58 protein-coding genes and 1 pseudogene (1 of these 59 only partly in view) are annotated in these 55,317 nt (G+C 69.2%); 19 read left to right on the top strand and 40 right to left on the bottom strand.

Going from position 1 to position 55,317, the window contains the following annotated elements:
• On the top strand, nt 1-594 hold the 3' portion of the coding sequence (locus tag EUA06_RS15360) for a DNA polymerase IV (RefSeq protein WP_129477368.1). The gene continues 447 nt to the left of window position 1, outside the view; only the last 594 of its 1,041 coding nucleotides appear in the window; its start codon lies off the left edge, out of view; its stop codon occupies nt 592-594.
• A 4-nt stretch (nt 595-598) separates the two neighbouring features.
• Here the strand turns inward: EUA06_RS15360 and EUA06_RS15355 are convergent, their stop codons facing one another.
• Together EUA06_RS15355 and EUA06_RS15350 are read right to left on the bottom strand one after the other, a co-directional pair.
• On the bottom strand, nt 599-3,157 hold the full coding sequence (locus EUA06_RS15355; RefSeq protein ID WP_129477366.1) for an ABC transporter permease: 2,559 nt from the start codon (nt 3,155-3,157) through the stop codon (nt 599-601).
• On the bottom strand, nt 3,157-3,936 hold the full coding sequence (locus EUA06_RS15350; RefSeq protein WP_129477364.1) for an ABC transporter ATP-binding protein: 780 nt from the start codon (nt 3,934-3,936) through the stop codon (nt 3,157-3,159). The genes EUA06_RS15355 and EUA06_RS15350 overlap by 1 nt, the downstream gene beginning before the upstream one ends.
• Before the next feature lie 112 nt (nt 3,937-4,048).
• Here EUA06_RS15350 and EUA06_RS15345 point away from each other — a divergent pair, with 112 nt between their 5' ends.
• Complete coding sequence (locus EUA06_RS15345; RefSeq protein ID WP_242498178.1) at nt 4,049-4,651, top strand: LysE/ArgO family amino acid transporter; 603 nt, start codon at nt 4,049-4,051, stop codon at nt 4,649-4,651.
• 127 nt (nt 4,652-4,778) lie between these two features.
• Complete coding sequence (locus tag EUA06_RS15340) at nt 4,779-5,192, top strand: DUF1801 domain-containing protein (RefSeq protein ID WP_129477360.1); 414 nt, start codon at nt 4,779-4,781, stop codon at nt 5,190-5,192.
• Between the two features lie 2 nt (nt 5,193-5,194).
• Here EUA06_RS15340 and EUA06_RS22505 read toward each other — a convergent pair whose 3' ends face one another.
• A complete protein-coding gene (locus EUA06_RS22505) occupies nt 5,195-5,371 on the bottom strand; it encodes a hypothetical protein (protein WP_165354411.1) in 177 nt (58 codons plus the stop codon).
• Nucleotides 5,372-5,410: 39 nt separating this feature from the next.
• Here EUA06_RS22505 and EUA06_RS15335 point away from each other — a divergent pair, with 39 nt between their 5' ends.
• Nucleotides 5,411-6,043, top strand: a complete 633-nt coding sequence (locus EUA06_RS15335; RefSeq protein WP_129477358.1) for a hypothetical protein — start codon at nt 5,411-5,413, stop codon at nt 6,041-6,043.
• Here the strand turns inward: EUA06_RS15335 and EUA06_RS15330 are convergent.
• A complete protein-coding gene (locus EUA06_RS15330) occupies nt 6,033-6,998 on the bottom strand; it encodes a helix-turn-helix transcriptional regulator (RefSeq protein WP_129477356.1) in 966 nt (321 codons plus the stop codon). The genes EUA06_RS15335 and EUA06_RS15330 overlap by 11 nt on opposite strands.
• 161 nt (nt 6,999-7,159) lie before the next feature.
• On the opposite strand from EUA06_RS15330, the gene EUA06_RS15325 reads away from it, so the two are divergent.
• A complete protein-coding gene (locus tag EUA06_RS15325; RefSeq protein ID WP_129477354.1) occupies nt 7,160-7,852 on the top strand; it encodes an alpha/beta fold hydrolase in 693 nt (230 codons plus the stop codon).
• On the opposite strand, the gene EUA06_RS15320 is transcribed toward EUA06_RS15325, so the two are convergent.
• Nucleotides 7,849-8,814 (bottom strand): serine/threonine-protein kinase, encoded by a 966-nt coding sequence (locus EUA06_RS15320; protein ID WP_207208378.1) that lies wholly within the window; start codon nt 8,812-8,814, stop codon nt 7,849-7,851. The two genes, EUA06_RS15325 and EUA06_RS15320, sit on opposite strands and share 4 nt — an antisense overlap.
• A 188-nt stretch (nt 8,815-9,002) precedes the next feature.
• Here EUA06_RS15320 and EUA06_RS15315 point away from each other — a divergent pair, with 188 nt between their 5' ends.
• The 5 genes from EUA06_RS15315 to EUA06_RS15295 are packed head-to-tail and all read left to right on the top strand — an operon-like array spanning nt 9,003 to nt 13,959.
• On the top strand, nt 9,003-9,377 hold the full coding sequence (locus EUA06_RS15315; RefSeq protein WP_129477351.1) for an ArsR/SmtB family transcription factor: 375 nt from the start codon (nt 9,003-9,005) through the stop codon (nt 9,375-9,377).
• 5 nt (nt 9,378-9,382) lie between these two features.
• Nucleotides 9,383-9,871 carry an SRPBCC family protein gene (locus tag EUA06_RS15310; protein ID WP_129477349.1) on the top strand — a complete coding sequence of 163 codons (489 nt, stop codon included), beginning with the start codon at nt 9,383-9,385 and terminating at the stop codon, nt 9,869-9,871.
• Nucleotides 9,872-9,898: 27 nt separating this feature from the next.
• On the top strand, nt 9,899-10,393 hold the full coding sequence (locus EUA06_RS15305) for a dihydrofolate reductase family protein (protein WP_129477347.1): 495 nt from the start codon (nt 9,899-9,901) through the stop codon (nt 10,391-10,393).
• Nucleotides 10,394-10,440: 47 nt separating this feature from the next.
• Entirely contained in the window at nt 10,441-12,279 is a 1,839-nt protein-coding gene (locus tag EUA06_RS15300; protein ID WP_129477345.1) for a Na+/H+ antiporter, read from the top strand.
• A gap of 18 nt (nt 12,280-12,297) precedes the next feature.
• The gene (locus EUA06_RS15295) at nt 12,298-13,959 is read left to right on the top strand and encodes an NAD(P)/FAD-dependent oxidoreductase (RefSeq protein WP_129477343.1); all 1,662 of its coding nucleotides are present in this window, start codon (nt 12,298-12,300) and stop codon (nt 13,957-13,959) included.
• A gap of 166 nt (nt 13,960-14,125) precedes the next feature.
• On the opposite strand, the gene EUA06_RS15290 is transcribed toward EUA06_RS15295, so the two are convergent.
• Entirely contained in the window at nt 14,126-14,503 is a 378-nt protein-coding gene (locus EUA06_RS15290; RefSeq protein ID WP_129477341.1) for a DUF1304 domain-containing protein, read from the bottom strand.
• Between the two features lie 106 nt (nt 14,504-14,609).
• On the opposite strand from EUA06_RS15290, the gene EUA06_RS15285 reads away from it, so the two are divergent.
• Nucleotides 14,610-14,831, top strand: coding sequence for a hypothetical protein (locus EUA06_RS15285; RefSeq protein WP_129477340.1), 222 nt, complete (start codon nt 14,610-14,612; stop codon nt 14,829-14,831).
• Nucleotide 14,832: 1 nt separating this feature from the next.
• Here the strand turns inward: EUA06_RS15285 and EUA06_RS15280 are convergent, their stop codons facing one another.
• The gene (locus tag EUA06_RS15280; protein WP_129477339.1) at nt 14,833-15,054 is read right to left on the bottom strand and encodes a hypothetical protein; all 222 of its coding nucleotides are present in this window, start codon (nt 15,052-15,054) and stop codon (nt 14,833-14,835) included.
• Nucleotides 15,055-15,080: 26 nt separating this feature from the next.
• Nucleotides 15,081-15,680: a mycothiol transferase gene (locus tag EUA06_RS15275; RefSeq protein ID WP_129477337.1), complete on the bottom strand. Its 600-nt coding sequence runs from the start codon at nt 15,678-15,680 to the stop codon at nt 15,081-15,083.
• 93 nt (nt 15,681-15,773) lie between these two features.
• On the opposite strand from EUA06_RS15275, the gene EUA06_RS15270 reads away from it, so the two are divergent.
• On the top strand, nt 15,774-16,865 hold the full coding sequence (locus EUA06_RS15270; protein WP_207208377.1) for a beta propeller repeat protein: 1,092 nt from the start codon (nt 15,774-15,776) through the stop codon (nt 16,863-16,865).
• A 248-nt stretch (nt 16,866-17,113) separates the two neighbouring features.
• Here the strand turns inward: EUA06_RS15270 and EUA06_RS15265 are convergent, their stop codons facing one another.
• Nucleotides 17,114-17,407 (bottom strand): putative quinol monooxygenase, encoded by a 294-nt coding sequence (locus tag EUA06_RS15265; RefSeq protein ID WP_129477335.1) that lies wholly within the window; start codon nt 17,405-17,407, stop codon nt 17,114-17,116.
• 100 nt (nt 17,408-17,507) lie between these two features.
• On the opposite strand from EUA06_RS15265, the gene EUA06_RS15260 reads away from it, so the two are divergent.
• Nucleotides 17,508-17,819 carry a hypothetical protein gene (locus tag EUA06_RS15260; protein WP_242498177.1) on the top strand — a complete coding sequence of 104 codons (312 nt, stop codon included), beginning with the start codon at nt 17,508-17,510 and terminating at the stop codon, nt 17,817-17,819.
• 3 nt (nt 17,820-17,822) lie between these two features.
• Here the strand turns inward: EUA06_RS15260 and EUA06_RS15255 are convergent, their stop codons facing one another.
• Together EUA06_RS15255 and EUA06_RS15250 are read right to left on the bottom strand one after the other, a co-directional pair.
• Complete coding sequence (locus EUA06_RS15255; RefSeq protein WP_129477332.1) at nt 17,823-18,059, bottom strand: DUF1059 domain-containing protein; 237 nt, start codon at nt 18,057-18,059, stop codon at nt 17,823-17,825.
• Nucleotides 18,060-18,079: 20 nt separating this feature from the next.
• Nucleotides 18,080-18,955, bottom strand: a complete 876-nt coding sequence (locus EUA06_RS15250; RefSeq protein WP_129477330.1) for a sigma-70 family RNA polymerase sigma factor — start codon at nt 18,953-18,955, stop codon at nt 18,080-18,082.
• Nucleotides 18,956-19,054: 99 nt separating this feature from the next.
• Here EUA06_RS15250 and EUA06_RS15245 point away from each other — a divergent pair, with 99 nt between their 5' ends.
• The gene (locus EUA06_RS15245) at nt 19,055-20,155 is read left to right on the top strand and encodes an alpha/beta hydrolase family protein (RefSeq protein ID WP_242498176.1); all 1,101 of its coding nucleotides are present in this window, start codon (nt 19,055-19,057) and stop codon (nt 20,153-20,155) included.
• A 9-nt stretch (nt 20,156-20,164) separates the two neighbouring features.
• Here the strand turns inward: EUA06_RS15245 and EUA06_RS15240 are convergent, their stop codons facing one another.
• The 3 genes from EUA06_RS15240 to EUA06_RS15230 form a co-directional block, all read right to left on the bottom strand.
• Nucleotides 20,165-21,583: an MFS transporter gene (locus EUA06_RS15240; RefSeq protein ID WP_129477328.1), complete on the bottom strand. Its 1,419-nt coding sequence runs from the start codon at nt 21,581-21,583 to the stop codon at nt 20,165-20,167.
• A gap of 37 nt (nt 21,584-21,620) precedes the next feature.
• Nucleotides 21,621-22,565 (bottom strand): homocysteine S-methyltransferase family protein, encoded by a 945-nt coding sequence (locus EUA06_RS15235; RefSeq protein WP_129477326.1) that lies wholly within the window; start codon nt 22,563-22,565, stop codon nt 21,621-21,623.
• Nucleotides 22,566-22,631: 66 nt separating this feature from the next.
• Nucleotides 22,632-23,234 carry a DinB family protein gene (locus EUA06_RS15230; protein WP_129477324.1) on the bottom strand — a complete coding sequence of 201 codons (603 nt, stop codon included), beginning with the start codon at nt 23,232-23,234 and terminating at the stop codon, nt 22,632-22,634.
• 46 nt (nt 23,235-23,280) lie between these two features.
• Between EUA06_RS15230 and EUA06_RS23405 the strand changes: the two are divergent.
• Nucleotides 23,281-23,691, top strand: a pseudogene (locus tag EUA06_RS23405) (MOSC domain-containing protein); the annotation flags it as partial.
• Nucleotides 23,692-23,788: 97 nt separating this feature from the next.
• Here EUA06_RS23405 and EUA06_RS15220 read toward each other — a convergent pair.
• The 12 genes from EUA06_RS15220 to EUA06_RS15165 form a co-directional block, all read right to left on the bottom strand.
• The gene (locus EUA06_RS15220) at nt 23,789-24,148 is read right to left on the bottom strand and encodes a bleomycin resistance protein (protein ID WP_129477322.1); all 360 of its coding nucleotides are present in this window, start codon (nt 24,146-24,148) and stop codon (nt 23,789-23,791) included.
• Between the two features lie 9 nt (nt 24,149-24,157).
• Nucleotides 24,158-24,628: a hemerythrin domain-containing protein gene (locus EUA06_RS15215; RefSeq protein WP_129477320.1), complete on the bottom strand. Its 471-nt coding sequence runs from the start codon at nt 24,626-24,628 to the stop codon at nt 24,158-24,160.
• A gap of 85 nt (nt 24,629-24,713) precedes the next feature.
• Nucleotides 24,714-26,993: a catalase/peroxidase HPI gene (katG, locus tag EUA06_RS15210; protein WP_129477318.1), complete on the bottom strand. Its 2,280-nt coding sequence runs from the start codon at nt 26,991-26,993 to the stop codon at nt 24,714-24,716.
• Nucleotides 26,994-27,004: 11 nt separating this feature from the next.
• Complete coding sequence (locus EUA06_RS15205) at nt 27,005-27,463, bottom strand: Fur family transcriptional regulator (RefSeq protein WP_129477316.1); 459 nt, start codon at nt 27,461-27,463, stop codon at nt 27,005-27,007.
• Nucleotides 27,464-27,608: 145 nt separating this feature from the next.
• Complete coding sequence (locus tag EUA06_RS15200) at nt 27,609-28,163, bottom strand: GNAT family N-acetyltransferase (RefSeq protein ID WP_129477315.1); 555 nt, start codon at nt 28,161-28,163, stop codon at nt 27,609-27,611.
• Nucleotides 28,164-28,189: 26 nt separating this feature from the next.
• Nucleotides 28,190-28,810, bottom strand: coding sequence for a maleylpyruvate isomerase family mycothiol-dependent enzyme (locus EUA06_RS15195; protein WP_129477313.1), 621 nt, complete (start codon nt 28,808-28,810; stop codon nt 28,190-28,192).
• On the bottom strand, nt 28,807-29,772 hold the full coding sequence (locus EUA06_RS15190) for an SDR family NAD(P)-dependent oxidoreductase (RefSeq protein ID WP_207208376.1): 966 nt from the start codon (nt 29,770-29,772) through the stop codon (nt 28,807-28,809). The genes EUA06_RS15195 and EUA06_RS15190 overlap by 4 nt, the downstream gene beginning before the upstream one ends.
• 7 nt (nt 29,773-29,779) lie before the next feature.
• Complete coding sequence (locus tag EUA06_RS15185) at nt 29,780-30,649, bottom strand: aldo/keto reductase (protein WP_129477311.1); 870 nt, start codon at nt 30,647-30,649, stop codon at nt 29,780-29,782.
• Between the two features lie 67 nt (nt 30,650-30,716).
• A complete protein-coding gene (locus tag EUA06_RS15180) occupies nt 30,717-31,976 on the bottom strand; it encodes an LLM class flavin-dependent oxidoreductase (RefSeq protein ID WP_129477309.1) in 1,260 nt (419 codons plus the stop codon).
• Nucleotides 31,977-32,075: 99 nt separating this feature from the next.
• Nucleotides 32,076-32,510, bottom strand: coding sequence for a BLUF domain-containing protein (locus EUA06_RS15175; RefSeq protein WP_165354410.1), 435 nt, complete (start codon nt 32,508-32,510; stop codon nt 32,076-32,078).
• Nucleotides 32,503-32,814, bottom strand: coding sequence for a hypothetical protein (locus tag EUA06_RS15170; RefSeq protein WP_129477305.1), 312 nt, complete (start codon nt 32,812-32,814; stop codon nt 32,503-32,505). The genes EUA06_RS15175 and EUA06_RS15170 overlap by 8 nt, the downstream gene beginning before the upstream one ends.
• An 87-nt stretch (nt 32,815-32,901) precedes the next feature.
• Complete coding sequence (locus EUA06_RS15165) at nt 32,902-35,334, bottom strand: 5'-nucleotidase C-terminal domain-containing protein (protein ID WP_129477304.1); 2,433 nt, start codon at nt 35,332-35,334, stop codon at nt 32,902-32,904.
• Nucleotides 35,335-35,549: 215 nt separating this feature from the next.
• Here EUA06_RS15165 and EUA06_RS15160 point away from each other — a divergent pair, with 215 nt between their 5' ends.
• On the top strand, nt 35,550-35,972 hold the full coding sequence (locus tag EUA06_RS15160) for an MmcQ/YjbR family DNA-binding protein (protein ID WP_242498175.1): 423 nt from the start codon (nt 35,550-35,552) through the stop codon (nt 35,970-35,972).
• A 54-nt stretch (nt 35,973-36,026) separates the two neighbouring features.
• Here the strand turns inward: EUA06_RS15160 and EUA06_RS23400 are convergent, their stop codons facing one another.
• From EUA06_RS23400 to EUA06_RS15130, 6 genes are all read right to left on the bottom strand, one after another.
• Nucleotides 36,027-38,207, bottom strand: a complete 2,181-nt coding sequence (locus EUA06_RS23400; RefSeq protein ID WP_165354409.1) for a thrombospondin type 3 repeat-containing protein — start codon at nt 38,205-38,207, stop codon at nt 36,027-36,029.
• Between the two features lie 379 nt (nt 38,208-38,586).
• Complete coding sequence (locus EUA06_RS15150; protein WP_129477302.1) at nt 38,587-39,252, bottom strand: hypothetical protein; 666 nt, start codon at nt 39,250-39,252, stop codon at nt 38,587-38,589.
• 72 nt (nt 39,253-39,324) lie between these two features.
• Nucleotides 39,325-39,945 carry a hypothetical protein gene (locus EUA06_RS15145; protein ID WP_129477300.1) on the bottom strand — a complete coding sequence of 207 codons (621 nt, stop codon included), beginning with the start codon at nt 39,943-39,945 and terminating at the stop codon, nt 39,325-39,327.
• Nucleotides 39,946-40,329: 384 nt separating this feature from the next.
• A complete protein-coding gene (locus EUA06_RS15140; RefSeq protein ID WP_129477298.1) occupies nt 40,330-40,863 on the bottom strand; it encodes a hypothetical protein in 534 nt (177 codons plus the stop codon).
• Nucleotides 40,860-41,105 carry a hypothetical protein gene (locus tag EUA06_RS15135; protein ID WP_129477296.1) on the bottom strand — a complete coding sequence of 82 codons (246 nt, stop codon included), beginning with the start codon at nt 41,103-41,105 and terminating at the stop codon, nt 40,860-40,862. The genes EUA06_RS15140 and EUA06_RS15135 overlap by 4 nt, the downstream gene beginning before the upstream one ends.
• Nucleotides 41,106-41,732: 627 nt before the next feature.
• On the bottom strand, nt 41,733-43,220 hold the full coding sequence (locus tag EUA06_RS15130; RefSeq protein ID WP_129477294.1) for a hypothetical protein: 1,488 nt from the start codon (nt 43,218-43,220) through the stop codon (nt 41,733-41,735).
• 358 nt (nt 43,221-43,578) lie between these two features.
• On the opposite strand from EUA06_RS15130, the gene EUA06_RS15125 reads away from it, so the two are divergent.
• Complete coding sequence (locus EUA06_RS15125; RefSeq protein WP_129477292.1) at nt 43,579-44,130, top strand: hypothetical protein; 552 nt, start codon at nt 43,579-43,581, stop codon at nt 44,128-44,130.
• A gap of 116 nt (nt 44,131-44,246) precedes the next feature.
• Here EUA06_RS15125 and EUA06_RS15120 read toward each other — a convergent pair whose 3' ends face one another.
• Both EUA06_RS15120 and EUA06_RS15115 read right to left on the bottom strand, forming a co-directional pair.
• Nucleotides 44,247-45,038 carry an LEM-3-like GIY-YIG domain-containing protein gene (locus tag EUA06_RS15120; RefSeq protein ID WP_129477290.1) on the bottom strand — a complete coding sequence of 264 codons (792 nt, stop codon included), beginning with the start codon at nt 45,036-45,038 and terminating at the stop codon, nt 44,247-44,249.
• A gap of 139 nt (nt 45,039-45,177) precedes the next feature.
• Nucleotides 45,178-45,732, bottom strand: coding sequence for a hypothetical protein (locus tag EUA06_RS15115; RefSeq protein ID WP_129477289.1), 555 nt, complete (start codon nt 45,730-45,732; stop codon nt 45,178-45,180).
• A 248-nt stretch (nt 45,733-45,980) separates the two neighbouring features.
• On the opposite strand from EUA06_RS15115, the gene EUA06_RS15110 reads away from it, so the two are divergent.
• The gene (locus EUA06_RS15110) at nt 45,981-46,520 is read left to right on the top strand and encodes a hypothetical protein (protein WP_129477287.1); all 540 of its coding nucleotides are present in this window, start codon (nt 45,981-45,983) and stop codon (nt 46,518-46,520) included.
• Nucleotides 46,521-46,522: 2 nt separating this feature from the next.
• The gene (locus EUA06_RS15105) at nt 46,523-48,088 is read left to right on the top strand and encodes an exonuclease domain-containing protein (RefSeq protein ID WP_129477285.1); all 1,566 of its coding nucleotides are present in this window, start codon (nt 46,523-46,525) and stop codon (nt 48,086-48,088) included.
• Between the two features lie 207 nt (nt 48,089-48,295).
• Here the strand turns inward: EUA06_RS15105 and EUA06_RS15100 are convergent, their stop codons facing one another.
• The 6 genes from EUA06_RS15100 to EUA06_RS15075 all read right to left on the bottom strand — a co-directional run bounded on the left by EUA06_RS15100 (nt 48,296) and on the right by EUA06_RS15075 (nt 55,053).
• The gene (locus tag EUA06_RS15100) at nt 48,296-48,943 is read right to left on the bottom strand and encodes an antitoxin Xre/MbcA/ParS toxin-binding domain-containing protein (protein ID WP_129477283.1); all 648 of its coding nucleotides are present in this window, start codon (nt 48,941-48,943) and stop codon (nt 48,296-48,298) included.
• A 170-nt stretch (nt 48,944-49,113) separates the two neighbouring features.
• Entirely contained in the window at nt 49,114-49,626 is a 513-nt protein-coding gene (locus EUA06_RS15095; protein WP_129477281.1) for an HAD domain-containing protein, read from the bottom strand.
• Complete coding sequence (locus tag EUA06_RS23395) at nt 49,623-49,871, bottom strand: helix-turn-helix domain-containing protein (protein WP_129477279.1); 249 nt, start codon at nt 49,869-49,871, stop codon at nt 49,623-49,625. Before EUA06_RS23395 ends, EUA06_RS15095 begins: the two co-directional genes overlap by 4 nt.
• Before the next feature lie 6 nt (nt 49,872-49,877).
• Nucleotides 49,878-52,022, bottom strand: coding sequence for a TniQ family protein (locus tag EUA06_RS15085; RefSeq protein ID WP_242498200.1), 2,145 nt, complete (start codon nt 52,020-52,022; stop codon nt 49,878-49,880).
• Nucleotides 52,023-52,024: 2 nt separating this feature from the next.
• Nucleotides 52,025-52,969 (bottom strand): AAA family ATPase, encoded by a 945-nt coding sequence (locus EUA06_RS15080; protein ID WP_129477275.1) that lies wholly within the window; start codon nt 52,967-52,969, stop codon nt 52,025-52,027.
• Nucleotides 52,969-55,053 (bottom strand): DDE-type integrase/transposase/recombinase, encoded by a 2,085-nt coding sequence (locus tag EUA06_RS15075; protein WP_165354408.1) that lies wholly within the window; start codon nt 55,051-55,053, stop codon nt 52,969-52,971. The genes EUA06_RS15080 and EUA06_RS15075 overlap by 1 nt, the downstream gene beginning before the upstream one ends.
• Between the last annotated feature and the right edge of the window lie 264 nt (nt 55,054-55,317).

Below are 55,317 nucleotides of genomic sequence, written 5' to 3'. Positions count from 1 at the left end.
ATCGCGACCGACTTCGGCAAGCCCCAGGGCACCTTCGTGCTCACCCGCGACAACTGGATGGAGGTCATGGGCCACCGCCCGACCACCGCGCTCTGGGGCGTCGGCAACAAGATCGGCGCGCGCCTCCAGGTGATCGGGATCCGCACGGTCGCCGACCTGGCTGCGGCCGACGAGGAGGCTCTGGTCGCCGCGTTCGGCCGGGCCAGCGGCACACACCTCGGCCGGCTCGGCCGCGGCGGCGGCCGGTCGCGGCCCGACGACACCCCGTGGGTGGCGCGCGCCCACGGCCGCGAGACGACCTACCAGGCCGACCTGGTCACCGCCGACGAGGTGCGCTCCGCGCTGGCCGAGCTCGCCGGCCGGGTCGTCGTGGACGTCCGCAAGGAGGACCGCGCCGTGCAACGCGTGCACCTCAAGGTGCGGTTCGCGCCGTTCTTCACGTTCACCAAGGTGCGCAAGCTCAAGGAGCCGACCTACGACGTCGAGGTGATCACGCAGACGGCGTACGACCTCTTCCTCGCGCTCGACGACCAGCGCCCCGTGCGCCTGCTCGGCGTGCGGGGCGAGATGGTCGAGCCGGAGGGTGGCTACTGACGCATCACTCGGTTGCGATCGCCTGCAGCACCTTCATCCGCGACGCGCGGATGGCGGGTACGACGGCCGCGAGCACGCCGAAGAGCACCGCGACCACCAGGAAGATGACGAGGTTGTCGAGGGGCAGCGAGAGCTCGGTGAGGTCGTCCTTGAGCGACTGGCGCAGCACCACGCCGATGACCAGCCCGACCACCATCCCCAGCACGGCGCCGAGCAGCGCGATCGCCACCGACTCGAGCGTGATCATCGTGCGCAGCTTGCGCCGCGACAACCCCACGGCGCGCAGCAGCCCGATCTCCCGGGTCCGCTCGATCACGCTGAGCCCGAGGGTGTTGACGATGCCGATCACCGCGATGACCACGGCCAGGGCGAGCAGTCCGTAGATGACGTAGAGCAGCTGGTTGACCTGGCTGCTGATCAGCTCCTTGAACTCCTCCTTGTCCTGCACCGACAGGATCGGAAGGGCCTCGACCACGTCCTCGAGGTCCTGCTTGGCGCTCGCGCGGTCAGCCCCCTCGGCGAGCATGATGCTGAGGCTGGAGTCGCTGCGCTTGATGCCGGCCTCGGCCAGCAGCGCCAGCGGGGTCGTGATGCCGCTGGTCGTCGGAGACTCCTCGGACACCCCGACCACCTCGACCGCGATGGTCTCGCCGCCCGGGAACTGGATGTCGATGGTGTCGCCGACGCCCGCACCGAAGTCGTCGGCCCGCCCCTCGTTGAGGATCGCCTGCCGACCGGACATCTGGTCGGTGCCGTCGATCATGGCCAGGTCGTAGATGTCCAGGAACGCCTGGTCCACGCCGGTGAGGAAGGTCTGGTCCGGCTCGCCGTCGACCTCGACGCTCACCGGCGTGGCCTGCTGGCGCGAGACCTGGTCGACGCCGTCGACGTCCTCCATCCGGTCACCGAAGGCGGCCGGAAAGCTCTGGAACGTCGGCATCTGCACGAGGAAGTCGCTCTTGAAGGCGTCGTCGACCGTGGCGTCGTTGGTCGCGCTGAGCGAGGAGGCGAGCACGCCGACCGCCGAGACGACCGCGAGCCCGATCATCAACGCCGACGCTGTGGCGCCCGTACGACGCGGGTTGCGCAGCGCGTTCTCGCCGGCGAGGAGACCGGCGGTGCCGAAGACGCGGCCGAAGACGCTGCGGCAGAGCAGCAGCACGGGCTGGCCCACCACGGGAGCCATGACAGCAGTGGTGATCACCCAGATCACCGCGCCGGCACCGATCCAGTAGGCGTCGGTCCCGGGCGCACCCGTCAGCCCGACGACGACGAACGCCGTGCCGACGACCATCGCGATGGTGCCGAGCAGGAGTCGGCGGCCCATCCCCTTCTCCTGGACCACGAGGTCGTCGCGCATCGCCGCGACCGGCGGCACCTTGGCCGCGCGCCGCGCCGGGACGAAGGCGGCCACCATGGTGACCGCCACGCCGACGACGTAGCCCCAGAAGATGGTGCCGGGGGTCAGGGTCAGCACGTCGCCGGCGATGTCGAGCCCGAAGCTGCGGAAGAGTCCGGCCAGCAGACGCGACAGCCCGAGCCCGAGCAGCAGCCCGAGCGTGGCGCCCACCACCGCCATCAGGAACGCCTCGACAAGCACCGAGCGGGTCACCTGCTTCCTGCTCGCCCCCAGGGCGCGCAGCAGCGCGGACTCCCGCACGCGCTGGGAGACCAGGATCGTGAAGGTGTTGAAGATGATGAAGCCGCCCACCAGGATCGCGATCCCGGCGAACACCTTCAGGAAGATGTCGATGACGTCGAGGAACTGGCCGATCTGGTCCTGGGTCTCCTCGACCACCTTGTCGCCGGTCACGGCGGTGAAGCCCGCCGGTGTCACCGCGGACGCTGCCTCGGCGAGCTCCGTCTGGGAGATGCCGTCGGCGGCCGTGAGCGCGACGCTGGTGAACGCGTCCTCGCCGCCGAGGAAGATCTCCTGAGCCTCCGCGGTGTCGAGCAGCACCAGCGTCGCGCCGGCCGTCCCGCCACCGTTGAAGTCAGCGGTGCCGACGAGGGTGAACGTGCGCCGGGGGTCCTGGCCCTCGGTCGGCACGATCATCGTGACCGTGTCGCCGATCTCGTAGCCACCCCGCTCCGCCGACGACGTGTCGAGGGTGACCTCGCCGGGCTGCTCGGGCCAGCCGCCCTCGTTGAGCACGAGGATGTCCTCGCCGGCCATGTTGTCGGCGGGCGCGTAGTTGAACGCCAGCGTCGGGGCGCCCTGGCCGCCGACGAGCTTGTCGTCCTCACCGAGGAGGAACGAACCGAAGCCGTCGACGGACCCGGTCGCGTCCTCCACCTCGGGCAGCGCGCTGATCTTGTCGATGTCGGCCGGGGTGATCAGTTGGGTGGTGGCGACCCCCGCGTTGGCGGCCGAGACGTCGCCGGCCGGCCGCACCAGCCCGTCGGAGGTCGAGCCGCTGACGATGTTCTGGAAGGTGGCGTTGAGCCCGCTGCTGAAGGTCATCACGCCGGCGAGGAAGCCGATGCCGAGCACGATCGCGAGCGTGCTCATCAGCAGGCGCACCTTGCGAGCGAGCAGGTTGCGCCAGGTCAGGAGGAGCATCAGCCGGCTGCCTTCTGGGCGGCGACGTCCTGGAGGCTCGCCATCTTCGCGAGGATCTGGTCGCGGTCGGGATTGCGCAGCTCGTCGACGATCTTGCCGTCAGCGAGGAAGACGATGCGGTCGGTGTACGACGCCGCGACCGGGTCGTGCGTCACCATCACGACGGTCTGTCCGAACTCGTCGACGCTGCGGCGCAGGAAGCCGAGGACCTCGGCCGAGCTGGTGGAGTCGAGGTTGCCGGTGGGCTCGTCCGCGAAGACGATCGACGGCTTGCTCACCAGCGCCCGCGCGCAGGCCACCCGCTGCTGCTGGCCGCCGGACATCTCGCTGGGGCGGTGCCCGAGGCGCGGGCGGAGCCCGACGGAGTCGACGACCTGGTCGAACCACTCGCGGTCGGGCTTGCGGCCGGCCAGGCTCAGCGGGAGCAGGATGTTCTCCTCCGCGCTCAGCGTCGGCACCAGGTTGAACGACTGGAACACGAAGCCCACGCGCTCGCGGCGCAGGGTCGTCAGGTCCTTGTCCTTGAGCCTGCCGAGCGAGGTGCCGTCGACGATCGCCTCGCCGGCGGTCGGGGTGTCGAGGGCGGCCAGGCAGTGCATGAGCGTCGACTTCCCGGACCCCGACGGCCCCATCACCGCGGTGAACTCGCCCTTCATCAGGTCGACGGTCACGCCGTCGAGGGCACGCACCTCGGCCTCGCCCTTGCCGTAGGTCTTCGTCAGGTCCTTCGCGCTCGCAGCGACCTCGGTCGCTGCGCCCTCCCCGGGCTGCTCAGTCATGCGGCAAGTCTGGCAGTCGCGCAGAATCCGCTGCCATGGGACAAGACCCCCAGCCGACCCTGACATCTGTCAGGGCCGCCTCGGGGTCCGGGCCACCTCTACATTGACCCTCGTGGGAGACATCGCCGCCGGGCTGCTGACGGGCCTCTCCCTCATCGTCGCGATCGGCGCGCAGAACGCGTTCGTCCTCCGCCAGGGCCTGCGCCGCAGCCACGTCGCCCTCGTGGTCGCGATCTGCGCGCTGTCCGACGTGGTGCTCATCATCGCCGGCGTCGCGGGCATCGGTGTGGTGGTCGACCGCGCACCCTGGGCGGTCGAGGTGATCCGGTGGCTCGGCGTCGCGTTCCTGACGGCGTACGGCCTCATGTCGCTGCTGCGGGCCCGGCGTCCGCAGGCCCTCGCGGCCGGCGAGGGCGCCGTCGAGTCGCGCGGCGGAGTGGTCGCCAAGGCGGTCGCGCTGACGTGGCTCAACCCGCACGTCTACCTCGACACCGTGCTCCTGCTCGGCTCCATCGCCGGCACCCACGGAACGCCCGGTCGCTGGTGGTTCGCCCTGGGTGCGTGCGTCGCCAGCATCGCGTGGTTCTCGGGCCTGGCCTACGGTGCCCGCCTGGCCGCCCCGCGGCTCGCCGACCCCCGCGCCTGGCAGGTGCTCGACGTCCTCATCGGACTGGTGATGCTCGCGATCGCCGTGCGGCTGGCCGTCGGCGGCTGAGGTAGTCCAGTGGGTTCTGGTCGCCGGCCCGGGGTAGTCCAGTGACTTCTGGCCGCCATGAGGCCGTATTCACGACGGAAGGCCACTGGACTACCCCGGCGGGCGTCGGGAGGTGAGGATGGGCACCATGAGCGACCGGAAGACGAGACCGACAGCCACCTCTGTCGACGACGTCCTCGAGTCCGCCGCCGACCCACACAGGCGCGAGGACGCGCGTGAGGCGGTCGACCTCATCCGCGAGGTGACCGGTGCCGAGCCGGTGGTGTGGGGGCCCTCGATGATCGGCTTCGGCCGGTCGCCGTACACGACGGCGGACGGCAAGGAGCACGAGACGTTCGCGGTCGGGCTGGCGCCGCGCAAGGCCGCGCTGGTGATCTACGGGTTGACCTTCTACGGCTCCAACGACGACCTGCTCGAGCGGCTCGGCCCGCACACCGTCGGCAAGGGCTGCGTGAACGTGAAGAAGCTCGGGGCGCTCGATCGCGCGGTGTTCACCGAGCTGGTCCAGCGGGCCTGGCAGGAGAACCACCGGCCGACGTGAGCTCAGGCTCCCGGGTCGGCCTCGTGCCGCGCGACGGCCTCGTCGTGCCTCTGGTGGAGGCGGGTGCGGATCTCGCCGGCGTCGTAGTGGCGGCGGACGCGTTCGTCCCGGGCGACGGCGGCGCCGGTGGCGACACCGGCCAGGATCCCGGCGAGACCGAGCAGCTTCCACACGCGCATGGCCCAAGCGTAGCCACGATCTAGGGCAGACTTCCGGCCATGGCTCCGGTCCTGTCCCTCGACCAGGCGGTCGACCTCACCCGCAGCGGCGACATCTGGCTCTTCCGCGGTCGCCGCGCCCCCGACCGCGCGATCCGGGCGGTCACCAACTCGCCGGTCAACCACGTCGGGATGGCGGTCGTCGTCGACGACCTGCCGCCGCTGATCTTCCACGCCGAGCTCGGCAAGAAGCAGGAGGACGTGTGGACCGGCGCCCACCACCGCGGCGTGCAGCTCCACGACCTGCGCGAGGCGGTGTCGCGGTGGCAGACGGAGTACGACCAGGACGCCTGGTTGCGCCAGCTCGAGCCGGAGATCGGCCAGGCCGAGGAGGACGGCATGCTGCGCACGATCGCCCGCCTCGACGGCGTCTCGTTCCCCAGCATCGCCAAGCTCGGCGCCCGCTGGCTCCGCGGCCGCGACGCCTACGTCCCGCACCGCAAGCGCAGCCAGCGCGTCACCCCGGAGGCAGCGTTCTGCGCGGAGATCGTCGCGTCCTGCTACATCGAGATGGGCATCCTGCGCGACGACCGACGCGCCACCTGGTACGACCCCGGCACCTTCTGGAGCGGCGACTACCTCCCGATCTCCGAGGGCTGGAGCCTCGGCAAGGAGGTCTCGATCAGCCGCTGACCGGGTCGACGGCGCGGGTCAGTCGCTCGGCGACCGCCGCCACGGCCGCCTTCAGCTCGTCGCCGCCCACCACCGTGAACTGCAGCGGTACGCCGGCCAGCCACTCGCCGGCGTACGCCTCCGCGTTGCTCGTGGTGCCCACCAGCTCGCACCCGCCCTCGGGCCGCGCGCGCAGCTCTCCGAGCGTCGGCCGGATCCAGGGCCGCACCTCCTCCAGCGGCTGCTCGAAGGCGACGTGCGTCTCGTGCTCCCAGCCCTTGCCGAGGTTGGCCTCCAGCTCGGCCGCCGGGTCGAGGTCGGCCGGCACGTCGAAGGTGCCGTCGAGGAGCTCGACCGAGGTGATGCGGTCGACCCGGAAGGTGCGCAGCTCGGCGGCGTGGTGGGAGTGGCAGAGCAGGTACCACCGGCCGTAGCGCACCACCACCGACCACGGGTCGACCTCGAAGGTGCGCGCGTTGCCGGCGGCGGTCCGGTAGCCGAGGCGCACCTGCCGCTGCGCGGCGACCGCCTCCACCAGCTCCGACGTCATGTCGGCGTCGGGCTTGACCGGGAACCGCTCCGGCACCGCCTGCGCGGTCTCGCGCAGCGCTACCGCCTGCCGGGCGACGTTGCTCGGCAACACCCGCAGGATCTTGCCGAGCGCCGACCCGACCGGGTCGTCCGGGTCGGCGACCCGGTGCTGCGAGTCGAGGGCGGCCATCACCAGGCCGAGCGCCTCGGTCGCGGAGAAGACCAGCGGCGGCAGCCGCAGGCCGCGGCCCAGCGTGTAGCCGCCGTAGGGACCGCGGGTCGACTCCACCGGGATGTCGGCCTCGCGCAGGATCGCCACGTAGCGCCGCGCGGCGCGCTCGGTCACGCCGAGGCGCGACGCCAGCTCCGTCGCAGTGATGCCGGGCCGTCCCTGCAGGATGTCCAGCGCCCGCAGCGCCCGCGCGGTCGGGCTGATCTCGCTCATCCGGGGTCCCCGCGGCGTTGTCCGGGGGAGCGCAGCGGAGGAGGGGAAGGTCGTGGGGTGGTGCTCATCGGCACATCGTGGCACCGATACCGGACGTGGAGCGTCCGGAACCACTTCTAGGGTGGATGACGAGGGTCGACACCACCGAAGAAGGAGAACCCATGGACATCGTGCTCATCGCCGGACTCTGGCTCGACGGCTCGGCCTGGGACGACGTGCTCCCCGAGCTCGAGGCACTCGGCCACCGCGGCATCGCGGTGACGCTGCCCGGGCAGGGCGACGGCACCGCCTCGGCGACGTACGACGACCAGGCGGCGGCCGTGGTCGCAGCGGTCGACGCGGCCGAGGGCCAGCCCTTCGTCGTCGGTCACTCGGCCGCGTGCACGCTCGCGTGGGTGGCGGCCGACCAGCGACCCGACGGCGTCACCGGGGTCGCGCTGATCGGCGGGTTCCCGTCGACCGAGGGCGAGAAGTACGCCGACTTCTTCGAGCCCGTCGACGGGGCGATGCCCTTCCCGGGATGGGAGAAGTTCGAGGGTCCGGACTCCGACGACATGTCCGAGGAGCTCAAGGCCGACCTGCTCACCCGGATGATCCCGGTGCCGGTCGGGGTGACGCGGGGAGAGGTCCACTGGACGAGCGAGGCGCGTCACGACGTACCGCTCACGCTGATCTGCCCGGAGTTCAGCCCGGCCGAGGCGCAGGAGTGGATCGACGCCGGCGACGTGCCCGAGCTGGGGTCGGCGAACGCGCTCGAGCTGGCCGACATCGAGTCGGGCCACTGGCCGATGTTCACGCAGCCGAAGCCGCTGGCCGTGCTGATCGACGAGGCGACGAAGCGCGGACGCAGCTAGTCGAGCAGGTCCTCCGGGCGCCCCGCGACGGTCGGCGTGTCCGCCGGGGTCGCGAGCGGCGCGGGCTTGCGCAGGTTCATCGGCGTGACGGGCGTGGTCGGCAGGACGTAGTCGCTGGCCACGCCCGAGGCAAGGCCGAGGTCGAGGCCGGACAGCTCGGTGCCGGCCATGCCGAGCATGACCGCCACGGTGCGGGCGTTGGCCGGCCGCTTCTCGGGATCCTTCTCGAGGAGGGTCGCCACGACCGCGCGGAGCTCGGCCGGGACCTCCTCGGCGAGCGGCGGCGGCGGCTCGTTGACGTGCGACATCGCCGTGGCGATGGGGGTTCCCCGGTCGAAGGGCCGGATCCCGGTGAGCATCTCGTGCGCGACCACGCCGAGCGCGTAGAGGTCGCTCGCGCCGGTGGCCGTCGCTCCCATGGCCTGCTCCGGGCTGATGTAGTTGGGGGTGCCGAGCATCTCGCCGACACGCGTGTGACCGATCGAGTCCATGGCCCGGGCGATGCCGAAGTCGGTCAGCTTCACCACCCCGTCCTCGCGCAGGAGGATGTTGGCGGGCTTGACGTCGCGGTGGACGACGCCGGCCTCGTGGGCGAGACCCAGGGCGAGCGCGGCCTGCGCGAGGATCGAGCGCACGTTCTCCGCGTCGAGGACACCTTGGTCGCGGATGACCGCCGACAGCGGGAGACCCTCGATCAGCTCCATCACGAGGTAGGAGAGGTGGTCGTCCTCGCCGTAGTCGAAGACGGTCGTGATGTTGGGGTGCAGCAGGGCCGCGGAGTGCTGGGCCTCGTCGCGGAACCGCTTGGCGAAGATCTCCTCGTTGTCCGGGTCGGCCCGCATGATCTTGACCGCGACCTGGCGCTGCAGGACCTCGTCGAGGCCGCGCCACACGTCGGCCATGCCTCCGGAGGCGATGCGTTCCTCCAGCACGTAGCGGTCGCCGAGACGGAGACCTCCCACGAGTCTTTGCACGGTCGTGCCCCACTTCTCTTCGAGATCGTGGCACGAGCTCGCACCACCGCTGATCGTACGCCTGACGCGCAGGCTCCCACCCCTAGGAAGGCCCCAGTGCCCCGCTGTCGCGACCTCCATACGCGCCGTCGGATCACTCTTGACAACATACAACTGATTGGTTGTATGTTTGCCCCGTGAACGAGACCACGAGTGAGCGGGAGGACCAGGCGGACGCCTGGTTCCACGCGCTCGCCGACCGCACCCGACGCGACATCCTGCGTCGCGTGCTGGCTGGCGAGCACTCTGTCTCGGCCTTGGCGCGGAGCTACGACATGAGCTTCGCGGCCGTCCAGAAGCACGTCGCCGTGCTCGAGCGGGCGGGCCTCCTGACCAAGCGCCGGCAGGGCCGTGAGGCCCTCGCCAGCGGGGACGTCGAGGCGGTCCGGTCGGTGGGCGTGATGCTCACCGAGCTCGAGGCGCTGTGGCGTGGCCGCATCTCCCGGATGGACGCGCTCTTCGCCAGCGAGACCACTGAGAACAGCACCGACACCACCAACCAGAAGGATTGATCGACATGCCTGTCACCGACGTCCAGCACGACACCGACGCCCGCACCCTGACCATCACCGCCGACTTCGCCGCGCCGCTCGACCGGGTGTGGCAGGTGTACGCCGACCCGCGCCAGCTCGAGCGCGTGTGGGGTCCCCCCGGCTACCCCGCCACCTTCGTCGACCACGAGCTCACCCCGGGTGGCCGGATGAACTACTACATGACCAGCCCGGAGGGGGAGAAGTACTACGCCTACTGGGTCGTCGACACGGTCGAGGAGCCGACCGGCTTCACCTTCCGCGACGGCTTCGCGGCCGACGAGTCCTTCGCACCCAACCCGGAGATGCCGGAGTCCGCGCAGGACTACGCGTTCGCCGAGACCGACGGCGGCACCCGCGCCACGTTCGTCGCGACCTACGCCTCCGCCGACGACCTGCAGAAGGTGCTCGACATGGGCGCGGTGGAGGGTTCCACCCTCGCCATCAACCAGATCGACGACCTGGTCGCTTCCTGACAACACCTGCTGCGAGAGGACCCCACCATGCGCACCATCGTCGTCACCGAGTTCGTCACCCTCGACGGCATCGTCGACTCCCCCGGCGGTGGCGACCACCCCCACGGCGGCTGGAGCCTCAAGGACGTCGAGTTCGACGAGGCTGCCTACGACATCAAGGGGCGCGAGACCGAGCAGGCCTCGGCGCTGCCGAAGTACGTCGTCTCGACCACGCTCGACGGCGACACCGTGCCGTGGGGTGACAGCGAGGTGCACGTGCTCCACTCGCTCGACGACGTCGCCGCGCTGAAGGAGACCGACGGCGGCGAGATCCACGTGCGCGGCAGCCCGACCCTCGCCCAGGGGTTGGCCGCCGCCGGCCTGGTCGACCGCTACCACCTGCTCGTCTTCCCGGTCCTGCTCGGCAGCGGCAAGCGCCTCTTCGTCGACGGCACCGCCCTCGACAAGACCACGCTCGCGCTCACCGAGCACGCCGCCTACTCCAACGGGATCACCCTCCAGGTCTACGACGTCGTGCGCTGAGCGCGAACGCGCTGGCCTGAGGGTCGCGCAGGCGCGAGACTCACCCGGTGGAACTCGCTCTCCTGCTGGTCTCGATGGCCGCCGTCGTCCTCGCCGCCACCGCCATCAGCCCACGCCTGCACGTCCCGGCGCCGCTCCTCCTGATCGTCGTCGGCGCCGCAGCGTCCTACGTCCCGATGCTGCCCACCATCCACCTCGAGTCCGAGGTCGTGCTGCTGGGGCTGCTGCCGCCGCTCCTCTACTCCGCGGCGATCCAGACCTCGCTGGTGGACTTCAACGCCAACCGGGGCGCCATCCTGCGGCTCTCGGTGGTGCTCATCCTGGTCACGGCGCTGGCGGTCGCGGCGGTCGTCGAGTGGCTGGTGCCGGGTCTCGGCTGGGCCGCGGCCATCGCGATCGGCGCCGTCGTCGCGCCCCCCGACGCAGTGGCCGCGACCGCGGTGGCGAAACGGATCGGCCTGCCGCGTCGGGTGGTGACGATCCTCGAGGGCGAGTCGCTGCTCAACGACGCCACCGCCCTCGTCGCGCTGCGCACCGCCATCGCCTTCCTCGCCGGGAGCCTGACGGTCGTCGAGGTCGGCCTCGACTTCGTCCGCGCGGCCGGCGGCGGTGCTCTTGTGGGCTTCGCGTTCTTCCTGCTGATCGCCTGGCTCCGCAAGCGGATCACCGACCCGCTGCTGGACACCGGCATCTCGTTCCTCGTGCCGTTCGCCGCCTTCGTCGCGGCCGAGGAGATCCACGCCTCCGGCGTCATCTCGGTCGTGGTCGCCGGACTGCTGCTCGGCCACAAGGCGCCGATCATCCAGACCGCCCAGTCGCGGATCACCGAGCGGATCACGTGGCGGACGGTCGCCTTCATCCTGGAGAACACGGTCTTCCTGCTGATCGGCCTCCAGCTCGACTGGATCCTCGAGGACGTCAGCGAGTCGACGCTTCCCGGCAGCCGGATCGCGCTGGTCTGCCTGCTGACGCTGGTGACCGTGATCGTCGTCCGGGTCGTCTACATGCAGGCGACCTGGCTGCTGCGCCGCTCCAACCCGATCCCGCCCGCGTGGACCTTCCTCATCGGCTGGGCCGGCATGCGCGGCGTGGTGACCCTGGCCGCCGCGTTCGTCATCCCGGAGGAGACACCCCACCGCGAGGTGCTGCTGCTCGTCGCCTTCACGGTCGTGGCCGGCACGCTGCTCCTCCAGGGCCTGACCCTCCCGCTGCTCGCCCGCCTGCTCGACGTACCCGCCCCCGACCCGGCCGAGGACGCGCTCGCCCGGGCCGCGCTGCTCCAGCAGGCCGCGGACGCGGGGCTCGCCAAGCTCGACGAGCTGGAGTACGACGACCACCACGGCGTCTCGGACCAGATCCGGGCCCGCCTCGACCAGCGCTCGTTCGCCGCCTGGGAGCAGCTCGCCACGGCCGAGGACGCCGAGACGCCGTCGCAGCTCTACGCGCGCATCCGCGGCGAGATGATCGAGGCCGAGCGCGCCAAGGTCCTGCTGGTGCGCAGCAAGGGCAACATCCCCTCCGACGTGGTCAGCGGCGTGCTCGCGATGCTCGACATCGAGGAGTCGATGCTCGACGCCGCCGCCGAGGCGCCGGTACGCACGCGGATCGGGTCGATCGCCTTCACCGGCGGTCGGCAGTGCGACGACCTCGACGCGTTCCCAGCCGTCGACACGGTTCCCGACCCCGTCTGCGCGACCTGTCTGGCCGACGGCACCCCGTGGGTCTCGCTGCGCCAGTGCCTGACGTGCGGCCACGTCGGCTGCTGCGACTCCTCCATCGGCAAGCACGCGACCGCGCACTTCCACGAGACCCTCCACCCGGTGATGGAGTCGGCCCAGCCCGACGAGTCCTGGCGCTGGTGCTTCGTCCACAACCTCACCGGCTGAGAAGGAATGGATTTCGACATGGGAGCACCTGCGATCGTCATCGCGTCGGCGAACCACGGCGACGTGCTGGCCGAGGCCTTCGGCCGCTACGAGCGGGAGTACGACGTACGCCTCGTGCACGACGAGGTCACCGCGAAGCACACCGCCAAGGACCTGATGACGTCCGGGCACCAGGTCGCCCTCTTCGTGATCGACAGCGACCACGACCAGGAGAAGCTCTACGGCCTGATCGGCGGCACCCGCAAGGCCGTCCCGACGGCGCGGCGGCTGATCGTGTCGCACATCAGCCGGTTCCGGAAGGACAACGCCGACTTCCGCCACGCGGTCGCCGCGGGCAAGGTCGACGCACTGCTGCTGATGCCGCAGGGGCCGCGCGACGAGGAGTTCCACGGCGCGGTCGGCGAGATGCTCAACGAGTGGAACGCGACCGTCGCGACCCCGGTGGTCGAGAACGTCCGCATCATCACGCCGGAGAAGGACGCGCTGACGCGCGAGCTGCTCGACTACCTCGCCCGCGTCGGGTTGCCCGCGGGCGTGCACCACCCCGACAGCGAGATCGGCCGCGAGGTGATGGCGCGGTGCCCGCAGGACGAGGGCCGCTGGCCGGTCGTCTCCTCGCTCGTCGGCTGGTGCGGCCACTGCCCCGACGTGCGCTCGCTGGCCAACCAGCTCTACGGCCGTCCCGACGAGATCGACGTCGACGAGGTCGTCGACCTCGTGGTGGTCGGCGCAGGTCCGGCCGGTCTCGCGGCCAGCGTGTACGCCTCGAGCGAGGGCCTCTCGACGGTCTGCCTCGAGGCCGAGGCGATCGGCGGGCAGGCCGGCACCAGCTCGATGATCCGCAACTACCTGGGCTTCCCGCGCGGCATCTCGGGCATGCGGCTGGCCCAGCGGGCGCGCGGCCAGGCACTGCGCTTCGGCACCCGCTTCTTCACCGGCTGGCCGGCGACAGGGATCTCGCCGTGCGAGGACGGCGGCCACCACATCGTGCACACCGAGGGCGGCGACGTGCACACCCGCACCGTCCTGGTCGCGACCGGGGTGAACTACCGCCGGCTCGGGGTCGACTCGATCGAGGAGCTCGTCGGGCGCGGCGTCTACTACGGCGCCGCGATGGCGGCCGCGCGCGAGCTGGCCGGCGACCACATCGTCATCGTCGGCGGCGGCAACTCGGCCGGGCAGGCGGCGATCCACGCGGCCCGCTTCGCCAAGGAGGTCACGATCGTCGTCCGCCGTCCGGACCTGACGGCCACCATGTCGTCGTACCTCATCGACGAGATCGAGTGGAACCCCCGGATCACCGTGCGTGGCTCGGCGTGCGTCGTCGACGGCGGCGCGGACGACGTGGGGCACCTCGGGTGGCTGACCGTCGAGGACGTCACGACCGGCGAGCACGAGCGGGTCGACGCCCGCGGGCTCTTCCTGCTGCTCGGGGCGGCGCCGGAGTGCGGCTGGTTGCCCGACACGGTGCTGCGCGACGAGCGCGGCTTCGTGCTGACCGGGCGCGACATCCCGCGCGAGCAGTGGGACGAGGACGTGCCGCCGGAGGACCTCGCCACGACGGTGCCGGGCATCTTCTGCGGCGGGGACATCCGGTCGGGCTCGATGAAGCGGGTGGCGTCGGCGACCGGCGAGGGCGCGTCGGTCGTCTCGTCCGTGCACGCCTGGCTGGGGCAGTAGGGCGCGCCTGGATGAGCCGGTCGACGCCGTCGCGAGCGTCATCAGGCGGGTGTGATGGCAAGGCGGAGGGCCGAAGGCGGGCCGCTAGGCCCGTCGAGTGCTCGACAACGCAGCCAGCGCGCCCGCATGGTGGCGCGCAGCAGGCGAGAGACCGGTGAATCCAGGGTTAGAGCTGCAGGAGCAGGGACACCACGGCGAGCAGCGGGAACGTGCCCTGGGTGATCGCGGCGCGAGCCATCGAGCGGTCACGCGTGATCAGGACGAGCGCGGCGGACAGCATCGAGCCCGTGCCGGCCAGCGCCAGCGCCGTACCCACCTCGTGGTCCGTGCCGAGCAGGGCGAGGCCGATCAGGGTGATGACAGCGAGGAAGAGGTTGTAGAACCCCTGGTTGTAGGCCATCTCGCGGGTGGCCGCGGCGTCGGCCTCGGACGTGCGGAAGGTCTTGCGGGTCGCGGGCTCGGTCCAGCGGAAGGACTCGAGCACCCAGATGTAGACGTGGAGCGCTGCTGCCAGCAGCGAGAAGCCGACGGCGAGGATCGTCATGGCTCGCACACTAGGGCGTCCTACCCCTGCGAGGGTGGTACGTCGGTCGCGCCGGGGCCATGATCGGCGCGACGGCTACCCCGCCGCCATCGCCAAGGAGGTCCCCGTGGGACGACTGATCGGCATCCTGCTCGTGCTCTGGTTGATCATCGGAGCGTTCGCCGCCTACGAGCGCGGCTACTTCGAGGACGCAGAGACCAACTGCTCGGAGGCCACCGACATCGCGCTCAACGTCGTGGCCGGTCCGCTCAACTACACCGGGCTCAACCCCAAGGTGGGCTGCCCGGACGTCGACGTCGACGTCGACACCCCGGAGCCCTCCGAGTAGCTCAGCGGCCCCTGTTGCGCGGATGGTCCTTGGCCGTCCGCTCGTTGCCGCGCCGGTAGTTGCCGGTGACCCGCGCCATCAGCTCCTGGTCGTCGTCGTCCTCGACGTCGGCCAGGAAGCGGGCGGCCGCCGCACCACGCAGCACGGTGGCACGCCGGCCGTGGTGCGTGATGACCACCTCGCCGCCGCGGGTCTCGTAGTCGAAGCCTTCGGGTCCGGTCACGCGTTCAGCGTGTCAGCCCCGGACGGTCAGGACGACGGGTTTTCCAGCCAGGTCGGGACCCAGTCCTCGTCGGGGTCCTCGCCGACCCGGCCGTCGACGGCCTCCCTCAGCAGGTCGGCGTGGCCGGTGTGCCGGCTGTACTCCTCGATCAGGTCGACGAGCAGGCGACGCAGGCGCGGGTGGTTGCCGTTGCCGTCGTCGACGTGCGCGACCAGGTCGAGCCCGCCCTCGGCGAGGGCGTCCTCGATCCGCCGGGTGTTGCGGACGACGGCCTCGTCGAAGACGGCGTACGTCTCGGCGGCGGTGAAGTGGTCGGCCTCGAACTCCCACTCGTCGGTGTCGTCGTGGACGAGCGACTTCCACGGCTCGACGAGCTCCTCGCCGCGGAGCTTGGTCGTCAGGTAGTAGTCCTCGGCCAGCGCCAGGTGGCGCAGCAGTCCGCCGAGGGACAGCGACGACGACGGGATCCGGTGCGCCAGCCCCGCCTCGTCGAGACCGTCGGCCTTCCACCGCAGCGTCGCGCGCATCCGGCCGAGCGCACCTAGCAGATGCTCGGCCTCGGTGCCGTCGATGGGCGGCTCCCACGGCGGGGGGACCCAGGCATCGGTGTTCTCCTCAGTGGTCATGTCCGTGACGCTAGTGGCGGTTCCGGATGGTCGGCTTCCGGATCCTCCGCAGGGGTGCTGGACACCTTCCACATCCGGGTGGAGGCTGGCCGGATGCGACGACTCGGAGTCACCCTCATCCCCGCCCTTGCCCTGGCCCTCGCCCTTCCCGCGGCCGCGACCTCGGCTCCCGTGCGACAGCCGGACACGACCCCTGCGAAGCCCCACCCGTTCGACGACGACTGGACCGAGAAGGTCCTCGACGCCGACCAGAACTTCCGCGGCCTGGAGGCCGTGAGCAAGAAGGAGGCGTGGGTCACCGGCGAGAGCCTCACCGACGGCGGGCCCGCCACGGTGTTCCGCACCACCGACCGCGGGCAGACGTGGACCGACGTCAGCCCCGACGACACCGCCGGGCTGTCCTTCCGTGACGTCGAGGTCAACGGCAAGGTCGCCCACGTGCTGGCGATCGGCCCCGGTGAGGCCTCGCGCATCTACCGCTCCACCGACGGCGGCGAGTCGTGGACGATCGCCTTCCAGAACGAGGACGAGGCCGCGTTCTACGACTGCATGGCGTTCTACCCCGGCGGCCAGAAGGGTCTCGCGGTGAGCGACCCCGTCGACGGCAAGCTGCGGATCCTCGCGACCGACGACCGCGGCCGGACCTGGACCGTGCTGTCCAACGCCGGCATGCCCGCCTCGGCCGACGAGTACGGATTCGCGGCGAGCGGCGACTGCCTGGTCACGGCCGGCAAGGCGGCGTTCCTGATCACCGGTGGCGCGAAGTCCCGGGTGCTCCGCTCGGACGACCGCGGCCTCACCTGGACCGACGTCGAGTCCGGCATCCCCGAGGGCCCGGCTGCGGGTGGCTTCGCCGGCGCGTTCGCGTCTCCGCGCCGGGGGATCGCCGTCGGCGGCGACTTCGGCGAGAAGCCGGTCCTGGAGGACAACGTCGCCTACACCCGCGACGGCCGCACCTGGACCGGAGGCATCACGCTGACCCACGTCGGCGAGGACGTCACCTTCATCCGCGGCTGGAAGCTCGCTGTCGCGACCGGCGACTACCGCGGCTCGGTCGGCACCAGCCTGACCCGCGACGGCGGTGCCACCTGGACCCGCGTCAGCGACCTCGGCTACCACGTCGTCGACTGCGTCGCGAAGGTGTGCTGGGCCGCCGGCAGCAAGGGCCGCGTCGGCCGGGGCTGACGGCCTGCGACATCCGTCCCGCTCGCGGCGCCGAACTCCTGGTGTGAGCCAGCCCGACACGATGTTCGCCAGCAGCAGCGTCCCGCGCCACCTCGTGCGAGGTGCGATCGGCCTGCCGCTGATGGTGGCGGCGTTCGTGCTCATCCCCTGGGCCGGGCCGCTGGCTCTGCTGCTGATCGTTCCTGCGGCCGTGCTCCTGCGTGGCTGCCCGACGTGCTGGGCGCTCGGTCTGGCGCAGACCTGCGCGATCAGTCCACGGGCTTCAGCGGGTGGATCGCGACCTCGCCGCTGAGCGCACCGTCGGCGGCCGCGAAGGCCTCCGCGACGTGCGGCATCCCCATGTGCGCCTCGAGGGCCGCGGCGTCGGTCCACCGCTCCACGGTGACGAAGGTGCCCGGGGCGCTGCCCGACTCGAACAGCTCGTAGGCCAGGCACCCCTCCTCGGCGAGCGTTGCCGCGACCAGGGTCTTCAGGGCCTCCCTGATCGCGTCAGCGTGCTCGGGCTTGGCGGGGATGGTGGCGACGACCTGGAGATCACTCACGGTGCAGTCCTCTGGGGTGCTCGGGTGGCGTGGACGGGGGTGGTCAGTGTGCGCCCTGGCGGTCGGTCCTGACCATGGCCACGCTGGCTAGGCTCGTGTGGTGCCCGATCTGACGCGTGTCCCCACCGCTCCCCTGCTCGCCGGCGGCCTCGTCGGCGGGTTCGCCCTGGCCCAGCAGACCGGCGTACGTCCCCTCGGCGGAGCCGCCATGCTCGCCGCCAACGCCGTTGCGGCACGGCAGTGGTACGCCGTCGGCGGGGCGCCGCTGGCGGCGGGACTCACCGCGGGCTACTGGACGGCGATGGGCGTGTCCCACCCGCTCGCCAAGAAGGTCGGCACCTGGCCCTCGGTGCTCGGCGTGACCGCGGTCAGCGCGGGCGCGGCCTGGCTGCTGGCCGACCGCCGCCGCTGACGGTCAGTCCTCCGGGAGGTCGGCGAAGGCCTGCTTCATGTCGCGGTACCACCCGAGCGACTTCTTCGGGTGCCGCCAGCGGCCCTTCATCTCGTCGCGCGCCGACTGGTGGGCGGCGTCGCCCTCCTTCTCGGCCTGCTTGAGGTGCGCGTCCTGGGCGTTGATGACGTCGTCGTGGCTCTCCCCGCGGTGCGCGAGGTCGCAGGGGCCGCCGAGCTGGCGGCAGGTCATGGTCTTCATGGGTCCTCCTGGGGTTGGTGTCAGTCATCTGACGATCGGCGGGGACGCGGTGTGACCGGCTCGGCACCGGAGCGGCGTACGACCCGGGCGAGGACGTCGGGCGCGGCGCGGAAGGTGATGCCGGTGACCTGGCCGCCGTCGACCTCGAAGTCGAAGACCACCTTGGCCTCTCCCTTCAGGTACCAGGCGTAGTCGGGCCGGTCGCCGAGGAACACGGCGAGCGCCGCGTGCGCGCTGCCGTTGAAGAAGGCGGCGACCTCGTCGCGTCCCTCGATCGAGGCAGGGGTCCCGGCGAGCACCGCGGCCTCGTCGGCGCCGACGACGGCGTCGGGCGCGAGCAGCTGCAGCAACCGCTGGAAGTCACCGCCGCGAGCGGCGGCCATGAACGCGTCGACCACTTCCCAGTCGGCGAGCACGTCCTCGGCTGCCGGCTGGGCCACCTTGGCCCGGGCGCGCGAGGCGAGCTTGCGGGCCGCCGCCGGAGTGGTGTCGAGCACCGCGGCGATCGTGCCGAACTCGAAGCCGAAGCTGTCGTGCAGCACGAACGCCACTCGCTCGCGCGGCGAGAGCCGGTCGATCACGGCCTGCAGCGCGATGCCGACGGTGTCGGCGAGCGCGACGTCGTCGGCCGGGTCGGGAGCGGTGTCCGCGACCTCGACCTCCTCGTAGGGCACCGGTGTGCGCGCCCGCAGCCGGTCGAGGCAGAGCCGCGTGGTCACGGTGGTCAGCCAGGCGGGGAGGTTCTCGATCTCGGTCTGCCCCTCGCGCAGCGCCCGGTCCAGCCGCAACCAGGCCTGCTGCACCACGTCCTCGGCCTCGGCGTGGTCGCCGAGCACGCGGCTCGCGATGCCCAGCAGACGTGGCCGCTCCGCCTCGAAGATCTCCGTCTCGTCCATGTGCTCCACCCTCCCGCTGGTCATCATCGCAATCCCTTGACGCGTGGGGCGGCCGAGATGTGACCGCGACGGTCACCGGGTGTTCGGCACACTGGCTCCATGGACCGCCCCCGGCGTCGCGTCACCGCACTCCTGGCCAGCCTTCCCCTGCTCGCCGCCTGCTCGGCGACGTCGGAGGACTCGGATGCACCGGCTCCCGCGGAGTCCTCGCAGTCGGAGTCGCCCTCGGCCGACCCTGCGAGCCCGACGGACGAGCCCACCGCGGAACCGACGGAGGAGCCCACCGAGGAGGCGGCGCCTCCGCCTGACCCCGTCTCGATGGCTGCCCTGGCCGCTGCCGACCTCACCGGCGGCGACCTGCGGCTCGGCGCGGTCCGCGAGCGCACGCCCGCCTACACGTCGTACGACGTCACCTTCCGCTCGACCACCGCCGGCAGGGGGACGACGCCGCTGCGGATCAGCGGCGTCCTCAACGTGCCGACCGGGCGAGGACCCTTCCCGGCGGTCGTGCTGGCGCACGGCTACATCGACCCGGCCTACTACGTCCGCGGGCAGGGGATGACGCGCGAGCGCGGCTTCCTCGCCCAGCGGGGCTACGTCGCGCTGCACGTCGACTACCGCAACCACGCCGAGTCGACCGACGACCCGCGCATCGAGCAGGCGGTCCGGCTCGGCTACGCCGCGGACACGATCGCCGCGGCGCGCGCGTTGAGCGGTTCCGACGACGTACGCGTCGACCCCGACCGCATCGCGCTCTTCGGCCGCTCGATGGGTGGTGGCGTGATGATGAAGGCACTCGTCGCGGAGCCCGGGCTGTTCGCCGCGGGCGTCGGCTGGGCGTCGGTGTCGAGCCTGGAGGCGGAGAACTTCGCGCAGTTCCAGCGGCCCGACGCGCCGCTGGCCGAGCTGAAGGCCGGCTTCCGTGGCCGGCACGGCCTGCCCGGTGAGGACCCCGCCTTCTGGAAGGGCGTCTCGCCGCGCCCCGACTTCGCCGACATCACCGAGCCGGTGCTGATGGTGCACGGCCGCTTCGACGACACCTGCCCGCCGCCGTGGGCGCGCGCGACCCAGCGCGCGCTGACCGAGGCGGGCGTCGACGCGACCCTGGAGTGGTACGACGACGGGCACGCGTTCGGCCCGGCCTTGGTCGCGGCGATGGACCGCACGGTCCGCTTCCTGCGGGCCCGGATGCCCGCCTGACTGCAGCCGTCAGTCGACGGCGGCACCCTCGAGCTGCTGCGGTGGCGCGACGGCGTACGCCTTCGACAGTCGGCGGTAGGGCGCGGAGACGAGCGCGATCAGGACGGTGACGAGCATGATCGCGCCGGCCGCCATGAAGACGAGCGCGATGCCGCGCGCCTCGCCGCCGCCGACGAGCCAGCCCCAGGTCGAGCGGCCGTCGGCGGACTCCATGTAGGGGATCAGCCAGAACTCGGCGATCGGGCCGATCATGAAGGCGGCGATCGGGCTGGCGGCGAGCTCGACGCTCTGCGCGAACCCGAACACGCGCCCCTGCGTGCGGAACGGCACCACCCGCTGGAGGATCGTCTGCTCGGCAGACTCTGCCGCCGGGATGATCGCCATGAAGAGGAAGATGCCGAGGACGTAGAGCCAGGCCCACTCGCGCGCGGTGAAGGTCATCCCGAGGACCGCGATGCCGAGGTTGACCAGCAGCAGGGTGCGCACCGGGTTGGCGCCCAGGCCGAACTTGGCCACGAGCCCGCCACCCACCACGAAGCCCAGCCCGGTGACGCCGAGCACGAGGCCCCACGCCTCGACGCTGAAGAGCTCGAGGCCGTAGGGATCCATCAGCGCGATGTAGACCCCGCTGACGAGGTTGTTGAAGGTCGAGAACAGGATCAGCGCGACCAGGCCCGGCACCGCGCGGATCGCGAGGACCGCCCCGCGCACGTCGAACTTCGAGCCGCCCTCCTCCACCTCGGGCGTGAGCTCGGGGATGGTGAGCGGCATCAGGTGGAACAGCGAGGCGCCGGTGAGCGCGATCGCGATGGCGAGCGTCCAGCCCATGCCGAGCAGGCCGACGCTCAGCCCGCTGAAGACGCTGGTGATCATGAAGGCGACGCCCTGCACCGTGCCGACGAGACCGTTGGCCTTGTCGCGGCCGTCCTCCGGGACGAGCAGCGTCACGGTGGTCGACAGCGCGATGTTGCGCATGCTCTCCACGACGCTGCCGGCGAGGATGACCGCGGTGAACAGCCAGAACCACGGGCTCTCCCAGTCGGACAGCCGGCCCTCGCCGAGGAGCAGCCACAGCACGCCGGAGGACGCGTAGGTCACCAGCGTGATCGTCGACGACGCGATCATCACCTGCTTCTTGCGGTGGCGGTCGACGAGCGTGCCGAAGTAGGTGCCGAAGAGGGCGGTGAAGAGCATGAAGCCACCGCCGATGATGGCCGTCGCCATCACCGAGCGGGTCTCGAGGTAGGCCCAGAACGTCAGCGCGAACCAGAGGAAGCTCGACGTCACGTTGGCCACGAGGGTGTTGGCGAGCACCGCCCGGAAGGCGCGCACCGTCTCCGGTCCGCGGCTCACCCCCGGCGGGAGGTGGGCCTCGACCTGAGGAGCGGCGGGGTCCGCCGGGACCGGATCGACGTCGTCCAGGGGCATCGAGAAACCCTAGGACGGCCCACCGACAGCGCGCCTCCTACTTTCCGACCGGGGACCCCTCCGCCCACATCGCCGCGATGTGTCGGGAGTCGGTGCCGCAGCAGCCGCCGATGATCCGCACCGCGGGCAGCGCGGAGGCCAGTGCCCACGTGCGCGACGCGAGGTCGGGCAGGTCGCCCTCGTCGAGCTCCTCGGCCTCGTCGAGCTCGGCGTGGCTGAGTCGCGAGGAGTTCACCCGCAGGCCCGCGATGCGGGCCGCCCACGCGGCGTCACCGTCGATCCCGGGCGAGACGTGGTCGGGGTGCGCGCAGTTCACCAGCACGTGGGCGGCGCCGGACCCGGTCGCCGCATCGAGCTGCTCGATCGCATCGCCGAGCGCGGTGCCGTCGGGCAGCCGGCCGTCGGTCTCGACGGTGTAGGAGATCGCCACCGGCAGCCCGACGTCCTGGCCCGCCCGCACGATCCCGACCGCCTCGGCGACCGTCGTCAGGGTGTACGCCGACGCGAGGTCCGCGCCCGCCTCTGCGAAGGCGGCGAGCTGCGGCCGGTGGTAGTCGGCGTAGCGGTCCGCGTCGAGGTCGCCGGCGAGGTAGCCGTCGCCGCGCGGACCGACGGCCCCGACGACCAGCACCCGCTCAACCCCGTCGGGCACCGCGTCGGCGAGGCCGCGCAGGTGCGCGACCGCGTCCCGGTTGACCCGCTGCAGTGCGTCGACGTCGTACCCGAGCCGTGCACCCCAGTCGGTGTTCGCCCGCCAGGTCGGGGTCTCGAGGAGCAGCCCGGCACCGGCCCGCGCCGCCACGTCGGCGTACCCGCGGTAGTAGTCGTCGAGCGCCGCGCGGCCTTCGGCGGCGTCGAGCAGCGGGAAGGACGCGAAGTCGGGCAGGTCCAGCCCGCGGTGGAAGATCAGGTCGGTCTCGAGGCCGCCGTCGGTGACCCAGCCTCGGTCGGTCTCGGGCAGCTGCCAGGTGGATGCGTTCACGGGGGCTCCCTTCCGCGTCCCAGTGTCGTACGACGACGGGCGACGTGGCGGGCTGACTAGTCCGGGTCAGCCCGGAGGGAACGCCTCCGCGACCGCCGTCAGCCGCGCGGTGTACGCCGACCAGTCGAGGTGGGGCAGGTTGGTGGACGAGACGCCCATCCCGGCGGCGCCATCGATGCCCTCGCGGAGGATGTCGGCGTGGCCGGCGTGCCGGGTGGTGTCGGAGATGACGTGCACGATGATCCGCACCAGTGAGACGTCACGGTGGTCCTCGGGCCACCACGGGACGGCGCCGCGCGCGTCGAGCGGGAGGTCGGCGATCGTCGCGTCGCTGAACGCCCACACCTGCCGGTAGAGCTCCACGACGGCGGCGGCAGAGACGTCGGCCGGCACCCACCAGTCGGCCTGCGGGTCCGCGTCGGCGGCCTCGTCCCCCACCCGCAGTGGATGGTCCGGGTCGGGCCACTCCCGCCCGAAGGTCGGGCCGAAGTAGTCGATCTCCACGTTGGCGACGTGGCGCACGATGCCGAGCAGGTTGGTGCCCGTCGGCGTCCGCGGCAGCCGAAGGTCCCGCTCGCCGAGCCCCTCGAGCTTCCAGAGCAGCGCGTCCCGCGCCTCCTGGAGGTAGAGCTGCAGGGCGGCCTTGGCGTCGAGCAGGTGAGCGTCCATCCGTCGATCATGCTCGCGGAGGTGCTCTGGAGTCACCGGATATCCGGTGACCGCAACGGTTGTCGGCCGAGATCCGGGTCGACAAGCGTCGGACTGGGGTGCGAAGTACGGTCGCAGCGTGACAGCGCGCGTCGTCTCCATCCACATCGCGCCGGGATGCCGGTTGCCGACGAAGACGGTCGACTCCGTCGAGGCCGAGGCGGGCGTCGGCCTGGTCGGCGACCGCTACCACGGCACGAAGCACCGGCACGTCACCGTGCAGGCGCTCGACGACCTCGCCGTCGCCGAGGAGGCGCTCGGCCGTCCGATCGATCCCGGGCTGACGCGGCGCAACCTCACGCTCGACCACGGACCGATCCCGACGCGGCCCGGCGAGCGGATGCGCATCGGCGGCGTCGAGCTCGAGGTGGTGCGGATCGCCGCGCCCTGCCGGCTCCTCGACGACTGGCTCGGGCCCGGTGCCATGCAGGCGCTGAAGTCTCCGCGCGCGGCGGCACGGTCTTCCGGCTCCTCGGCTCGGGGACCATCCGGGTCGGCGACGAGGTCGTCGGCCCCTAGTTCTGGACGAGCCGCAGCAGCACGCCGTCGGCGTCGACGAGGTACCCGATCCGCATCCCGGAGTCCTCGACCCGCGGCGGGTGCAGGCGCGGCCACCCGCAGTGCGTCTCCGGCAGCCCGGCCGCCACGCAGGCGGCGTACAGCCCATCGAGGTCGTCGACCCGCAGGCAGCACCCGGCCGCGGTGGTGGCCGGGTCGTGGCCCGGGTCGGGGAAGAACTCCAGCATCAGCGAGCCGCGCTCGAGGATGAGCCAACCCGGACTGCTGTACGTCGTCGCGAAGCCGAGCGCGGCGTAGAACGCGGCCGTCGCGTCGAGGTCGCGGGAGGGCAGGTTGGGCGTCGCGCGGTCGCTCATGCGACCACGCTAGAGCGGGCCGTAGACCACGTCGACCGGGGCGTCGAGCTCGAGCCGGTCGAGGACGTCGAGCAGGGTGCGCTCCTCGAAGCCGAAGTGCGACTCCATGATCGCGGCGAGACCCTCGAGGTGCTGACCGAGCGCCTCGGGCGACGCCTTTCGAGCCACCGCCGACTGCAGGCCGGCCAGGAGCGTGCCGATCATCGCGTGGTCCTGCTCGAGCTTGCGCAGCTGCAGCGACAGGTCGGGGTGCTCGGCCTCGACCGCCGGGAACAGGAGCGCGTCCTCGCCACGGTGGTGCCCGTCGAGCGCGGAGCAGAAGCCGTGGCAGAACAGCAGCAGCTCGTGTCCTGGATCCGGCAGGTCGCGGCCGGACGCGACCGCCTCCTGCGACAGCCGCAGCGCACCGCGCAGCCGGTCGTGGACCGCGCGCATCTCTGCGCCCCAGGCCACCAGCCGTTCGGACTCGCCGTTGCTCATCGAGGCAGGAGCGTAGTGGACCCCGACGCGGCAGTGCGGTGATCTCGGTGCGGCTGGCGCACCGGGATCACCGCACTGGTCACGATCAGCCGCGCAGGTCGAACCTGTCGTTGTCCATGACCTGCGTCCACGCGCCCACGAAGTCCGCGACGAACTTCTCCTGGGCGTCCTCGCTGGCGTAGACCTCCGCCAGCGCGCGCAGCTGCGAGTTCGAGCCGAAGACCAGGTCGACGGCCGTCGCGGTCCAGCGCAGGTCGCCGCTGGCGACGTCACGGATCTCGTAGACGCCCTCCTCCGACTGCGACGCCTTCCACCGCGTGCCCGGGGACAGCAGGTTCGCGAAGAAGTCGTTGGTCAGCGTCCCGGCCCGCTCGGTGAGGACGCCGTGCGCTGCACCGCCGGCGTTGGCGCCGAGGGAGCGCAGGCCACCGACGAGGACGGTCATCTGCGGGGCCGAGAGGCCGAGCAGGTACGCCTTGTCGACCAGGAGCTTCTCGGGCTGGAGCTTCTCGCCGGGGCGCAGCCAGTTCCGGAACCCGTCAGCGCGGGGCTCGAGCCACCGCATCGAGTCGACGTCGGTCTGCTCCTGCGTCGCGTCGGTGCGGCCCGGGGTGAACGGGACGGTCACGTCGTGACCGGCGTCGCGCGCGGCCTTCTCGATCGCCGCGGCGCCGCCGAGGACGATCAGGTCGGCCAGCGAGACCCGCTTGCCGGACTGTCCGTTGTTGAACTCCTGCTGGACGCGCTCGATCGCACCGAGGGCGGTGTCGAGGTCCAGGTCGGCGTTCGCGGCCCAGCCGCGCTGCGGCTCCAGGCGGATGCGCGCACCGTTGGCACCACCGCGGCGGTCCGTACGACGGAAGGACGCGGCCGAGGCCCAGGCGAGCGAGACCAGCTGCGACACCGACAGGCCGGAGCCGAGCAGCTTCTCCTTGAGCGACGCGACGTCGGCGTCGTCGACGAGGTCGTGGTCGACCGCGGGCACCGGGTCCTGCCACAGCTGGGCCTCGGGGACGTAGGGACCGAGCAGGTGCGGGCCGACCGGGCCCATGTCGCGGTGCAGCAGCTTGTACCAGGCGCGGGCGAAGGCGTCGGCGAACTGGTCGGGGTTCTCCAGGAAGCGCCGCGAGATCTTCTCGTAGGCCGGGTCGAAGCGCAGCGCGAGGTCGGAGGTCAGCATCGTCGGGCGGTGCTTCTTCGACGGGTCGTGCGCGTCGGGGATGATCGCGTCGTCGGTCTTCGCGACCCACTGCTTGGCGCCGGCCGGGCTCTCGGTGAGCTCCCACTCGTAGCCGAACAGGATCTCGAAGTAGCGGTTGCTCCACTGCGTCGGCACGTCGGTCCAGGTGACCTCGAGGCCGGAGGTGATGGTGTCGCCGCCCTTGCCGGAGCCGTAGGAGCTGATCCAGCCCAGGCCCTGGTTCTCCAGCTCCGCGCCCTCGGGCTCGGGGCCGATGAGGTCGGGGTCGCCGTTGCCGTGGGTCTTGCCGAAGGTGTGGCCACCGGCGATCAGCGCGACGGTCTCCTCGTCGTTCATCGCCATCCGGGCGAAGGTCTCACGGATGTCGCGAGCCGACGCGACCGGGTCCGGGTTGCCGTTGGGGCCCTCGGGGTTGACGTAGATCAGGCCCATCTGGACCGCGCCGAGGCCCTCCGAGAGCTCACGCTCGTCGGCGTAGCGCTCGTCGCCGAGCCAGGTGTCCTCGGGACCCCAGAAGATCTCCTCCGGCTCCCACACGTCCTCGCGGCCGAAGGCGAAGCCGAAGGTCTCGAAGCCCATGTCCTCGAGCGCGACGTTGCCCGCGAGCACGAGGAGGTCGGCCCACGAGATCTTCTGGCCGTACTTCTGCTTCACCGGCCACAGCAGGCGGCGGGCCTTGTCGAGGTTCGCGTTGTCCGGCCACGAGTTGAGCGGGGCGAACCGCTGGCCGCCGTCGCCGGCACCGCCGCGGCCGTCCTGCACGCGGTAGGTGCCCGCGGAGTGCCAGCTCATCCGGATCATCAGGCCGCCGTAGTGACCGAAGTCGGCGGGCCACCAGTCCTGCGAGCTGCGCAGGGTCTGGGCGATGTCGCTCTTGAGCGCCTCGACGTCGAGCTGCGCGAACGCGTCGGCGTACGAGAAGTCGGTGCCCAGCGGGTTGCCCTTGGGCGAGTGGGCGTGCAGCACCGAGAGGTCGAGCTGGTTGGGCCACCAGTCCTGGTTGGTGTGCGGTCGCCCCTCCTTTGGCTGGGGCGAGTCGATGACCGGGTTCTCGCTCTCGCTGCCCTCCGCGGTCGCGGAGTCGTGCATCACCGGGCAGCCGGACTCGGCCTTGCGGTCCACGCCCTGCGGGCTGGTGGGCGTCGTGTCTTCCTGGTCGGACATTGGTGTCCCTCTCAGTTCTCGGTGGCAGTGGCAGTTGCTGGTGCAGTGGCGCAGGCGGGGCACAGGCCCCAGTAGGTGACCTCGGCCTCGTCGACGACGAAGCCGTGGGTGTCGGAGGCGTCGAGGCAGGGGCGTACGCCGACCGCGCAGTCGACGTCCGCGACCGTGCCGCACGAGCGGCACACGACGTGGTGGTGGTTGTCGCCGACGCGCAGCTCGTAGCGGGCGACCGAGCCGGCCGGCTGGATCCGCCGGACCAGCCCCGAGTCGCTCAGAACCCCGAGCACGTCGTAGACGGCCTGGTGCGAGACGGTCGGCTCCTCGGTGCGGACGGCCGCGAGGACGCTGCCGGTGTCGGCGTGCGGATGACGGCGTACGGCACGCAGGACGGCCAGGCGCGGCCGGGTGACCCGGAGGTCCGCGGCCCGCAGCAGCTGCTCGAAGTCAGCCTCGGCGTCGTGGTGGTCCATCCCTCGCCACTGTGCCGTCTTTACTTGAATCAGTCAAGTCTTTCAGCGGCCCCGTCGGGGTAGTCCAGTGGAGGATGGTCGTCGGAGGGGCCTTTCGACAGCCAGAACTCACTGGACTACCCCGGGCGGGGGCGGCAGCGACGACCTACGGCCGTGGCGGGAGGCCCGACCACTCGCGGGAGAGGAGCGCCCAGACCTCGAGGTCCTGGCGCTCCTCGCGCACGGGGAAGACCTCGCGGAGGGTGCCCTCGTGGGTGAACCCGAGGCGCTCGGCGACCCGTCGGCTGGCGAGGTTGCCGGGGGCGCACTTCCACTCGACCCGGTGGAGCCCGCGCTCGACGAAGGCCCAGTCGAGCATGGCCGCGACAGCGCGGGTGACGATCCCACGTCCGCGAGCGGAGGCGGCGAGGAAGACGCCTGCCTCCGCGATCCGTGAGCGGGAGTTGATGCTCGGGAAGAGGGTGCCGCCGACCAGCTCGTCGCCGACCCAAATGCCGAAGAGGCGACGGTTGCCCTCGCCGCGGCCCCGGGTGAAGCTGTCGATGAAGCCGCGGGCACCCTCGACGTCCTCGAAGCCCTCCCACGGCAGCCAGTCGTAGAAGTCGGCGCCGTGCGCGCGGAACAGCGCGGCGAGCTGCTCGGCATGCCAGGGCTCGAGGTCGGTCAGGCGGACGTCGTCATCGATCGGCAGGCTCAGCACCGCGCCACCCTAGGTCGCGATGCCACCTACCCGAGGGCAGACAGGCCGGGGCCGGCCAGGTCGGCCCGCGCCTCCGAGCGGCCGGAGACCGCGAGGAGGAGCGACACGGCCGGACCCGAGACCTCGGGCCCGTCACCGATGACCACGTCGGCGTCGGTGGCCCGGAGCCGTACGCCGGCGGCGCGCTCGCGACCGCCGCCGATCGACACCTTGGTGCGCACCTGGTGCTCGAGGGCGGGCACCACGGCGGCGAGCGGGTAGTCGTGCGCGATTCCGAGCGGGCGGCGTACGTCCTCGCCGTGCACGACCTCCTCGACCAGCCGCACCACCAGCGGCACGAACGGCGGGGCGTCGGTGTTGCCGGCGACCTCGCGCAGCCGACGCAGGGTGTACGCCGGTCCGTCGCCGAGCTCGCGCGCGGCGTCGGCCTGGTTCATCCGGTCGAAGTCGAAGCGTGCGCGGGCCATCGCGAGCACCAGCCCGGGGACGCTGATCGGGCTCGCGTTGCCCACGAGGTGCGCGGCGACGTCGTGGACGGTCCAGCCCGCGCAGAGCGACGGCGTGCGCCACTGCTCGTCGGACAGGGCGGACAGGTCGTCGACCAGGGCGTGGCGTTCGGCGTGGACGAGCGGCCAGACGTCCGTCATCCGCCGAGCCCCGCCGCGTCCTGCAGCCACGCCCACGCCTTCGCCCGCACGTCGCCGGACGGGCGCGTCGACGGCAGGAGCGAGGTCGGCCGCTCGACCCGGTCGTGCCAGAACCTCCCGGTCGGAGGGGCCGGCTCGACCGCCGCCAGCCAGACGCTGGTGTCGGCGCCCTGGGCGTCGTCGCGCAGCACCGGCCGGGTGATCGAGCGGAACCGCGGCAGCGACTCCTGCACACCCGGGGTGTCGGCCCAGCCGGGGTGCATCACCGCGACGGTGATCCCGTCGGGCGCCCAGCGCTCGCCGAGCAGCGGCGCCATCTCGACCTGCCAGCGCTTCGAGCGCGCGTAGGACGTCGTCGGCGAGTAGTCACCCTTGCGGTACTCCGGGTCGTCGGCGCGCAGCGGCTGGCCGTACATCCCGCCGCTGCTCACCAGCACCACCCGGCCGCCGGCCAGCGGACCACGCAGCGCCTCGGTCATCACGACGGGACCGAGCACGTGCACGGCCATGCTGAGCTCGTGGCCCTGCGGCGACTCCGCCCGCTCCGGCGGCATCGCGCCGGCGTTGTGCACGACCGCGTGGAGGCTCGGGACCTCGGCGGCGAAGTCGGCGGCGAAACGTCGTACGTCGTCGAGGTCTCCCACGTCGCAGCGCCAGAGCCTCAGCCCTGCTGCGGAACGCGAGGCGCTGATCTCGTCAAGGACCCTCGCCCCCTTGGCCTCGTCGCGCACCAGCATGTGCACGGTCGCCCCGAGGTCGACGAGGCCTTCGACGGTCGCGATGCCGAGTCCGGAGCTGGCGCCCGTCACGAGGACGTGCCGGTCCGCGAGCGAGCGCGGCAGGGGGTCCGCCGGCCACCCCGGGAGCGCGCGCCGCACCGCGAGGCCGATCGTCGTGTAGCCGAGGACCAGCGAGCGGTCCATCGCGGTGTCGACCGCGCGGGCGAGGAGCGGACGCGTCACAGGAGGCTCAGCTCGCGTCGAGGCGCGACAGCTCGTCGGCGGTCAGCTCGAGGTCCGCGGCAGCCGCGGAGTCGGTGATCGACGAGGGCCGCTTCGCGCCGGGGATCGGGATGACGACGGGAGACTGCGCGAGCTCCCAGGCGAGGGCGACCTGCTGGGCGCTGACGCCGCGGTCGGCCGCGATCTCGGCGAAGGCGGGGTGCTTCTCGGCGAGCTCCTTGGCGTCGGACAGGCCGCCGAGCGGGCTCCACGGGAGGAACGCCAGGCCGAGCTCGTCGCACACGTCGATCTCCGGCTTGGAGCTGCGGAAGGCCGGCGAGAACTGGTTCTGCACGCTCACGAGGGCATCGCCCAGCACGGCGTGTGCGTCGCGGATCTGCTGCGGGTCGGCGTTGGAGAGGCCGATGTGGGCGACCTTGCCGCTGTCGGCGATCTCCTTGAGCGTCCCGATCACGTCGTCGTAGGACACCTTCGGGTCGGGGCGGTGGTGCTGCCACAGCGAGATCTGGTCGACGCCGATCCGCTGGAGGCTCTCGTCGACGGCCTTCTTGAGGTGGGCCGCCGAGCTGTCGACCTCCCAGTTCCCGCCATCGGTGCGGACGTGGCCGCCCTTGGTCGCGAGCAGCACCTGGTCGCGCACGCCGAGCTCGTCGAGGATGGAGGCGATGAGGCGCTCGTTCGCGCCCTGCGCGTCGGCGCCCAGCTCGTCGCCGGGGCCGTAGGCGTCGGCGGAGTCGAACAGCGTCACGCCGGCGTCGAGGGCGGCGGTGACGGTGTCGAGGAGCTGCTGGCGCGGCTGCGTGCCGGTCTGGTCGAAGGTCATGAGGCCGAGCCCGATGGCGCCGACCTGCTGGTTTCCGAGGGTGCGAGTCTGCATGCCCACGACCCTACGGGCCGCTCGGTCAGCGGTTCAGCCCCCGAAGGGCGAGGACGTCCTCGGGAGCTCACACGTCGTCGCGGTCGCTCCCGACGACCGGCAGGTCGAGGACGGTGACGGCCACGTCCTCGCGCGGTCGGCCGACGTCGTCGCAGTGCGCGCGCAGCACGCCGATGAGCCGCGCCAGCTCGGCCTCGTCGGTGGTGCGCAGGTTGCAGGCGTCGCCGTGCGCGGCCGCGATCCGCAGCGTGCGGCGCTCACCCGACCCGCCCACGACGACCGGGATCGGCCCGTCCGGGCGGGGATAGCTCGTCGTCTCCGGCAGCACGACGCCGTGGTCGTCGTACGCCTTGGTGCCGCTCGCCCACAGCGCCTTCATCGTCACGATCGCGCGCTCGAGGTCGTCGAGCCGCTCGCGCGCCGGCGGGAAGGGGATGTCGTACGCCGCGTGCTCGCGCTCCCACCAGCCGGCACCGATGCCGACGAACGCGCGGCCGCCGGTGAGTGCCGACAGCGTCGCGGCAGCCTTCGCGATGATGCCGGCCGGCCGGAAGGTGACCGGGGTGCAGAGGGTGCCGAGCTCGAGCCCGGTGCCGAGGCCGGCGATCGCACCGAGGGTCACCCACGGCTCCGGGATCGGGTCCCAGGCCCGGCCGACCTGCGGCACCTGGATGAGGTGGTCCATCAGCGCCAGCCCCGCGAAGCCGGCTTCGTCCGCTGCGTGCGCGATCCCGGTCAGCCAGGCCAGCGGGTCGTCGCCCCACGGGAACCGCGACACCTGCAGCACCGCGCGCAGGCCGAGGCTCGAGGTGCGGTCGTCGATCGTCGGGTGTGCCGTGGGCGCCGGCTCGTCCGCCACGTGCTCGGCCGTCACCGGCACGACGAGGTCCCAGCCCTCGTCGTCCAGGAGCGGTCGTACGTCGCGCGCCGACCGCAGCTGCCCGGCCAGCGCGGGTGCCGGCACCGGCCGGTCGCGGGACGCGTTGCGCCGCCGGCACTCGGCGTCCGGCGTCGCCATCAGGACAGCGACTGCCGGAAGGCCGGCTGCGCGAGCCGCGTCGCGCCACGCCTGCCGCTTCGACGGGTCGAGGCCGAGGGTGTCGACGACCGTGGTCAGGCCACGGCCGAGCCGTGCGGCGACGACCGTCTCGAGGACGGCGAACGCGTCGGTCGACGCGTCGAGGTCGTGCGGACCGCTGCCGACAATGCCGCGGAGCTCGTCGGAGGAGACGACCTCCTTCGCGCGGTAGTGCGCGCCCGCCCAGGTCGACTTGCCCGAGCCCGAGGCGCCGACCAGCACGACGAGGGCGGGGTCGGGGATCTGCACTCCGCCATTGTGCCGCCGCCACCGGGACACGTGTCCGCGATGTGGCCCTCGAGCACAGCCTCCGAGGGCCACTTGTCGGACACGTGTGCCGCGCGGGCCTCAGCGCACCCCGACGCGGAACTTCTCCAACAGCTCGAAGGCCGAGGCGGCGTGCGCGGAGAGGTCACGGCCGACCGACTCGCGCGCGAAGGCGCCGAAGTCCTGGAGCTGAGCGACCTCGCGGCCCGAGACGTTGCGGAAACCCATCGACCAGGTGGCGAAGGACCGCTCCTCGACCTCGCTTCGGTCGACCACGTGGATGTCGCCGTGGCGCGGGTCGGTCCGGATCGATTCGAAGACGGCGTCGACGGCGTCCGCCGTGCCCTCGAGGGTCTGGATCACGTTGCCTCCGCTGTAGAGCAGCAGCCCGGTGACGCCGAGGCGCTCGTTCCTGGACCGGATCTGCTCGATCAGCTCGACGAGCTCGCCGACCGACAGCAGCCGCGTGGCCGCACTGGTGTAGGTGAGGCTGATCAGGGACGTGGCGTCAGTCAAGATCGATCGTCCCGACCCAGCGCTCGCCCGCGTCGCCTCCCCAGGCGTCCCAGGCCACCCGGCCGGGCGACGGGAAGCCGTCACCGCCCTGCGTGAACCCCGCGGCGTCCTTGTCGACGGTGTGCCGTGCGAAGTAGGCCTGCATCTTCTTCACGACGTCGTCGCTCACCTCGTCGCCCTTGGCCAGCCGCGAGGCGCGGCGCCGGCCGGTGTCGGTGAAACCCTTGCCGGCCCTGCCCTCCTCGATCCAGCGCTGGGCTCGCTGGGCTGCCTCCTGGACGTCCTGGGGCGGTTGGTGGGGCACTGGTCATCCTCCTGGAGCTCGACCGGTTCCCCACGACGGTAGGTCGGTCCCTCGACCGATCGCCTCACCCCCCGGTGGGTCCGTCCGTCAGGGGGCGAGGACCGCGATCTTGAGGGTGCGGGCGGCCGACAGCGTCGCAGTGTCACCGGCGTACGACACCTTCACCTTGGCCTTTCCGGCCGCCGTGAACGCACGGAGGGTGACGGTCGCCTTGCCGCCGCGGAGCTTGGTGACGTACGTCTTGCCCGCGGCGCGGACGGTGACCTTGCCCGTCGGCGTCGAGCCCGTCGAGGCGACGGTGACGACCAGCCGGGCCCGGGTCTGCCTGGCCGTGACGCGACCGGGCTTGACCTTCACCTTCAGCGTCGGCTTCACCTTCGAGGTCGTCGGGGTGGGGGTCGGCAGCGGCGTCGGAGTCGGCGTCGGCGTCGGAACGAGGGTCGGTGTCGGTGTCGGGGTGGGTGCGGGCGGTGCGGCGGTCACCGCGATCGTCCGGGTCACCGTGGTGCCGGTCGTGGTGCCGACGATCCGCACTGTCGCGGTGCCGGCTGCGAGGTCGGCTGGGATCGTGGCGCGCACGGCGACCCTGCCGTCCTCGTCGAAGGCGTTGTCGGTGCGGGTCGCGTCGACCGGGAAGCTGCCCACTGGACGACCGGCGATGGTGACGTCGACGGTCGCGTCCTGCGGGTCGGTGGCGTTCGAGTACGACCAGGAGCTGAGGTCGAGGGCGTACGTCGTCCCGGCGACGTAGGACGACGGGGCACCACCCGGCACGCTGACGCCGACCGCGCGCTGGGACTGCGGCACGGCGAGCGGAGCGGTGGTCGAGCCGTCGCCGACGTAGGCCGCGAGCGCGGAGACGGTCGTGGCCTGGCGCACCTGGGGCACGAGGCCGTCGGTGAACTCGCGGAAGTTGTCGCCGCCGGCGGCCAGGGACTGGCTGACGGTGACCGAGTAGTTGCCGGCCGGGTTGAGGGCCGTGCCGTCGAGCCACGTGCCGGTGATCCGGTCGCCCTGCGGGCGGCTGACGTCGTGGGTCCACGTGAGCCCCGACGAGGCGCCGAGGCGGACGAAGGCCGGGGTGGGCACCTGCCCGCCGGACGTGGTCTGCCACTGCTGCTCGAGCACGGTCTTGATCTGCGCGCCCGTGAGCCGCATGTTCACGAGGGGCTCGGCGTCGACGACGGCTGCTGCCTGCGCGTAGGTGACGCTCGCGGCGGTGGGGACGAGGTCGGCCTCCAGCGCCGTCGGGCTGGCGAACGCGATGCGGGCGGTGCCGCCGCTCGCGCCGCGGGTCGCCCAGCGCTGGGCGTCGGCGACGAGGTGGGCGAGCGTCGACTCGCCACCGGGGTTCGGCGTGGTGCCGTCGGCCTTCGTCGCGCGCTTCGCCGGGCCTGCGATCGGCCCGAGGTCGACCCCGGGCTGCACCTGGATGTCGCGGAAGTCGACCTGGGCGGCCGCGCTCCGGTTCTCCAGGCCGATGTACCCGCCCAGCGGGACGGTCCGGTCGACGGCGTTGACAACGGTGCCGTTGAGCAGGACCCGGATGCGGGCCGGCGTCACCTGGACGGCGTACCGGTTCCACTGGTTGACCGGCTTCACGGCGGCGGCGAGCGCGGCCGCGTCGGCCGCCTGGGTGAAGGCACCGTCGGCCGAGGTGACGGTCGCGGTGTCAGTGGCGCCGATCATCACGCGGTAGCCGGTGGTCGGGTTCGTGACGTTGGAGGTGGCCGACCCGACGTAGACGCTCGACGCGTCGTCGGCGTCGCGCCGCAACCAGTCGAGGACGAGCGTGTAGGGGTTCGCCTGCTGGCTGGTGGTCGCCTGGGTCCAGGTGCTGCCGGGGCCGCGGAAGCCGCGGATCGTGCAGTCGGTCTGGCGACCGAACCCACCGCCACCTGCCTTGCGCCACAGGTCGAAGGTCGCGAACGTGCCGTCGAAGAGCCGCGCCGCTCCGGCCGGCACCGCGGTCGGGACGCACGTGTCGGCGGCGAGCCCGCCCACCTGGATGGCGTCGAGGTTGAGCCGGCACATCTCGGTCGGCAGGTTGCGCTGGCAGTTGAGCGCGATCGTGTTGGCGCCCTGGTCGAGGGTGACGGTCGCGCTGGCGAACGCCCACGACTCCCAGCTCCCGGTCAGGGGGTAGCTGACGACCTGGCGCGAGCCGTTGGTCGTCAGGCCCATGGAGCGCGTGACGTCCTCGGCGCCGCCGAGCGGGCCGGCGGCGTACCGGATCCACACGGGGTACGTCCCCGCCTCCGGCGCGGTCACCGTCATCGAGGAGGTCATCCCGGTCTCGCGGAACGTGTAGGAGCCGCTGCCCGAGAAGTTGCCGTGGTCGCCCGAGTTGAGCGCCGGACCGCCGCTGATCACCCCGTCCTCGACCTCGACCCACGCGATCTGGGTGTCGCCGACCGCTGCAGTGGCGGCCATTGGGGTGAGCGCGAGAGCTCCGAGTGCGAGGGACACGCAGGTCAGCGCGGCGGTCGCGATGCGACGCAGGCGGCGGGACTGGGGCACGACGGGCTCCTCCGACAAGGAAATCGGGTGGGCTCGGTGTGCGGACTCGAGCGAGACAAGGTTGTGACGCCTGCCACAACCGGTGCCGACCGTACGCCTCACAGTTCACATTGTCGAACGTGGTTCCACATATCGACACGGTCGGTCTGAATTCCCCTCGCTCTCCACGGCCGCGCCGACGCATACTCGAAGGTGCTGGGGAAAGGAGGGTCCCGATGGCGGTCGTCGACGACGTCCTGCCGCTCGGCGAGGGCCTGGAGCGGTCCTACGTCGCGCACGTCGCGGGCCGGCTGAAGTTCCGCGTCGGCTCGATCGTCTACGTCGCCTTCTCCCTCGACGAGTCCGTGATGGGCTTCGCGTTCCCCAAGGACGAGCGCCTCGCGCTCGTCGAGAGCGACCCGCGCTTCCAGCTGCCCAGCGAGTCGGACATGCGCTTCCACTGGGTGCACGCCACCCTCGCCGAGCTCGAGGCGAGCGAGGCGCGCGAGCTCGTCGTCGACGCCTGGCGGATGGTCGTGCCGCAGAAGGTGGCGAGGGCGTACGACCTCGCGCACCCGGTGGGTCCGGTGCCGACGATCACTGAATCTGCAGATCGTCCGCGCTCAACAATCGTCGAGTCTGCAGTAGAAGGATCCTGAATCTGCAGCAAGGCGACGTCGCAGTTGGCGGTCAGAGACTTGCCCTGTGTGGCGTCAGTTCTTTGTCGGTGACTTGTAAGCCGACGGGCCCGACGGTCCGGTTAAGTCGGCGAGGCTGCCGCGGTGTCCCCAAGCTCCCCCGAACCCACAGGCCTTACGGTTGCCGGGGCACGTAGCGTGGTCCTTCGCCCGTCCGAACCAGCCCTCGCCTTCGACGTCAACGACGAGGTCTCGCACCATCCAGGTGGTGCCGCCTTGGCTGCGATGGTCGGAGAGACATAGCTTTGCAACGCAGGTGAAGGTCACCCCCGCCGTCGGATAGGTGCCGTGACCCAGTTTGGCAACGTAGCCCATACCGGCCAGACCGCGGTTTTGCGCTGACGCGGGGTCCGCTGCGCGGTATGCCCCTAGGTACGGGGCGTAGGACACCGGCTCGTGATGAGCGACGTACCCAAGGCGGGACGGCACCATCTGGTCGTTCAGGTCGACGATGATTCGCTCCCAGTCGCCCTCGTGCCCGAGGGGTGAGGGCCTTCCGCTACCGAGGACGGGTTGGGAGAACCCGTAGAACAACCAGTAAACCAACTTGTCCTTCTTGACCTGTAGGTAGGCGGGCCACGGACCTGTCGGCGTTCCCGGCCGGTCTGCGTCCTTGAGGTCTAGGTAGAAGCCGGACTTCTTGCTGCGAGAGGTTGCGTTGTCGTATGGCCGAGTGGGGTCGTCGCTCGAGATGATGCTTTTGCCGAACAGCGATGTCTCCTTGTAGGTGTAACCGCCTCGCCCCAACCTCTTCGACGACACCTTGCCGACAGAAGCCAAGATCTCGCGCCGGTCGGGTAGACCTCTCGGCATCTCCTCGATGTACGCAAGCTTCGATCGCTTCACGAACCTGTTGGCCGACATGGGCCACCACTTCTCATCCGGGTGCAGTTGTACCTGGGGCGCGAAGTCGAGGGTGGGATCTCCTGACACCCACAGGGGCAGGCTCGCGGAACTCGATGCGCCACATGAGTCGCGCACGATGACGGTAGCCAACCGGTCGCGGTAACTGCCAGGTCCGGTAGGCCACCGGTAGGTCGTTGCACTGCCGGTCCCGGTGCCCACGGTTGCACCGTCGGTAAAATTCCACTCGAAGGTGAGCGGTTGAGCGTCGGGGTCGTTCGCCGTCACGGCGAGGCGTGTCTGAACTCCTGCGCCCGTCGCCGCACGGCCCTGCGTCCAATCGAGCGGCGTGGCGGAGATCGCGGTCACTCCTGGCGGCTGATTGGTGTCGCACCACTCATCAGGGTCTACCTCGGGCGGAGGTGGCGGCGGGTCGGTGGTGGCGTCGCAGGCATCACCGACTCCGTCTATATCGGTGTCATGCTGCTCCGGGTTAGGCACTGTGACGCAGTTGTCCAAGTAGTCCTGGATCCCGTCGCCGTCGGAGTCCGACCCCTCCTCCCCTCGGATTGGGAAGAAGCGCAGGTCGAAGTCGAAAACTACAGATCCCGTTTCATCGGGGTGGTCGCACGGAACGGACTGGGTTTTGCTGCCGCGCAGCACTGTGTGCCGATCGGCTACGCCGTTGTCATCCCAGTCCTCGTAGACCACCTCGCCGTAGGCAGGGAGCACGTAGCGGGCCAAAGCGCCTTCGCACAGAGTCAGTGGCCCGTAGAGCCAGTCCCGCTGCCCAGGGCGGCCATCAACGCACTCGTCTGGGGTGTAATCATCTTCGCTGTTGGCAGTGAGGAACCTGTCAGTGCCCCAGCCGCCAAAGCTGATGTGCATGCCTGCAGGCTCATTGTCCGGCGCAACCCAGGCGTTAATCCCCATGTAGCCCCCGTTGGAGGGGCCGATCATCAACGAGCAGGACCGCCGGTCCCAAGTGAACCGTTCGGTGTAGGACTGTGACGCGAGAGTTGAAACCCCTCCGCCCGGGTTCCAAATGGGGTCGGGTTCGCTGGTCTCGAATGATCCAGTCTCGTTCCCGCCAGCCCGTTGGACGTTGAAAACTGTCGTCCCCGACGCCGACCCTAGAAGGCCGCTGTAGTTGTAAGACACATTGACGTGAGCAGTGACGGTCCCGCTCCAGTAGCCACCGACGGGTACATATTCGTCCGCATGGGTCGCAACAACGGGGACAAGAAGCGCGGCGGCGGCGATCGCCGAGGCAGCGAGTAGGGCCGTAAGGCTACTTGGGCGTATCTGGGCCGTCGCCGTAGCGGGTCGTAGCACCCCTGGGAGGGCCCTCATCCCACGTCACCCCGACGCACGTTCGTTCGAAGGGTTGACGTTGTGGAGCACGAAATCTCGCCGCTTCCTGTCTGAGCCATCTCACGCCTGTCCTCGCACTGGACCCGCGCTGGCCGCCGGGTCTGATGAAGGACAATGTCCACAAGGGTGCTTAGGAGTCTCTTAAGGCCTCCCTTCCGGGCAGTGCGTCTCGGGCCTTCACCACTGCGTCGACGACCTGGGTACGCCGACGGCCAGCGTTCGCCTGCGACGCGGTAGTTGACTTGGTGATGCAGCGTGGCGTTGTTGCTGATCGCACCAGCATCGCGATCAGTCCAGTCGACGCATGCGATGGCCGTGCCTTTCGGCTCTGCCGAGAGGTCGATACCCACCGTCGCATTCACCGATCGGCTCCGTTCGTTCTTAACCCGGAGATCGGGACCACCAACGATCGGAACGTGCCGGCCGGACTGGCGTCCAGTCGTGAGTAGTCAGCCCACTTAAGAACGTAGGGGTTCCGCAGGTTGAGCGGGGCCTCACGTCCTCGGGCGGTGCCGCCGGTGTTGGGGCCCCAACTGCGTTCGCCATCCAGAACGCAGCCCTCGTATAGGCGGAAGGCATCCGCGTTCGTGGGACGCCCGTGGCTTGGTCGTCGCCAGTAGCCGCCCTCGTTCGTCAGTGCGATGACGATTCCGGACCACCCTGGGCGGGCGGCCACGAACCGCTCGACCCGTCCAATGTCCTTAACCACGTCGTATCCGCGCAGATCCGAGGCGCCGTGATTCTTCAGCACATACTTTTCGGCGCCTTGTGACCCTGACCAGGACCGAGTCATGTACTTCAACTCCACTGCAACGCCAATGGTGCCAGTCTCGTCGAAGAGTTCGAGGTCGAGACGGACGGCGGGCTCGGGGTGCGTTTCCAGGCGCACACTCAGGTCAGGGTGCAGCCGTTTGGCCTCCCAGGCGAACGCGAACTGGAAGTCCGCCTCCGAGTGGAACACCGGTCTTTGCATCGCGAGCTTGGCGAGAATGGTGGGTGCGTCGATCAGCACCTGCTTACTCATTGCCGTTGCCCGTCCGGACGCGGCGGTGGGCAACCTGGCTGCCGGTCGTGTCTGTGATTGGAGTGCGCGGCGTCATTGGTTGCGCTCCGCCAGGACCTCTCGGTACCAGGAATCCGTGATCTTGGTTGGGTCGACTTTGGTCAGTGCCCCTCCTGGGAGACAGTCAGTTACCGTTGTCTGCTCCCACGGCTGGCCCCTAAGGAAGTTCATCTGGTTTTGGGCCTTGATGCCAAGGACTTTGATGATGAGTGCTTCGAACTCGCGTGCCGAGACCTCGACGTTGATGGCTCGGGCCTGGTTGTTGAGTTGGAGCTCTCGCCACGGTTGTTTGCGGGCGCTCTCGGAGCGAGGCGTTGCCACGTCGTCGAAGCTGAACCAGCAGAAGCGATTCCAGTCTTTTGGGGCGTGTCGCATCTCGTTGGGCTGCTTGCTGCTGGGCTGGGTGTGGGTTCGTAGGCGGCCACCCAAGCCTTGGGCGCCGCGGGCGATGCCGACGTACGTCACCCCGTAGTCGTTGAGCAGCAAGTAGAAGCCGCGCGCGATTCGGAAGTCGCACACCTGCAGGGTGCCGCGGTTGTTCTTGCGACGTCCGAGCAGTTGCCATGACCGGCCAGAGCCGGGTTGCCACTGGACCTCGCCTCGATCCCAGAAGAGGCCGTATGCCCCGACCAGGTGAGCTCCACTCTCAGCCACGTAGATCCCCCGTCCGCCCAGCCGAATGTTGTTGACAACTTCTGCCAGTTGGACCGGCCCGCCGTCAAGGGTGCCGAGACAGTTGGGGGCGAAGAGTCAGGGTGGGATAAGGAATAGAGGTTTTCCAGACCTCACCGCTGGCCGGCCCCTTGCGGTGATTGTCTGTCACTGGGACTTCCAAGGTGTGGACCGTTCGTACGACGATGGGTCCGTGTGGACGCCACCGTTGACGGCGTTCTGCAGTCCAGGAGTCGCTCCGGGGATCTGGGTACGGCCGGGCAGGGTGTCCCTGATTTCCGCGCTGGGTCGCAACGCAAGCGCGACCGCGTAGATCGAATGGAACTCTGCAGATGGATCACCACAATCGTCGAGGGCCTGACGCTTTCAGGTCACCTGGCCCTCGCCGTTCGGTTCGATGTCGTCCGCACCATGAGCCTCGTCACTGTCGCTTTCTGCAGCGGTGGCAGTTTCGTTCGGCTTGTGGGGGTCCTCGTCGAGCCACCGACACTGTGCAGCGATCGCCGTTTGGATGTTCCGCCGGATAGTGCGATCTGGCTCGGTCTCGCGGGTACGTACGAGTGAGTGGGCTTTGCCGATCGCCTCACCTGCGGGGTGATCATCAACGGGGTTGTAGATGACACCCGCCTCCGATGTGCTGCGTGCAGTCCCCGCGGCGAACTCAACGCTCGTGTGGGTATCCCAGTTGCAGACGGCACCTCGGCTATGTCCCTCTGATGCCAGGACATCGGACGAGATTACGGACATGCCGTCAGCGTCGAACCGAAGCGCCGCAGCCTTCACCTCAAGTCTGCGTGTAACCAGGTTGGGGATCACGAAGGCAGGCTTGCGCGGGACGTTGCGCATGAAGAGCTGATCGGAGTGGATCTCGGGGTCGTCCCAGATCCAGGCGGATGTCACCGTGCGGTTCGGGCCGATGCGTGCTGAAACAATGACCGCCAGTTTGGGTTCGCGAGCGCGACGACGGCTGACACGTCTCTGATCATCTTTCGTAGCGGCGTCTGGGAACGTCCACCGCGCAGCCGGATCCCATCGCGCCGCACCGTGTAGGAGAACCCACCCTCCGGATCGACGTCGATCTCTAGAGCGAAGGCAGCAATGCGCCATTCCGCAATGATTCCGCCCTCTTCGTCGATCGACATCGTGGGGTAAACCGAATCCTCGGCAAGAACGGACCGAAGAGCATGCAGCATCCGGTGGTACGCGATATCTGAGGGCGCCGTGAGACCGGAGGCAACGTGCTCCTCGGATATGCGGGCGAGTTGTCCGCGTGCGTATCGGTACGCCGGCGCGGCGACTGGCCAGTCGGGAGCGTGTGGATGTTCGGACTGGTGGGCAACTCCCTTGTACCCGCGCAGCTGCCCTCGATCTAGGTGGGTCACTCTAAACGCAGCAACTGCAGATTGGAACGTTCTACTGCAGACCGACCAATCGTCGGCATCCGGGCTGAGTGACGGCGTCACTGGAACTTGTCATCGGAGCCACGCTTGGTCGAGCAGACTTTGTCCACCTCGTGTGAAACGAATCTGTCACTACACCAGGCGAGCACACCGAGTAGGCCCATGAGTCGCGCGACGATGCCCCAGTTCGCCCAGAAGGACACACCTCCGCAGTGGCACACTGCGTCATGCTCCGCTTGCCGACCCGGAGTGCGTCGTCAGCGGGCTCATCGCCCGCGTGTAGGGCGACGGGTTGGTCCGGCGGTTTCTCGACGCCCCGAGGTCGAGGAGATCTGTCCAAGGATTCGATGCTGACGGATGCGGGGGCGGTCAGGCCGACTCTGCGGTGACCAGGGCTTCGGGCCACGGATAGGCGTCCCAAGCGCGCTGTAGGACGGGGCTACGGGAGCCACGCGCTTTGTCGAGGGCATTGCCCAGACTCCATGTGGAGCGCTCGGGATCGTTGGCGATCTGCACCAGCTGTAGTTCAACTTCGTCAAGTGGAAGTCCGGCGAGGAATTCAATGTCGCGCAAAGAAGCCGTCAGGGTTGGGAAGGGGGTAGCTGTGAGCAGGTCCCGAGTCCACGGGCTGTTGGCCAGGTAGTACGGCTCACCCGTGACGACGACACCGACGCGTGGGCGGTCGCTGGGAATGTGCGCAAAATGCGGGTTCTGGGAGTCGAGCGCGTTGGACGAACGCTCGAGTTGATCGATAGCTTTGTTCAGGAGGGCCTTGACTCTGTCCTGGTAGCCCTCGACAGCAGCGCGGTCGAGCAGGCCATAGCGCGCTGACTTGACCTCAAACATGATGACGACTGAGGGCAGCACCATGAACCAGTCGATGCTCTTCTTCTCGTCCTTGGCTTCTCGATACACGATCTCGGGGTGCAGTTCTGGAGACGGTTGGATTGCCCCGAGTTGCTTGCCGACGTAGTGCTCCGTGAGGTTGCCGAGGTCGCGAGAGAATGGTTGTCCGAACTCGTCCATACCCCGGTAATACAGTGCGCCGGGACTGACGGTTCGGAGGATCAGGCGTGGCTGCGGCGCAAGCAACCGGCCGTCTGGCATGCGTAGGAATGGCCGTTTGATAAGTGGGTTGTAGGCGTAGCGCTCATACCCGGTTGGAGGGTGGGGCACGGCCTCGTACGCCGCCTTGAACTCCTCGAAGGTCGAGGAAAGTTGCAGGGCACGGTCTTCAATAACGGCCCGTGGCCAGATGTCGTAAAGCGACTGCAGGTCGTCGAGATCAAGGAAGTCGGAGTCGAACCACCCGTTGTTGCTGTTCGCGGCAACTTGGAGGAAGAACGTGGCCCCCACGACCTCGCCGAGCGGTGCCCCAAGGAGGCGGTTCCACGCTGCGTCGTCCAGTACCTCCACAGCTATTTCGGACGCACCCTCGACCATGAGCGCGTGGGAGCGACTCACCTCTTCGAAGATGGATTCCTGATAAGGGAACTGCTCGTAGGCGAGCCGAGTCATGAGGGCATGGGCCCAACCGTCCCTCTCCTGTGTCGGGGGACGCTCATAGATGTCGTTGTGTGCGTTGATGAGGACGCGAAGGCTGTCGCCAGTCACCTCGGCATCACGATGCTCGTTGCCCCAGAGAACGGACTCACGGGCCGCGAGCGCGGTTGCCCACGGCGGGACGCTGGAAAGCGTGTTCCCTTCATAGGGCGGTTCCCCACCGGCCAAGGAGAGTTCAGCGAGAGCAGGCAAGAGCTCCGACGGCCGGTATCGGCGAACAACCTGCCGAAACTCGTTGAAAGTAATGCTCTCTCGACGCGTCGGCCCCGTCAGCCATTGCTTGTGACGTCCCACCATGACCATGTAGTCGGAGACCGCTGAGTGCCCCCCTTCCTGTCGAGGTTCTCCCCGAGCCATCTTCGGCGCCCTCTTCCGTGGTTTGAATGCGACCTGAGAGAAGTATCGGCGGTTCCTCCGACACTCACCGTTGCTGGGGCCTTACTGCCCCGCGTGAAGCGTTGCCTCGCCTCGTCCGCGCGCCGGTGGTCACGTGCTCGAGATGGCGACCTGGCGCGAGCTGACCATCCTGACTCTGAGCCGGGAGGCGGTCGGCGAGTTGGTCGCGCGGATACTTAGAGTCGAGCGGTCGTCGAACAAACGGTGCCCTTCGTGGACGCTCGTTGTCCGGGCGCCGCTCTGGCACGATCCGCCCATGGAAATCATCGCGCTCGTGTTCTCGGGACTGGCGATCGTCGTCGCTATCGCCGGAACCGTCCTGTCCAACCGACGCTCGTCCGAGGCACTGGAGCTGTCGAAGCGAGCGGAGGCGTCGGCGGTCTGGTCTCCGGTGCAGGATGCCGTGCAGCGCCTGATCGGCTTCGATCCGTCGCGAGAGCCTGTGGGTGAGCGCTTGGCCAACCTCCGTATCGCGGGCATCGCCCTTGCCGACGACCTGGGATGGGAGGGTCTCGACCCCTGGCTGAAGGCCGAGAGGGCGCTGGGCTCCGCCTACGCCCAACAGGCGATGAATGACTCTTCGCCTGACGACACCCCCGAACGCCGCCTTGACGTGACACAGCCGTACTGGACTTGGGCCGACGTCCTTGGTCACAACCTTCGGCGGTTCCGGAAGGAGGGCTACAAGATCGATGAGATGGACTCTCTCCGTACTCATGCCTTGGGCGAGGTGAGGAACATTCACGAAAAGCACGGCTGGCCGCTCCCCCCGACCACCCTTCCTGGTGTGCAGGCGCTCGGAGATTAGCTAGTTCTAATCGCCGCGGATTCGCCAGGGGCAGTACGACTCCGTTTCGCTGGGCCTCCCGATAACACGACCTAGCCCTGCGTCTTCTCGCCGCCTGCCTGACGCTGCTTCGCGATCTAGCAGTTGACGAACTTGATCGGACTCGCTTCACCCTTCTTGTACAGGTGCTTGACCGAGGTGTTCACGTAGTGCCGCATCTCGGGCGCTACCGCGCCTTGGAAGCCCCATCGCGTCGTGCCCGGGCGGTCCGATTCTTCGTCCGTCCAAGCACGCCAGCCTTCGATGGAGTAGACCTCGCGGATGACGCTTCGGTTGATGCTGAATGCGTACCTCGCCTTCTCGCGACGCGGGCCGATCTTCCACCAGAAGCGCGTGGCGCGGTAGAGCTCCTCGGCCGACATCGACGGATGCCAGAGGCCGGGGATCTTGATGAGAAGCACCGGATCGACGATGTCCGGCGTTTGCGGGGCATCGAACAGGCTGATGACGACATCGGTAGATGCGAGACCGCGAGAGGCATGATGATGGCCAAGCACGAGGTTGGTGAGAACGAAGCGATCGTTGTCCAAGGACGGATCAAGCAACCGCATCGCGTCGATGACGGCCGACTCAATGTCGTAGGCCACGCTTTCCGAGCTGATGCCGTGCCGGAGGATGAAGGTGCCGACCTGAAGCCCCGCGTCATGGATGGCATTGATCAACTCGATCTTCGGGCTCATCTCATGGTCCTGCTGCGTCGCAAGTGCAGCTTGGGCGTGCTGGAATACGCGATTCCCGCGACCCTTCCCAACGTAGAAGACCCTGCCGTCCCTGGGATCTTGGAGCGCGTACACATACCAACCGACACGCTCCGACACGAACTCGGAAAACAGCATCGGCAGCGCATCCTTCGTGGGCTTCGACAGCAACTGTCACAACGTTATGGGGACATGTCCGCGGCCACCAACGGGACGAAGGCGTCCGTGCACATGTGTCTGCATGGCGACAAGAGGCAGCGCAGTCTTTCCGCGCGAGTCCTGCGCCTGCAAGTGCTCGCCCAACAGGTTCCTATGGATTCGCTGGGTTGAGCAGCGCATCAGTGACGTGGGTCGGATCCTCGATGCCATGTGCTGCCATGAAGCTCCGCCAAGCGGCATAGGCGGAGTCGGCGAGCTCGAGGGCATCCACCGTTGATGCTCGGGGATTCGTGCCCGGGCCGTAGCCGATCGTGACGAAGTTGCCGCTACCACTGCTTCCGGCCTCGACGACCGTTGCTTCGACCTCTGACTTGCCACGTCGCTTCAGGTGCTTCGACGTGTTCGCGAAGTCACGGCACAGTCGCAGACTTGCGTCGGCCTGCATCGCCGCCTCAACATCCGTCTTGGAAATAGCCGGTAGTGCAGCGTCATTTTTGAACGCATCCCACATATGCGCGCAACTGATCATGAAGGCATCCACGATGGCAGTCAGGTCAACGTTGTTGAGCGGCTCTCCCGCGTAGACCTGACGAAGCCGCCCAAGATACTGAGATGCCTTGAGCCATTGGTGCGTCCAGGTGAGTCCGTTGGGATAGCCCACGGATGCCGTTGCCGTCAGCGTCCCTTCCCCGCGCATCTGTGCCATGTCACCAGCGTAGGCGCACGCGGGTCGGCCAGGACTCCGCATTTCCGAACGCGTGGCAACGCGCTGCCCGCAAGAACAGGCGCGTCTTAGCGCCGCGGGTGGGCTCGGGTCCTCAAACGCCTGACGAACGACCCTCGTTCTCGTTAGCGTCGCTCTGCGGTCCATCGATCGCGGGAATCGGGGGACGGGTTATGCGTGGGATTGCGACCATTGACCGACAGCCTGGCGGTGACGCCATCGCTATCTGGGTGACGACTGCTAAAGGGACGCAGGCGTGGCACGTCAATGCAGTAGAACTTGAAGCCGCAGACGACGCCCAGGCGCACGCAGCTGTGTCGTCGCTGACGCGCTGCACAGCGGTGCTCGTCACCGATGGCAGCCACCTCGACGGAATGCCGGTAGAGGGAACTCCACTCACGGTGTCGGACATCGAGGATCTCGTCACGGCCACAGAGGCCCAGCGAGACGCAATCCTGCTTGCGGTCAAGGACTTCAAGCGCACCACAAGATCGGCGTCGGTCAAGCTGCCGACGTTTCCAGCCAGCCCCAAGGCTGCCGACTTCGTGGCCGACGAGGACACTGCGACTGGGCGCGCTTTCACCACAGCGAACTTTCTCGCCAAGGCGTGGACCGCGTGGCTCAGGACCGACGAAGAGCGTCGCCGTCGTACTGCCAGGCCCAAGACCGGTGAGACACCGTGGATCATGCCTCACTCGATGAGCTCGCCCCAGGTTGATCTCTTCCCCGAGGCGTTCGTGCCGCGGGTCCACGAGCAACCGCTGGTCTGAGAATGCTGGATTACACCGCGATCGACTTTGAGACCGCCAACGCCTACCGCGGATCACCCTGCGCGGTGGGTCTAGTTCGTGTCCGGAACGGACAGCCGGTGGACGAGCGAAGCTGGCTTATTCGGCCGCCCGTTCGGGTCGACTATTTCGACAGCTTCCATTCGACCTTGCACGGGATCGACGCCGACATGGTGCGCGAGGCTCCGCGGTGGAGCGCCGTTCTCCCGGCCCTGGTGGACTACATCGGGGATGACGTAGTCGTAGCGCATAACGCAGGGTTCGACATCGGCGTGATCCGCTATGCCTGCGCGGTGGACAACATCGAGTGGCCGGAGCTGCGCTTCCTGTGCACGATGGTCATGGCACGCCGAGCGTTGAGCCTGCCGTCGTACCGGCTCCCGTACGTCGCGGAGTCGTGCGGGTTCGAGATGGGTGAGCACCATGACCCGTTGGCCGACGCGCACGGAGTCGTCGGCATCGTGAGGGCGCTTGCCAGCGCGGCGGGAGCGTCTGACCTAGCCGAGCTCGCGTCGGCTCACCGCATGAGCATCGGCCGTATGGGCAGCGGCCTGTACGCCGGCAGCGTGGCGGTGGGGACTGGCACCCGGAACTTCACACCCATCGTGGTCAACCCCGATGCCGACCCGGATGGATACCTCTACGGCAGGGTCGTTGTATTCACAGGCACCTTGATGTCGATGACGCGCGACGTCGCGCGCCAGGAGTGCGCCCGAGTTGGTGCCGTCCCCGAACAGAACACGACGAAGAAGACCAACGTTCTCGTCGTCGGGGACATCAACCCGGCTGTCCTTCGCCCCGACTCGAACGTCACCGGCAAGACGCGGAAGGCGTTCGACCTGCAGGACAGGGGTCAGGCGATCGAGGTGATGACCGAGGACGACTTCCTGCGATGCCTCGACGGCAAAGCCCTCACCGTCATCGAAGGTCTATTGGCCGACGAAGGAGAGGCAGTTCCGACTGCCACACCCACACGCGACCGATTGCGGTCAGTTCCCCTTGACCAGCGCCCAGTCCCAGCGCCGCCCAAGCCACCACGGCCCCTGCGACGAGAGCGGGTGCCAACGGACCAGGTCTGCTCGGTCGATGGCTGCGGTGATGCTGCCGCATTCAAGACGCGCACCAAGCCGACCTACTGCGACGACCACATCGCGGTCATCTTGCGTGTAGGCGGTCTGGAAGCACTGGAGTCCTTCACTCGGACAACCGACTGGCTCCTGACTAGGTGCATCCATTGCGGAACCGTGGCGCACTACCGATTCGAGTATGTGCAGGAGAAGAACGACTGGGGCGAGACCACATGCCGAGCGTGCTATTGGCGAGAGTGGGCGCGGTCGGAGCGGGAACTTCAACGCGGTTACGCCCGCATCGAGCCAGTGTCATTCGAAAAGGCACAGGCCACCGCAGAGGAGCACGGCTTCATCTACCTCGGACCGCTCACCACCCCGTCAATGCCCAGTGACCCGCACCGCACGGAGTGCCGCCGCTGCGGGAAGATCAGCGCCGAGCGACTAGGTGATATCTCGTTCGGGTGCACCTGCCAATCTTGATGGAACCTGTACCCGAGCGGTCACCTATGCGGCTCAAAGGAGGCCCGCGACTCCGAACTTCAGGGTGCTGGTCTCTCGAGGAGACGACTACGCAGAGGAGGCACCGCGCTTGCTGTGTGGGTGCGTACTGCCCGCAGGACCGACCGATTGGTGCTGGAGAACGGGCGGCCGCGGAACATTTTGGGCAATCGGGCTGTACAGGCCCGCTCAACCCATCCCTCCCTGTTCAACCGCATCGAGGGCGCCGAGAACCTCCGCGGCGCGCCCGAGGCGCACGAGGTCGATCGGTCTGGCACCGTTGAGGTGACTGCTCGTGCCACGAAGCCACTCACTGGCGGAGGGCTCCGCCCACAGCTCGCGTGCGCGAGCCAGCACTTTCTCAAAGCCCGGGTCGAGGTCGGCTCCCGCCGCCGCGGCGTAGGACCGGGCGGCCGCCAGCACGGTCGGGCCGGCAAATTCGATGGGGTCTTGACGCAGCACTCGTGCTGGAGATACGTCATGAAGTCTCGGGTTTCTTACTTGCATCCAAGCCTGGATCTCAGCCTCGGAGATGCGGACCTGCAGCGTGAACGCGGCGTGAAAGGCAATGCTGAGGCGAGCAAGGGTGTCGGAGTCAGGTGTCTCCGTTCTGTCAGTCCACCGAATCACCGTGGCCGCGTCTGGCAGCGACGCAATGTAGGCGACCAGGTCCGCGCCGAGGAGCTTCACGAGCTCGCTCGCCAGTGTCGCGGCGGTAGCGGGCAGGTCGTCTTGCGCCAAAGCGGTGATGACCTCCGAGGCGGACCGATTCTCAACTAGCCATTCCAGTGGAGTGAACCCGTCGAGTCTCGGGTGAGGCGTGTTGACCAGCGCCACGCGTTCACTGTGCGACAAGCCCGCCGGGAGGATCGCGACTACCGCATCCAATCCTCGCGGCGTCCGAATCGGCACCTCGTGACTGCGCGCCCTCGCCCTGGGCGAGGCTTCACGCGCCTGCCTCCGCCGAGCCTCGCTGGTGCCAGCCGGGTTGAAGGGGTCCTCGCTGGTCACTCACTTGGCCTTTCCGCTAAGTAGGTCTCGATGCGGGATAGGTGTGCCCTGCTGAGTCCGACGGGGGTGCTCGGTGCGATCAGCAGGAAGTTGAGACCGCGACTGGCGAGGCGCTCGTGGACCTCAAGTCTTCGTGGTGGTGTCCTCAGGTGGTCGTCGCACCACACGATCGTGGTGACCTCTGGCCGCGCACCGAGCCACTCGTCGAGTGCCTGCAACTTCCACCATGAGTGGTGGAGGCCGTCCGAACTCGGTTCCGGGATGTCAGCCCAGAGGCGGCCGGGCCATGGATCCATCCCCGCGCGCATCTCCGCGCTCCAATCCGTGAGCCACGCCGCTGTTACACCGGGATGGGTTGCCAGCGCGTCGAGGCGACGACACAGCTCCGGTGACACCACCACGGGCCCGAACAGTTGCCCGGCCCGGACTTCGTCTCCCCACGTTGGCTTCGTCGGGTGGATTGGCGAGACGACTCCGTCCACGTCGACGATGAGCGCGGTCCTAGTCATGGCGACGTGTCTGTCCGGCGATCGCGACGCTCCTCCGCCCGAGCGAGGAAGGAGGCCGGCTTGACTTCAAGTCCGTCACAGATGGCCAGCAACTGGTCGATGCGCATGGTTCGCTCACTTCGTTCGAGCCGTTCAACCGTCGCCCCAGACAGACCTGACCGTCTGGCTAGCTCGGACCGGCTCAGCTTGGCCACGGCCCGCTCCGCCCGGAGCTGGTCCGCAATCCACCTGATGTTCGCGGTCATCAAGGATCACCCCTCGTAAATGCAATCGTGCGGAACTTCTCGTGTGCGCAAGATGGTGAGGAGGTCCACCAGTAGCGCGTCGCAGGGGCTACTGCCTGTTGAGTCCGGCACCTCGGAGACTCCAGCAAGTTCCGCCAAGGCATGTCGTGCCTCCGCTAGCCAGGGGGCGGTCGGGTCTACTCGGCGGGCGAGACCGAACATCCACAGGAGTCGTACACGCCCCCACCACCCAGCCTCCGGGTCAGCGGCCAGCGCTTGAGCGATTTGGGTTGCGCTCGCCCCGAGGAGGTCAGTGGGAGCAAGAACGCTGGAGGCGACAAGTGGCGTGGGAAGTAGATGCGGCTCCATGGCGCTGTAGATGTGCCAGTCGCTGGCAGAGTCGGATCCCCGAGTGGAATCGAAGGGCCTGATTCCGGGCGGGGTGGTCATACCGGCGCTGATGTCGCTCAAGAAGTCACGCAACGGCAGTGGCAGGCAACGGTTCCACCGTTCGCGGACCCGCCGGTAGCGGACGCGGAACGCCCCGTATGCGGATAGGGCCTCGGGGGTGAGGAGGGCGTCGGAGCCGGTGACTCTCTCCCAGACGTACAACGAGGCCATCCACCGCAGGGTCGGGGAGTTTCGAGTCTGTAGGAGTCGCGCAAGCGCGCGCGCCACGGAGTCGGGCAGTGGCGTCGGTCGATGTAGTTGTTCTCGTCGCGACGCGAAGTGGACTGGGTTGCGTTGGTACCCGTCGTCGAGGAGCCAGCCGGCAATGGTCTTGATATCGGGCCTTGCCCTCGGGCTTGAGGTGAGCTGAACCCATGCGTCGGCCAGGTCGGAGGCCACGTGTGCCAGCCCAAGGTGGCGTGCCGTGTCGTGGACGCGTTTGGGGTGACGGCTCCCGGCGAGCAAGCCAGCGATGACTGCGGCCTCGCTGAGATCACCGCGGATCACCGTCAGCCAAGGGCGAACCCGGGGATGAAGGGCAGCTGGAAAGTGCTGGGTGACGTGGTCGTCCAGTTCCGGTCGGAGCCGGTGCTTGGCTCGAAGTGCGGCGAACCAGTTGTCGCGCGTCTGTCGTACGTGGCCGGCAATGGCTTCCATCAGCGTGTCGGAGCACGCGAACTGGCCGCGCGCCGCCCGCTGTTGGGTCTGGACCCGCCATCTGGTGGGCATCCAGAGCAAGCCGGCTCGCAGGTGATCGACGTCATCGCTGGCCAAGAGGGTGTCGGCGAGGGTGACGCAGGCACCGACGTCGGCGGCCGACGTCACGAGCTCGCGCTGCAGGACCTGCGGGGTCACCCCCCGTGTTGTCGATCGTGCGCCGCGAGCGGCGAGACTCGCGCGCCATGCCGTCGGCTTCGCGAGTTCTTCGACGTCGTAGCCGGACGTCGAGGCGGTGAAGGCGTCCTTGTTGCCTTCGGCGACCAACGAAAGCACGATGAAGTGCGTCACCAAGGTGAGATCGGTGAGCCACTCGCTGGCTGGCGTGGCGACTCCGGCGGTGTGCGCGACCGCCTGGTCCGTAGGTGCCAGCGACAGCACTCGGGCGATCCGCTGTTGCGTGGCCAGCCGGGGGTCGTCGTGGCTGAGTCGTGACTCAGAAATTGACCTGATGGCTTGCGATCCGCATCCGCAGTTCAGATCAAGGGCGTTGGCGTCGGTCAGGCTCGACGCGTTGGGCTTCTGCGTACGAGGCGCACGGCCGCAACCGCGGCACGTGGAATGGAGCAGCACGCCGTGCTTGGGGCAGGCGAAGGTCCAGTGGAGGTACCAGGCGAGCTGCCACCGGCCTTCGGATTCGTTCAGGCAGGCGTAGCAGTACCTCGCTCCGCTGCCGCGCTGCCAGGCTCCTAAGGGGCTTCCGCGTTTGCCGCGTTCGGGGCGGAGTCGGAGCCAGTCCCACTTCCGCAGCGTGGCGTCTCGCAGACTTTCGGTGGGCACGCCAAGGATGGGTGCTGCCCGCGCCAGGTCCGGGTCGGCGAGGTCGCGGTTGAGGTGCCCGGCGGAGGTCGAGAGGGGTAAGCCGAGGTGCTCCGTGACTGCGGCGGGTGAGCAGCACAGCCTGCGGGCACACCAGTGAACGAAGCTCTCGAGCGACTCACCTCGGCCAGGTCCGGCGCGTAGGGCGAAAGTAGTCGCTGTTTGAATCTCGCGAGGTTGAGTCATGGTCATGGCGCCGGCGTCGTCTCGGGTGAGGCGAGCGTGAGGAGCAGTTCAGAGGTCAGAGGCGTACCGCTCCGATAGGCCTCGATGGTGCCGTCCTTGAGGACGCCCATGACGGCGCCGATCTTTCCGCCGGTGAGGTCGATCAACTTGGTCAGGGCGGCGTTGTCGCTGCGAAACGGGGTCTGCAGGTGTGGGAGGAGCGCGCCGAGGGTCTTGAGGTAGTCACCGAGGAGGCGCCGTAAGAAGTCCTTGTCGCGCGGGAGCCGCAGGGGTTCGAACTTCAGCATCGTGTGTCGTGACCGCAGTTGATCGGTGCTTTCGTACCCCTCAGGTCCACCGATTCGCAGCAGGGCCGAGCCGTGCATTCCGGCGCCAGCGAAGATGAACGTGACGGGCAGCCGCAGGGTGGCCCGAAGCGAGTCCGACAGCCTGGTTGCCCGGTCCGACGCTCGGCGGAGCATGTGGGCGTCGTCGACGATGACGATGACCGTGCCGAGCCTGGGCAGCACGCGGGCGAGCCGCCGGCGCAACTGATCCTCATTGCCCAGTGATGGAACTCCGGCAAATTCTGCGATGGCCCGGAGCAGTCCGGCTCCTTGCTGGCCGGAGTCGGCTTGCACATAGATGATCGGCAGGCGCACGAAGTCGTCGCATGGCGCAGGGTCCGTGTCGCGCTGGAAGCCGATCGCAAAGCGGAGGAGCATCTCGCTTTTGCCGGTGTTGGCCGCGCCGTCAACTGCGAGCCAGTGCCGTTTGGTGGCGCCATTGCGTCGCAACGTGGTTTGGATCGCTCGCAGAAGGTCGGCGTCGCGTTGCGTGACGATGTACACCGAGTGAATCCATTGCGCCACGTGGGAGGGATCGTCGTTGACTGCGAACGGCTCGCGCCGTGACGAGAGGACGTCGAGTTCGTGCCATGCACCGCGGTCCTCGATGTTGACCAGCATCAGAACTCGTCTCCGTCCCTCACCGTCGCTGCGGCGGATTGGTCGGGTGGCTCGGTCTCGGCGTCGAACTCGCCCTCAACCTCTTCGACGTATGCATCCAGATCGAGGTCCAGTACGGGTGCCTCCCCCGTCGTTCCCGACCGGGGTGCTCGATGGCGTCCACTCTTTGCTTTGCTGACGCCGTGCGCTGCGCCAGGCGGGGTGGTGCTCGCGTGCCGTTGCAGACGCTCCTGCCAACGGCTGAACTCCCGGCGCAGAGCCTTGGCTCCGTCAGTTGTGGTGAGAACACGATGTATCTCGTCTGCGATCGCGAGTGCAGCGTCGGCACGGTGCTGCTTGTTGGGTCGACGATGCGAACCGGTGTCGAGAGCGCGCTGGTAGAACTCGTCGCTCAGTGGCGGGATTGCCTCGTCGTCACGTCCTTGCGCCGTGAGTTCGTGCCAGCGGGCGGTGCCGGGTTCGTGCCAATAGACGTGTGAACGGTCGCTCGGGTCGTGGTGGAAGGCGAGGGGTCGACCCGGGACGTGGCGGTCGCCAGCGCTGATGCGGCGCATCACCTCTGTGTCCTCGCTGGTGTAGACGATCCCGTCGATAGAGGGTCCGCGACCACTGACGACAGCAGTCTTGGTGGGCATGAACCGAAACACCAGGTTGACGTCAGCATCCATTCGAGGGGGTGCTCCGGCCAGGACGCTGGCGGTATAGGCCTCCATAGGGGTTTGGTACGTGCCCAGCTGACCAGGGTGCGCGAGGCCTGTGTGGGGAGTGTTGTTGTACGCCAGGCAATAGCCGTCCATGATCGTCTTGAGCTGATCGAGTGTGGCTAGGGACTCGCGGTGCGGGTGGTCGCCGCGGTGGTCGGCGGAGCGGCCCTTGTACCCGGGGAGGAGCTGCATGACCGTGTGGTTGAGCGTACGGATCGCGGACTCCACATGCGGCTTGTCCGACCCAGTGCGCGGCCGCGCCAAGATCAGGTCGATGCCCAGGGTGGCGAGCAGCGACAAGACCATCTGGTTCTCGTAATCGGCGCCATGGTCGGCGTGGATCTCTCCGGGTATGCCGCCCGGGTGGACGAGCGGGCTGTCCTCGACAGTCAGTACTGCGTGAGGGATGGCGGGTCCCGCTGGCGTCATTGACCGATCGAGGAGCAGCGGGTTCATCCGCCGGTGCAGCGCCAGGGCCACCGTGGTCGCAGACGGTGGAGTGAGTGAGACGTACGCCGACAGGACGCGGGTGCACACGTCAACGATCGTGACGGCGTAGGCAGGAACTCCCATCTTGGTCAGCGGCGAGTAGGCGAGCACGTCCAGGCGGAATGAGTCGATCTCCCAGACCTCGTTGGCAACGGTTGGTCGCGCATGTCCTCGTCCACCCTTCGGGCGGCTGGCCTTGGACTTGCTGGTCTTCGCCGAACCTCGCAGGCTCATCCCACGTGACACCTCGTCCAGCAGCTTGCTGGCTTGGTAGACGCTCAATGTGTCTTGACCCTTGTCTCGCAGACGTCGGTTCAGCAGACCGACGAGGTTCTGCTGCGACTTGTCCGACCGGGTGAGTTCCTCCTCCACCAACGCGAGGGCGATCTGCACCACGTCTGGATCGTGCAGGTCTGCGGCGGTACCGAGGTGACGGTTGCCATGGACCAGACCGGCATCCCCGCTGTCGTCGTGGGCCTCGATCCACCGTTGAACGGTCCGCGTGCTGACGAGCTCCTCCACAGCTTTGCGCTCCACGCGTTGTGTCTTGGTGGTGGTGAGCAGGTCGTACTCAGGTCGCGCAGGTTTGCCGGGTCTCAGCCCTGTGGTGACCTCCATCACCGCGGTCAGCCGGCGGCGCATCTCAGCGTGCGCGGTGTCTGACAGGCCAGCGATCATCCAATCGTCGTCGGCACGCTCTTGCAGGTCCGGCCGCGCTGCCCACGTCTCGAGGACGATCTCGCATGCCAGCTCGGCGAGTGGCAGTTCCTCGTACTCATCTCCTCGCTTGACCAACCCGGTGAGGATGCCTCCCGAGTTACTCATCCTGACGAAGTCGCAGCGAGTGGTGCCACGGTTCCAAGTCAGCCCTGGACCGATTTCGAAGGGCACGGACATCTTCAGCCCTTCCCAGCTCGGTCACGGCAACCCTCGGCGACCGCGGCCGCAACCCGCCGTGCTGTACGAGGGTCGATGCACAGGATTTCGGCGAGCCGTGGGGTGAGGTCTCTTCCCTCGTCGTCGACGCTCGCAGCGCACAGGTAATGCGTGATGGCCAGATGAGCCGAGGTGTTGATGCAGTTGAGTCCAGCAGAGTGGTGTACGGCTCCGCGGTGAGCGTGTCGTTGAAGTAGACGACGGCCACCGCGTGATCCT

This window comes from Nocardioides glacieisoli (assembly GCF_004137245.1).
GTDB lineage: Bacteria > Actinomycetota > Actinomycetes > Propionibacteriales > Nocardioidaceae > Nocardioides > Nocardioides glacieisoli.
Note: the sequence above shows the minus strand (reverse complement) of the source record. Positions and strands in the feature narration are given on the sequence as shown.

Bases quoted from the DNA above. Each gene is read 5' to 3' on its own strand.
- EUA06_RS15355 (WP_129477366.1), bottom strand. From the start codon at position 3,157: ATGCTCCTCCTGACCTGGCGCAACCTGCTCGCTCGCAAGGTGCGCCTG.
- EUA06_RS15350 (WP_129477364.1), bottom strand. From the start codon at position 3,936: ATGACTGAGCAGCCCGGGGAGGGCGCAGCGACCGAGGTCGCTGCGAGC.
- EUA06_RS15340 (WP_129477360.1), top strand. From the start codon at position 4,779: ATGAGCGACCGGAAGACGAGACCGACAGCCACCTCTGTCGACGACGTC.
- EUA06_RS22505 (WP_165354411.1), bottom strand. From the start codon at position 5,371: ATGCGCGTGTGGAAGCTGCTCGGTCTCGCCGGGATCCTGGCCGGTGTC.
- EUA06_RS15335 (WP_129477358.1), top strand. From the start codon at position 5,411: ATGGCTCCGGTCCTGTCCCTCGACCAGGCGGTCGACCTCACCCGCAGC.
- EUA06_RS15330 (WP_129477356.1), bottom strand. From the start codon at position 6,998: ATGAGCGAGATCAGCCCGACCGCGCGGGCGCTGCGGGCGCTGGACATC.
- EUA06_RS15325 (WP_129477354.1), top strand. From the start codon at position 7,160: ATGGACATCGTGCTCATCGCCGGACTCTGGCTCGACGGCTCGGCCTGG.
- EUA06_RS15310 (WP_129477349.1), top strand. From the start codon at position 9,383: ATGCCTGTCACCGACGTCCAGCACGACACCGACGCCCGCACCCTGACC.
- EUA06_RS15305 (WP_129477347.1), top strand. From the start codon at position 9,899: ATGCGCACCATCGTCGTCACCGAGTTCGTCACCCTCGACGGCATCGTC.
- EUA06_RS15295 (WP_129477343.1), top strand. From the start codon at position 12,298: ATGGGAGCACCTGCGATCGTCATCGCGTCGGCGAACCACGGCGACGTG.
- EUA06_RS15290 (WP_129477341.1), bottom strand. From the start codon at position 14,503: ATGACGATCCTCGCCGTCGGCTTCTCGCTGCTGGCAGCAGCGCTCCAC.
- EUA06_RS15275 (WP_129477337.1), bottom strand. From the start codon at position 15,680: ATGACCACTGAGGAGAACACCGATGCCTGGGTCCCCCCGCCGTGGGAG.
- EUA06_RS15270 (WP_207208377.1), top strand. From the start codon at position 15,774: ATGCGACGACTCGGAGTCACCCTCATCCCCGCCCTTGCCCTGGCCCTC.
- EUA06_RS15255 (WP_129477332.1), bottom strand. From the start codon at position 18,059: ATGAAGACCATGACCTGCCGCCAGCTCGGCGGCCCCTGCGACCTCGCG.
- EUA06_RS15250 (WP_129477330.1), bottom strand. From the start codon at position 18,955: ATGGACGAGACGGAGATCTTCGAGGCGGAGCGGCCACGTCTGCTGGGC.
- EUA06_RS15245 (WP_242498176.1), top strand. From the start codon at position 19,055: ATGGACCGCCCCCGGCGTCGCGTCACCGCACTCCTGGCCAGCCTTCCC.
- EUA06_RS15240 (WP_129477328.1), bottom strand. From the start codon at position 21,583: ATGCCCCTGGACGACGTCGATCCGGTCCCGGCGGACCCCGCCGCTCCT.
- EUA06_RS15230 (WP_129477324.1), bottom strand. From the start codon at position 23,234: ATGGACGCTCACCTGCTCGACGCCAAGGCCGCCCTGCAGCTCTACCTC.
- EUA06_RS15220 (WP_129477322.1), bottom strand. From the start codon at position 24,148: ATGAGCGACCGCGCGACGCCCAACCTGCCCTCCCGCGACCTCGACGCG.
- EUA06_RS15215 (WP_129477320.1), bottom strand. From the start codon at position 24,628: ATGAGCAACGGCGAGTCCGAACGGCTGGTGGCCTGGGGCGCAGAGATG.
- katG (WP_129477318.1), bottom strand. From the start codon at position 26,993: ATGTCCGACCAGGAAGACACGACGCCCACCAGCCCGCAGGGCGTGGAC.
- EUA06_RS15205 (WP_129477316.1), bottom strand. From the start codon at position 27,463: ATGGACCACCACGACGCCGAGGCTGACTTCGAGCAGCTGCTGCGGGCC.
- EUA06_RS15195 (WP_129477313.1), bottom strand. From the start codon at position 28,810: ATGACGGACGTCTGGCCGCTCGTCCACGCCGAACGCCACGCCCTGGTC.
- EUA06_RS15185 (WP_129477311.1), bottom strand. From the start codon at position 30,649: ATGCAGACTCGCACCCTCGGAAACCAGCAGGTCGGCGCCATCGGGCTC.
- EUA06_RS15160 (WP_242498175.1), top strand. From the start codon at position 35,550: ATGGCGGTCGTCGACGACGTCCTGCCGCTCGGCGAGGGCCTGGAGCGG.
- EUA06_RS23400 (WP_165354409.1), bottom strand. From the start codon at position 38,207: ATGAGGGCCCTCCCAGGGGTGCTACGACCCGCTACGGCGACGGCCCAG.
- EUA06_RS15150 (WP_129477302.1), bottom strand. From the start codon at position 39,252: ATGAGTAAGCAGGTGCTGATCGACGCACCCACCATTCTCGCCAAGCTC.
- EUA06_RS15135 (WP_129477296.1), bottom strand. From the start codon at position 41,105: ATGTCGATCGACGAAGAGGGCGGAATCATTGCGGAATGGCGCATTGCT.
- EUA06_RS15125 (WP_129477292.1), top strand. From the start codon at position 43,579: ATGGAAATCATCGCGCTCGTGTTCTCGGGACTGGCGATCGTCGTCGCT.
- EUA06_RS15115 (WP_129477289.1), bottom strand. From the start codon at position 45,732: ATGGCACAGATGCGCGGGGAAGGGACGCTGACGGCAACGGCATCCGTG.
- EUA06_RS15105 (WP_129477285.1), top strand. From the start codon at position 46,523: ATGCTGGATTACACCGCGATCGACTTTGAGACCGCCAACGCCTACCGC.
- EUA06_RS15095 (WP_129477281.1), bottom strand. From the start codon at position 49,626: ATGACTAGGACCGCGCTCATCGTCGACGTGGACGGAGTCGTCTCGCCA.
- EUA06_RS23395 (WP_129477279.1), bottom strand. From the start codon at position 49,871: ATGACCGCGAACATCAGGTGGATTGCGGACCAGCTCCGGGCGGAGCGG.
- EUA06_RS15085 (WP_242498200.1), bottom strand. From the start codon at position 52,022: ATGACTCAACCTCGCGAGATTCAAACAGCGACTACTTTCGCCCTACGC.
- EUA06_RS15080 (WP_129477275.1), bottom strand. From the start codon at position 52,969: ATGCTGGTCAACATCGAGGACCGCGGTGCATGGCACGAACTCGACGTC.